This is a genomic window from Pseudoclavibacter sp. RFBG4, assembly GCF_002931515.1.
In the GTDB taxonomy this organism is placed as follows: Bacteria; Actinomycetota; Actinomycetes; order Actinomycetales; family Microbacteriaceae; genus Pseudoclavibacter.
On record NZ_PSYC01000005.1, the window covers coordinates 1 to 55,744 of the forward strand.

Sequence of the window (55,744 nt, forward strand, 5' to 3'; positions counted from 1 at the left end):
CCCCCTCCTCTTCTCTTCTCTTCCCGCACCGCACTCCTCGAACGGACCCACGCATGACCACCAGTGCACCGGCGCCAGCTGCGCCGCAGTTCCTGCTCACGAAGCGCAGGATCTGGACCATCTTCGGCGCCCTCATCGCCGGCATGCTCCTCTCGAGCCTCGACCAGACGATCGTCTCGACGGCTATGCCGACGATCGTGGGCGAGCTCGGCGGGGTCGACCACCAGGTGTGGATAACGACCGCCTACCTCCTCGCGACCACCATCGTCATGCCGATCTACGGCAAGTTCGGTGACGTGCTCGGGCGACGGAACCTCTTCCTCATCGCGATCGCGATCTTCACGCTCGCGTCGGTGGGCTGCGCCTTCGCAGACAGCTTCTGGGCGTTCGTGGTGTTCCGCGCCATCCAGGGCCTCGGCGGCGGCGGGCTCATCATCCTGTCGCAGGCGATCATCGCCGACATCGTGCCGGCCAGCGAACGCGGCAAGTACCTTGGCCCGCTCGGCGCGGTCTTCGGCCTCTCGGCGGTCGGCGGCCCGCTGCTGGGTGGCTACTTCGTCGACCACCTGACGTGGCAGTGGGCGTTCTACATCAACATCCCGGTCGGCATCGCAGCGTTTGTCATCGCCGTGGTGGCGTTGAAGCTACCGAGCAAGAAGGCGACGAAGCGCATCGACTACCTCGGTGTGATCTTCCTGTCGGCCGCGACGACCTGCCTCATCTTCTTCACCGACTTCGGTGCGGATGCTCAGCACGGTTGGGCGTCGATGGTCACGTGGGCGTGGGGCCTCGGCCTCCTCGTGGCGGCGGCGATGTTCGTCTTCGTCGAGTCGCGCGCTGAGGATCCGATCATCCCGCTGGGCCTCTTCAAGAACCCGATCTTCGTGAACGCGACGGCTATCGGCCTGACGCTCGGCATCGGCATGTTCGCGGCGATCGGCTTCGTCCCGACGTTCCTGCAGATGTCGTCTGGCACGTCGGCCGCCGCTTCGGGGCTGCTCATGCTGCCGATGATGGCGGGCCTCATGGGCACGTCCATCGCATCGGGAATCCTCATCTCGAAGACGGGGCGCTACCGCATCTACCCGATCGTGGGCACGGTGCTGACTGCTCTCGCGATGGTGGCGATGACCACGTTGACGGCGGATACGCCCATCTGGCTCATCTGCGTGTTCCTGTTCTTCTTCGGGGCGGGTCTCGGGCTCATCATGCAGGTTGTTGTCCTGGTCGTTCAGAACGCGGTGCCAGCCGCCGAGATCGGCACAGCGACGAGCACGAACAACTACTTCCGTGAGGTTGGGGCGGCGCTCGGCACGGCGGTGTTCGGCGCGATCTTCACGACGCGTCTGACGGAGAACCTCACCTCGGTGTTCACCGCGAGCGGCGCCAGCCCGGCTGATGCTGCGACGGCGACCTCGACGATCGATCCGCAGACGCTCTCGCAGCTGCCGGACGAGGTACGGGACGGGATCGTCACGGCCTACGCGGATGCTCTGGCTCCCGTGTTCTGGTACCTGGTGCCGTTCATCGCGCTCGCGTTCCTGCTGTCGCTCTTCCTGAAGCAGATCCCCCTCTCCGATGTTGCCGGGCTTGTGGCTCGTGGCGAGGCGGTCGGCGGGGAAGAGGCGGAACAGCTCGACGCGGCGGCTCGGGAGAGCCGGGAGAGCGAGGCGGGCGATGATGCCACCTCGAGCGTGGAGCCGAAGAAGCTCAACTCAAACGGGCCGAGGAGCCTCAACTAGCGAGGAGCCGCCGAGAACGCGCGGGCCGCGCGGAGGGCCGCTTCGACGCGCATCCCCTCGAAAGGGAGGACCGCAGTGAGCGCCTCCGCGGTGAGGTCCGGGCCCAGCTCGGCGCCGCGCCGAACGGCTTCCGCGTCAACCTGCTCGGGGGCTGATTCCGGGTCGTCGAGGTCCATGACCGCGCCCTCGAACCAGTCGGCGGCGGCGGCGAGCATCTGCTCCTCACTGAGCACGGGGAGCAGATGCCGGTCGAGTCCGTCGGCGACGCCGTGGTCGACGGTGCGCCAGGCCTCCCCCGCGCTCTCGCGCCAGTAGACGAATCCGAGCCAGGGCTGCTCCCCGCCGGCCACCCAGCGGCGTCCCGATTCCGAGCTGACGGCGGCTTCGACGTGCGCCACTCCCCAGTCGGGGATGCCGGCAATGAGGTCGAGGCCCCGCCTGTACGTCTCGGAGTGGTCGCGGTCGATGCCGGCGAGGACGGCCCGGCCGTCGGGGAGCGGGGTGAGCCGAGCCCAGCTGCCACCCCCGTCTGAGGAGAACCAGCCGTGCTCGTCGGCGCGGGAATTGTCGCCACCCTCGCCGAGGATCGCGGTCTCGATGGCCGCAGCGAGCGCCCAGCGCCCCCTGATTACCTCGATGGTGGGGAACTGCCGAGTTCGGAATGCTGTCATGCCCTCATCTTTCCAAGCGCCTCCTCGGCGCTGCTGGGTGTTGCTTGGAACTGGACCGCGCCCGGTGTCTCGCGGATGCGCGTGCGAGCCACCCTGGGGCCGGTTGCGGGTTCGACCTTCCAGGTCCTGCTCTGCGCGGGCGAGATGGTGAGCCGACCCAGGTGCACTTCGTGGTGGTGGAAGGTGCAGAGTGCGATGCCGTTGCTCGTGTCGGTGCGTCCGCCGCTCGACCACGGGGTGACGTGGTGGATCTCGACGGTGTCGAAAGGGAGCTCGCACGCAGGCGCTCGGCACCCGCCGTCTCGGGCGAAGACCGCCCTTCGCTGAGCCGGGCTGAAGAGTCTTCGCTTGCGGCCGAGCTTGAGGACCTCGCCGTCGTCGTCGACGAGCGCAACCCGGATGATGCCATCGCAGAGGATGCGCCGGGCCGCCTCGACCGGGATGGGCTCGCCGCTGTGCTCGAGGCGCGAGATGTCGGCCGGTGTCTCGGCGACTTCCGCGAGACCGGCCCGCGTGACGGTCATGACCAGGGTGGGCGCTTCTCCGCCAGTCCGGGGTGCGCCTGGGGATTCGGCGTGTTGGGCGAAGACCGAGACGAGCGCGTCGATGCGTCGCTGAGAGAAGCTGCGATCGTCCCGGTTCTGCGGTTCCTGCTGAGGAGCGAGGCCGTCGCGGGGCTCGTCGTCTGCTTCGCACGCCTGCTCCCGCCGCGGTGAGAGATACGCGTCGAGGACGCGCATGATGGTCTCGCCCTGTTCTGGGGTCGCGAGGAGCCTGCCCTGCACCATGCCGTCAGCGCGACGGGTGAAGGAGAGTCCTCGCTTCGCGGCTTGGCGCTCCGCGTTGGGCTCCGCGCCGTCTGGGTCGAGGAAGGCCACCCACACGGCGGCCTGCTTGGCCAGACGCTCCGGCGACGCTGGCTCGTCGTCCTCCTGGGTGCGCCCGCAGGCAGCCTGGACGAGTTCAAACTCTGCACGATCGAGGTCGGCGACATCGATGCTGCTGTCCGCTTCACGCAACCCTGAGACGATCGCCGACGCCTGCGAGAGCGTCACCCGCCCTTCCGCGACCGCGACCGCCACCTGGCTCCGTGCTGGCCGGAGCGTCTCGCCCGTCATGCTGATGTGCTCGCGCGTCGCCTCGGCGACCTCGCGAAGCTTGGCCGCCTCGGCCCGGCGAAGGCCGAAGGTCTGCCGCACGGCCTCGTGCACGGACCGGTACCCACCCCGACGCACCAGAGAACCGGAGAAGGCCACCGGCGTGATCTCGTCTCGCCCGAGCAGTTCGGCCGTCATCTCCAAGATCGTCGCGTCGAGCATCCGCTTGCGAGCGGCCAGTTCTTCGAACGCGGCGAAGAACTCGGCGTCGAGCACCGACGAGACGGACTGTCGCCCATCGATCAGCGCCGTGACGACGGCCGTGGCGGCGATGCCGGACTCTCGCTCGGCAGCAGCAACGCTCGCCGGTAGACCCGACAGGACCCCAGCTCCGGCCCTAGCACTGGCCCCAGTACCAGCACTGGTACTGGCCCCAGACCCAGATACTTCACCCAATGCGGACTCGTCGTCGCCCATCGAATCTCCCCCCTCGTTGCCCCGGCGCCCTCCACCCAAGGCATTCCTGCCTTCGGCTCGACGTGCCGAGCTGGCTTCCCCCGAAGCCAAACTCAGCATACAGAACATCGAACACATACTCGACTCCTGTGAGTAAATCCCACGTCACAGAACAGTAACCAGATCGCCGGAGCACCAACCGCCCAGACGAGCCCGCCAGCCTGCCAGCACACATCCGACGCTACTTCTGGCCACCGACATTCGACGAGCGAGAGCACCCCGCGGGTGCGCCGTCCAAGCTGTGTTCCTCCCAGGGCGCGCGCGGGATACTCTTTCGATCACCTGTGCTTCACTTACCGCCCCTGCATCTCAGCGACTGGACGCATCCTTCCGTGGCTCCCACACTCTTCCCCTGGCTCGACCCTGAAACGATCATTCACGGTGCGGGCCCCTGGGCGCTTCTTGTCGTGTGCCTCATCGTGTTCTCGGAGACCGGGCTCCTCGTCGGCTTCCTGCTGCCCGGCGACACGCTGCTGCTCATCACGGGCCTGCTCGCCTTCTACCCGGGCATCGGCTTCGACATCTGGTGGGTGTGCCTCGCCATCGGATTCGCCGCGTTCCTCGGCGGCGAGGTCGGCTACCTGATAGGGCGAAAAGCGGGGCCGAGGATCTTCGAGCGCAAGGAGAGCGGCCTCTTCAGCGTGAAGAACGTCGAACGGACCAACGCGTTCTTCGAGCGCTTCGGCGGCCTCGCGGTCATCATCGCCCGCTTCGTTCCCGTCGTGCGCACCTTCGCTCCGGTGGCCGCCGGCGTCGGCAAGATGGACTACCGCAAGTACACGATCTACAACCTCATCGGCGCGCTCATCTGGGGCGCGGGCCTCACCTTCGCCGGCTACCTCCTCGGCTATGTGCCGGTGCTCGGCGACTTCATCCGCGAGTACATCGACATCATCCTGATCGTCGCGGTGCTCGCGACCGTGGTGCCCACGAGCATCCACTACCTCCTGAACTCGCGGAAGTCCCGCCGCGAGGCCGAGCAACGCAGCCGCGATGAAGCGAAGAACCTCTCGCTTGCACCGAAGGACTTCGACCAGAAGCTCGGCGACTGAGCGTCGGGAATCCGGCGCCAGTTGCCCCGGCGCGCAGTGGGCTCCGCTGCCCCCGAACCGCCGGTAACAAGGCATGTCACCCTCTCGCGAGACTCGATCCCGGCCGCAGACGGGCGCCTCGAACGCGACGTAGGCTTGCCTGCGCGGCATGCTCTGCCGCGTCTTTCGACGGCGTTGCAGTGAGGAGTTCGGTTCACGGATGAGCGGCATCTGGCGGTACCAGTCGACCTCGATCCCCCTCAGACTGGCGAACGCCGGAGCAGTTGTCGCCCTTCCCCTGCTTGCCGTCGAGCAGCTCGGGGACGTCGCCGTCGGCGGCTTCCTCGTCGCCGTCGCCCTCTTCCCGAGCGTCATCGCGGCACCGCTCGTTGGCGCCCTCCTCGACCGGATGCGCCGCCCGAAGCTGCTCCTCATCATCGGGGGGACGATCACGGCGGCCGCCTACCTCTTCGCCTCACAGCTGGGCACACTGCCGATCGGTGTCATCGCTGCCATCCTGGCAGTCGCCGGGTTCGTGACCCCCGCCTACATGGGCGGCCTCTCGAGTTTCGCGACCGACAACATCGAGCCGGCCAGGAAGGCTTACGCGCAGGACGCGCTCTCCTACACGATCGCCTCGGTGGGCGGTCCGGCGCTGGCGGCGCTCGCGATCCCGCTGGCGGGCTCAGCACGGCTCGCGATGGTGCTCCTCGCGAGCCTCGCCTTCGTCGGGGCGGTGGCCGGGTTCGGTATCCGGATGCACGCGAAGAACGGCCCGGTGGAAGGCCTCGGGCGCACGATCGCTCGCGGCATGACGTACCTCGTCAAGCACAAGCCGATCGCGATCGTCACGATCGCCGGCACCGTCAGCCAGGTCGCCGGTGGCGCACTCGGCATCGCCGCCATCGCCATCTCCCTGGAGCGCACCGGTTCCGAGGCATCCGCCGCCTGGCTCGTCACGGCCTACGCGATCGGGGGGCTCGCCGGCGCCCTCTCCATGGCGGTGAGGACCTGGACCACGAGAGGCCCGGTCTGGGTGATGGGGATGGGCTTCGTCGCGACCGGCGTCTTCCTCCTCATCGCGGTGCCGGCGCTGCCGATCGGGTTCGCGTTCGCGGCTGTCCTCATCTCGGGCCTCTTCGCGGCACCGGCGAACGCCGCCATGATGCTGCTCCGCGACAAGGAGAGCAAGCCGAACGTGCGCTCGCAGGTCTTCACGATCGGCGCCGGCCTGCGGGTCACGGCGGCCGCCGTCGGTGCGGCCATCGCCGGGCTCATCGCGGGCTTCGACGCCGGCTGGCTGATCGCGGGGATGGCCATCATCTGGATCCTCTCGGGTGCCATCCTCTGGTTCTTCCCGAACCCGCCGGCGCGCACGGGCATCATCCCCGTGCAGAGGGGCCCGCAGGCGCCGTAGCGCGGGCCAGCAGGCCACCCGCGGCCACCCGAGGAGAGTCCGCTGCCGCGTCCGCGCAGGCAAACGCTGCCAGTCAATCGGCCCGCAACACGCCCGGCCGAAGGGGCACTCGGCTGGCAGCGTTGGTACCCAGGCCCTCGACGATTGCTTGGCCGCCACGGGCCAGCGAGGATCACCGAGCAGCGAGCAGCAAGCGCTTCCCCGGCCGACGTGGGAGACTCCCCGGAAGAGGCGCGTGCAGCGCCTGAGCGAGCGGAGCATCCCATGACCGAGAACCCCGCCCTGGTGGTTGCCGTCATCGTGCTGGGCTTCGCGGCGGTCACGTTCCTCCTGGTGTGGATGCTGCGCGCGGCCCCTCGCCCACCGCGCGACTCCGAGCTCTCCCCAGACGAACGGCGCCGACGAGCCGAGAAACCGGGCCCGGCGCCGACGAGCATCCGCTTCGATCACGGCAACAACTCGGGCTACTGACGCGAGAGACCTCAGCGCGGACGCCAAACGCTGCCAGCCGATGTGACCCTTCCCGAACTCCGTCAAGGGCACATCGGCTGGCAGCGATCGCAGTGGTGCTGCGGAAGCCGTCGCTAGGCGACGCCCACGAGCAGCCAGACGACGAAGCAGAGCAGGAAGCCGACGAGGCCGAGGACCGTCGTGAGGACGGTCCACGTGCGGAGGCCGTCCGCGACGCCGAGGCCGAGGTAGCGGGTGACGACCCAGAAGCCGGAGTCGTTGACGTGCGAGAGGCCGAGCGCGCCGAAGGCGATGGCGAGGGCGAGCAGCGCGACCTGGATCGTCGAGTATCCGCCGCCGAGGATCGACGCGCTGAGGAGGCCAGCCGTCGTGAGGATCGCGACCGTCGCCGACCCCTGGGCCGCGCGCAGCGCGAGCGAGATGAGGTACGCCATGATCATGAGCGGCATGCCGGTGGCGAGCAGCGTCTCGCTGAGTGCCGCGCCGATCCCGCTCTCGGTGAGGACGCGGGCGAACGCGCCGCCACCGCCCGTGACGAGGATGACGACCGCGACCGGTGGGAGCGCCGCTTCGACGACGTCGCCGAGCTGCGATGCGCTCCAGCCGCGGCGGATGCCGAGGAAGAAGCTCGCGAGGAGCACCGTCACGAGGAGCGCGAACAGTGGCGCTCCGATGAACGCGAGCACGTTGCGGATGGGGTCGCCGGCCGGCAGCAGCGTGGCGCCGACCGTGCCGAGGGCGATCATGATGAGCGGCGTGACGATGAGCGCCATGACCATGCCTGCGCTCGGCGGCGCGACCGTGCGGGCCTTGGTGGCGGTGCCGGATGCGCCGGACGCGCCGCCCTCCGAGCCGGATGCCCCTTCGGCGTCGGCGACGATCGCATCCGCCTTCTCCGTGCCGAACTCGGCGAACGACTTCGCCGTGGTCGGCAGCATCGTGAAGTTCTTGCGGTTGAGCCACTTCGAGAAGAAGTGCGAGACGACGGCGAGGACGAGGCAGACGGGGAGGCCGATCATGGTCACCCAGCCGAGGTCGGCGCCGAGGATCCCGGCGCCTCCGACGATTCCGGGGTGCGGGGGCATCGCGACGTGCACGGCGAGCATGATGCCGCCGACGGGCAGCCCGAACTTCACGGGGTCGACGCCTGCTGCCTTGCAGAAGCCGTAGATGATCGGCACGAGGATGATGAACCCGACGTCGAAGAACACGGGGATCGCGAGCACGAGCGCGGCGGCCGTGAGGGCACCGGCGACGCGCTTCGGCCCGAGCAGCTTCGTGAAGCGCCCGGCGAGGCTGGAGGCACCGCCGGAGATCTCGATGATCTTCCCGAGCATCGCGCCCAGCGCGACGAGGATCGCGACCGACCCGAGCACGCCGCCCATTCCGGCGATGATCGACTCGATGATGCCGATGCGTGCCGGTTCGAGCTCCGTCTCGGGCACCGTCACGAGCGGCAGCCCCGTCGCGAGGCCGACGAGGACGCTCACGATGAGCAGCGCCAGGAAGGCGTGCACCTTGAGTTTGATGATCAGCAGCAGGAGGAGGCCGATGCCTCCGGCTGCGATCGCGAGCAGTAGGAATGTGGACAAGTCCGTCTCCTTTGACGAGGGCGCCGACGAGAGCGCTGACGAGGACGCTGACGAGAGCGTTGTTTGGGTGAGAGCGGGGGCTCTTGCTTACGAGTCGGTGGTCTTCGGGGCGAGGGCGAGGATGACGGCTGAGTCGTCGGACGCACCGAGTCCCTGTGCCTGGCCAAGGAGGTACAGCTGCTCGGCGGCGGCGGCGACCGGCGTCGGGAGCCCGACGGCGCGGCTCGCCTTGCCGACGATGCCCATGTCCTTCACGAAGATATCGAGGCGGCTGAGCACTTCGGCGCCGTCCTCGTCGTAGGCCTCGAGGATGCGGGGGCCGCGGTTCGCGAGCATGAACGAGCCCGCTGCTCCGGCGCCGAGCGTGTCGAGGGTCTTGGCCGGGTCGAGCCCGAGGCGCTCGGCGAGTGCAAGCGCTTCCGCTGCGGCCGCGATGTGCACGCCGCAGAGCAGCTGGTTGACGGTCTTGAGCGCCTGACCGTCGCCGGGGCGGTCGCCGACCACGGTGAGGGTGGATGCGAGGAGGCCGAGCACGGGCTGCGCCTTCTCTCGCGCTGCCGGCGTCGCACCGACGACGATGAGCAGGTCGCCCTCGCCCGCGCGGACGGGGCCGCCGGAGAGGGGCGCATCCACGAGCTCGACCGAGTGCTGCTGGAGGCGAGCGACGACGTCGGCGATGCCGTCGGTTCCGACGGTGCTCGTGAGGATCACGACTGCGCCCTCGTCGAGCTTGTCGGCGATGCCGTTCTCTCCGAACAGCACTTCGTGCAGCTGCTCGCCGTTGCGGACGGCGAGGAGGACCGCGTCGACGCCGTCGACCGCGCTGGCCGCGGAGGCGTGCGGCACGATGCCAGCGGCGGCTGCGAGGTCGAGGCGCGGCTGCGCGATGTCGAAGCCGTTGACCGTGAGCTGGCTGCTGAGGCGGGTCGCCATCGGCAGGCCCATCGCGCCGAGCCCGAGGACGGCGACGGAGTAGGTGGAGGAGGTCATGGTTGCTCGTTTCTCGGTGCGTGTTGGGATCTCAGCGCTGTTGCTGATCAGTTGGATGCGGGTGCGGATGCGGGTGCGTCGACGCCGGCAGCGGCGCTCGCGTGGAACTTCTCGACGACCCGCGCGAGCGAGTCCTCGTCGCCGACGTTGCCGGCGAACACGACGTAGGGGATGCCGTCGGCCGGTCCCCCGACCGCCTGCCACAGGGAGACGATGCCGGGCAGCATGGGGCCGCGGACGACGGCGTGACGGATCTCGAGGCCGTTCGTGGCGACGTCGCTCGAGGTGATGCCGCCCTTCGCGATGACGAAGCGCGGCGGCGTCACGCGGAGCGCGTGCGCGACGACCTCGCAGACGGCGGCAGAGACGTCTCTGGAGATCGCGAGGGAAGCGTCCGCGTCGTCGGTCTTCACGAGCTCGCGGCTCGTGTGGAGAATCACGTCGCCGCTCGCGAGCGCTTCGACGACGCGAGCCTTCGCCTCGCCGATGTGCGCGTCTCGGGCGTCCGCGTCGATGATCGCCGAGACGGACAGCTCGACGGTCGGCAGGTGGGGATGCTCGGTCCGGAGGGCTGCGAGCTGCCGTGTCGTGAGGTCGACGTGCGAGCCGACGACGATCAGGCCGCCGGCAGCGGACCGGGTCGCCCCGTCGCGCGCCAGCTGCGCCGGGGCGAGTGGGGAGGCGATCTCCTGCCCGATGCGGGCTCGCACGAACGGCGGCCCGACGCGGTAGAGGAAGTGCTTGCCATCGGCCTCCGCGAGCTCGAGCCCGAGTGCGACGATGCGGATGTCGTCCTCGATGACCACGTCGACGACGATCGGCTGGCCGTCACGCGCATCCTGCAGCACGGTCGCGACCGCTTCTGGGCCGCGACGGATGATGTCGAGCGAGAGCACCGTCACGTCTGCGGCGGCCCAGCGGCCCTTCGTCTTCTCCTCGACCCATTCGGGGAGCGCGGAGCTGCGGAAGCCGAACGTCGCATCCTTCGCGAACTCCGTCTCGGCGACCGGCACGAGCTCGCCGCCCTGCCGGTAGTAGTGGATGCCCCCGATCGTGACCCTGCCAGCGTCGGGGAAGGCCGGAACGATGAGGACGCCGTCCGGCACCGGGCCGCCGAGCTCGGCGAGCGTTGCCGCGATGACGTCGGTCTCGAGGGGGAAGTGGCCGCGCAGCGTGCTGTCGCCGCGGCTCACGAAGGCGATTCGGCGCTCGAGGCGCTCCGCCGCGGCGAGCGCTGCCGTCACGATCTCGCGGTTGCGTGCGGCGGCGGATTCGGCGTCGAGGCTGCGCGTGTTCGTGAGGACGTACACGGCGTCGCGGCCCTGTTCGAGCGCCCAGACGAGGTCGTCCTGCTCCCAGCGGGTGAGGACGGGAAGATCGGCGACGGACTGCGTCCCGGTGGGGTCGTCGTCGAGCACGATGAGGGTCACTCCGGATTCGCGGACCCGGTCGGCGACCTCCGCAGCGTCGACGCGCACCGGGGCGGGGTACTGCTCGAGCAGTCGGGTTTCATCCATCAGAGAACTCCCTTGTAATCGGATATCAGATATCTTGCGGCCACCAAAGGGTGTTGTCAAGGAGATATCTGATATCTCGAGGGAAGGAACCTGGTGACGCCTGCGACGCTCCGCCGCCGGAAGGAAGTCCGGCGATCAGGCTCGAGGCGTGAGCACGTACTCCTGCAGGTCATCCGCCGTCTGCTGCATGTGCGACTCCATCGCCGCCCGCGCGGCTGGGCCATCGCCGGAGCGCAGCGCCTCGAGGATCCCCGCGTGCTCGCGGATGGCATTCACCTGCACCTGCGGCACCGCGGAGGTCTCGTAGCGGCGCTCGTACATGAACTTCCCGAGCGGCTCGAGCAGCACGCGCAGGAACGGGTTGCCACTCGCCCGCAGCACGACATCGTGGAACGCGATGTCGGCGGTGACGAAGGTGTGCACGTCGTTCGCGGCGCTCGCCGCGCGCATCTCCTCGAGGTACCCCTCGAGCTTCTCGAGGTCGTCGGCGGTGCGCAACGGGGCAGCGAGCTCGCAGGCACCCGTCTCGATCATCCGTCGAAGCTGGACGAGCTGCACCGAAGCCTGCGCCTTGCCACCGGTCGACGTCGCGGCGCGCAGGAGCGGCTCGATGCCGGTCCAGTCCTCCATGGGAAGCACTCGACCGCGAGTGCCGGGAACCGGCTGCACGACCCCCTGCGCCTGCAGCGTCTTGAGGGCCTCGCGCAGCGTGAGGCGGTTCACGCCGAGTCGCTCGGCGAGGTCGATCTCGCGCGGCAACGGCGCCCCCTGGGGCAGTGCCCCTGAGATGATGTCATCGAGGAGCCGGTCGCTGACCGACTGAACAAGCGACGCTCTCGCCATGGTGACCTCCGAACTCGCAATGCTAGTGGGCACGTCCGGACACCAGCTCACCCGAGCGTCACTGCAACGTGACGGCGACCTCCACGACGACGTCATCCGCATCCTCTCCGATGACACGCTGGCGCACCTCCGGCGATGTGAGCACCACGCCACGCTCCGCGAGCGCGTCGAAGAGGGCCACAACGGCCGGATGCACGGAGCCCTCCGGCAGATCGGCACCCTGCGAGCGCCACACGGCCACGAGGTCGGTTCGCGGCGGCAGCTCGTCCGCGAGGATGCGCCCGTCGTGCCACGACTTGTCGTCGGCTTCCGGGAGCCGCGCGACCGGCCAGCAGAAGAGCATCTGCAGCTCGGATGCTCTTGCCGTGCTGCCAGGGGCCGCACGGAAGGACGTCCAGAACCCCGGCCCCGGCTCGAGCCCAGCCTCGACGCTGCGCCGATGCAGTTCGGCGAATTCCCGGTTCGCGTCCTCATCGCTCGGCGCCGCACCGTCGCCGCCCCCGCTGGCGACGCCCCCGCCGGCGACGCCCCGGCCGGCCGCGTCGAGGTCAGCGGGCAGCAAGATGACGCGCGCGACGAACGGTGTGGCCCCGAGCTGCCGTTCTTCGACGACAACCGGGCGCGCGAAGGCGGTGAGCACGGCGTCCGCAGCCGTCATGGCCGCATCCTCGGCATCACGCCCCCGCAGCACTTCGGCACGATGGTGAAGCAGCACGTCGGCCGCGTCGCCGTCTCGAAGCGCCCGCGCGGCGGCGGGCAGCGGCACGCCAGCCGCCCGCAGCGCCTGCAGGAGGGCACCGTCGCGTACCTGGGATTCGGCGTACCTGCGGTACCCGGTCACCGCATCCACCTCGTACGGGACGAGCGCCTTCGTCTCGTCGTAGTGACGCAGCGCCTTCACGCTGATGCCGGTCGTGTTGGCGAATTCCCCGATGGTGAGCATGCCTCAAGCCTGACGCCTCCCGTAGGAGGAGAGTCAAGCGGGGGGCACTCCGCGGTTCTGTCCCGTTGGACCAGATGCCTCGAGCTCGCCGGCATGCGACTCGAGGCCAGTGGCCCGCTCAGGTCGCCGCCATCTCGAGCGCTTCCTCCGCACGCTCCGCGCTGCCCTCCGCGAGGCCGCGCTTGAGGGCCGGGGCCAACGCGACGCACAGGACCATCCCGACAGCGAGCACCGCGACCTCGGTGACGGTGAGCGCCCAGATGATGCCGGGCAGGCCGAACCAGACGCTCCCTGCGATCACCACTGGGATGAACAGCACCCCTTGGGCGGCCGACATGATGGTCGCGGGAAGGGCACGCCCGGTTGCCTGGAACAGCGACGTGATGAGGCCGGTGAAGCCGTTCGCGATCATCGCGATGAGCTGCGCCGCGAGCACCACGACGCCGATCGCGAGCACGGACGCGTCGGCGACGAAGAGCGCGAACACCTGCTCGCGGAAGCACAGCAGGAGTGCGGCCGCGAGTGCGGCGACCGCGCCGACCGTGATGGCGGATGCTCGCAGCGCCGACCCGAAGCGTGCGCCGTCGCCCTTGCCGTACGAGTAGGCCAGCAACGGCAGCACGCCGAGGGTGACACCCATGATGAGGAACTCGGGCACCTGGGCGATACGCACGGCGACGCCCATCGCCGCGAGCGGCCCCTCACCGTAGGCCGCGGCGAGGTTGTTGAGCACCAGCGCCGTGACGATGAGGAACGCCGACTGCAGCAGCGTGCCGACGCCGACGCCGAGGACCGGCTTCTGCACTGAGCCTGCGAGGGTGAACCAGCGAGGAGAGAGGCTCACGTGCTCGCTGTTGCGCGTCAGCCAGAGAACGAAGTAGGCGACGACGACGACGTTCGCGAGACCCGTTGCCACGGCCGCCCCCGCCACTCCCCAGTTGAGCACCAGGATGAACAGGGCATCGAGGGCCAGGTTCACGACGGCGGACAGCACGAGCGCGACCATGACCTGCTTCGCCGCGCCTTCCGCCCGGACGAGCTGCTCGAGGCAGACCGCCGCGGCGAGGACGGGCACGAACCCGAGCAGCACCCCGACGAAGGCAGCCGTGGGAGCGGCCACCGATGCGTCGGCGCCGAGCAGCGCGACGAGCGGCGACAGGAAGACGAGCCCGATGGCGGCGACCACGGCCCCCACGACCACCGAGCCCCAGAGCGAGTAGGACGCGACCCGCTTGATGATCGCCACCCTCGAGGGGTCGCGTTCGGCCCCGCCGAGGAGGCGCGACACGAGCGCCCCTCCCCCGACCCCGAAGACGTTCCCGACCCCCATGACGAGGATGAGGACCGGCGAGCCCAGGGTGATTGCGGCAAGCAGGGCCGTGTCCTCGAGCGAGCCGATGAACCCCGCATTGGTGAGGTTGTAGATCGCTCCGACGATCATCGCGGCCGCCATGGGCACGCAGAGGTGCAGGAGTGCGCTGACGATCGGTGCCGACGAGAGGTACCAGCGGTTCGTGTGCGCCGCATCCGGGGCGGCCTCACGGGCTGCCGACAGATCGGTCTTGGCTTCGGGTTCTGTTGGTGTGCTCATGGTTGCTTCTTTCTGGGCAGGACGGAGCGCGCGCCGACACTCGTCGGCACGTGGGGGGATGCGCGACTCGGTCGCGCGTCTCGGAGGGCTAGTCGCGCACTGGCTGCGGGAGCTGAGCCGTGATCTTGGCGAGCAGCGCCTGGAACGCGACTCGCTCGTCGGCGTCGAGCGGCGCGAGGATCGTCTCGTCTGCGGCGATCATGGCCTCCTCGAAGCCCGCGATGAGCTCGGCTCCCGAAGGAGTGGCATAGACGCGCTTGGTGCGCTCGTCGCCGCCCTCGGTTCGGCGTTGGATGAGCCCTCGCCCTTCGAGGCCGCGGAGCAGACTCGAGACGCTTGCGGGGGTCGTGCGGCTCATTCGAGCGAGCTCCGACTGGCTCGCCCCTGGACTCTGCACGAGGTAGCCGAGCACGAAGCTCTGCGGCCGGGTGAGCTCGCGTTCACGTGTCCAGTCCTCCCCGGCCTTCATCTGCGCCCAGCTGATCCATCGAACGAACTCGAGGGGCGTGCGTGGGGCTGGCGCTGTATTCGACATAGTTAGAACTATTACAGTTCGAGTTCTAACTGTCAAGATGGCGCAGCCTGGAGCGCGCGCCTCACGCGTAGACTGGGCGGATTACCCGGGAGGAGCAACGATGCCCGAACCGAAGCATCCAGAGAAGCGAGCGAAGCCCGAAGCCGGCGTGACGCGCATCGTCGAGAACATCGACGAGACCGCCGCCATGTTCTCCGAGCCAAAGATCACCGCCGTCGGCATCCCCGCCGTCCTCAACTCGCTCAAGGTGACAACCGCGCAGATGGGCCCAGCCCGCACGGCCCGCACTCTGCTGCGCATCAACCAGAAGGACGGCTTCGACTGCCCCGGATGCGCATGGCCGGAGGGCAAGCACCGCAGCCCGGCCGAGTTCTGCGAGAACGGCGCCAAGGCCGTCGCCGAAGAGGCCACGAAGCGGCGCGTTCCCCCGAGCTTCTTCGCCAAGCACTCCATCGAGGAGCTGCGCACCTGGGACGACTACTCGCTCGGCCAGCAGGGCCGGCTCACGCATCCGATGCTCCTCGAAGAGGGCGGCACGCACTACCGGGCCGTGAGCTGGGACGACGCGTTCGACATCATCGCCGACGAGTTCGCGCAGATGTCGAGCCCAGACGAGGCGATCTTCTACACCTCAGGCCGCACCTCGAACGAGGCGGCGTTCGTGTACCAGCTGTTCGTGCGCGGGCTCGGCACCAACAACCTCCCCGACTGCTCCAACATGTGCCACGAGTCGAGCGGATCCGCGCTCGGCGAGACGCTCGGCATCGGCAAGGGCTCGGTGAGCCTCGAAGACCTCCACGAGGCCGACCTCATCATCATCGCCGGCCAGAACCCCGGCACCAACCACCCCCGCATGCTCACCGCGCTCGAGAAGGCGAAGCTCAACGGGGGCAAGATCATCGCCGTGAACCCGCTGCCCGAGGCGGCGCTCATGCGGTATGAGAACCCGCAGACCGTGCGCGGCATGGTGCTCGGCGGCACCGCCCTCAACGACCTGTTCCTGCAGATCAAGCTGGGCGGCGACCAGGCCCTCTTCCAGGCGCTGGGCCGCATCCTGCTCGACGCAGAGGAGGCGAACCCCGGCACCGTCTTCGACCACGACTTCATCGCCGCGAAGACGTCGGGCGTGGATGCGTACCTCGAGTCCCTCCGCACGCTCGACTGGGCCGAGATCGAGACCGCGACCGGCCTGGGCGAAGCGGAGATCCGCGAGGCCGGCGAGCTGCTGCTCGCCTCGAAATCGACGATCGTCTGCTGGGCGATGGGCCTCACCCAGCACAAGCACTCGGTGCCGACGCTGCGCGACTGCGTCAACCTGCTGCTCCTGCAGGGCAACATCGGCAAGCCCGGCGCGGGCGTCTGCCCCGTGCGCGGACACTCGAACGTGCAGGGCGACCGCACGATGGGCATCTTCGAGCGGATGCCGGAGTCGTTCCACGACAAGCTCGACGCCGAGTTCTCGTTCGCGTCTCCCCGCGAGCACGGCTACGACACGGTCGAGGCGATCCGCGCCATGCGCGATGGCAAGGCCCGCGTCTTCATGGCCATGGGCGGCAACTTCTCCAGGGCGACACCCGACACGGCAGTGACGGAGGCGGCCATGGAGTCGCTTGCCCTCACGGTGCAGGTATCGACGAAGCTGAACCGCTCGCACGTCGCAACAGGGCGCCGAGCGCTCATCCTCCCCACCCTCGGCCGCACGGAACGCGACCGGCAGGCGGGCGGCACGCAGCGCGTGACCGTCGAGGACTCCATGAGCGCCGTGCATGCCTCCCACGGGCGGCTCGAGCCGGCAGGCGACGAACTGCTCAGCGAGGTCGCCATCGTGACGATGCTCGCCGAGCGGGTCCTCACCCGTTCGCGCCCGAACGTGCCGCAGGTGAACTGGGCCGAGCTGCGCGCCGACTACGCGAACGTGCGTGCATCCATCTCCCGGGTCATTCCCGGGTTCGAGGACTTCGAGGCGAAGATCGACGAGCCCGGCGGGTTCGTCCTGCCGAACGGGCCACGCGACGGCCGCGACTTCTCGAGCATCGGCGGCACGGCGAAGTTCACGGCCAACGAGCTCGAGTATCCGAAGGTCCCCGAGGGGCGCCTGCTGCTGCAGACTCTGCGCTCGCACGACCAGTTCAACACCACCATCTACGGCAAGGACGACCGGTACCGGGGCGTGAAGAGCGCCAGGAGGGTCGTCTTCGTCAACGAGGCGGATGCACGGGACCGCGGCCTCGCCGACGGCGACCACGTCGACATCGTGTCGGAGTGGCCCGGCCGCGATGGGTCGCTCGAAGAGCGCCGCAGCGAACGCCACCGCATCGTCGTCTACTCCACCCCGCGCGGCTGCGTCGCCGCGTACTACCCGGAGACGAACGTGCTCGTGCCGCTCGACTCGACCGCCGATGTCAGCAACACGCCGACCTCGAAGTCGATCGTCGTTCGATTGGAGAAGCTCGAGCGCTGAAGCGAGCATCTCCCCTCGCCCTCAGAGGCGCCCGCCACCCTAGGCGGTGAGGGCCTCAGGCTCGGCGGCGGATGCGGATCGGTCCCCTCGCCGAGGCGCCATCGACGACCTCGCCGCCCTGGGTGATGTCGACGTCGCCGGCCGCCACGAGGCGCAGCGCGGCTGCCCTCGCCGCATCCATCTCGACGCGCCACTCGTCTCCGCCGACGGCTCGGGCCACCTCGGACGGACAGATGGTGGCCCCTTCGGCCCGCTTGGCGAGCAGCTCGAGGATCACACGCTCGAGCTGCTGATCGCGCCGCGAGACCGCGGTCACAGCAGCCGCTCCGCGAGGACCTTCGCCGTCGCCTCGGGATGCACGCGGTGCCCGACCGACTCGGCCACCTCGACGAGCTCCGAGCCCGGAAGCGTCTCGGCCAGGCGCCTCGCGGCGCTCGCGAGGAACGGGAACGTGTCGCCGCCCACGACGATCGTCACGGGCACCTGCACGTCGACCATCGCCGCCGTCGGCGTCGACACCTGCCGCACGAGCTGCGCGTCGTAGACCGTCGACTGTGCGAGCGGCACGAGGCCGGGGAAGATCGGGCTCTGCCGAATCTGCTCGACGAGGGCAGGGTCGAGCCCAACCCCCTCGAGCTGGAACGTCGAGACCGCAGTGGCCGAGTCGCCGTCGTCGACGAGCCGCTGCAGGCGCTCGGCGAGGTCGGGCGCCGGCTCGTGCTGCCCGAACCGGAACGGAGGCTCCGACAGGAACAGGTGCTGCACGGGAACGCCGAGGGAGGCGGCGAAGAGCGCAAGCACGGCCCCGGAGGAATGCCCCACGACGCTCACCCGGCCGCCGACCGCACCGATGACGGCCGCCAGGTCCTCCGCTTCACGCTCTGGCGCCGACGGCTTCGTGTCACCGCTGTCGCCGCGAGCGCGCCGGTCGAAGGCGACGACCGCGAATCCGACCCGGACGAGCGCCAACGCGAACTCCGTCACGTCACGCGCCGTCGAGAACGCGCCGTTCACGATGACCACCACGGGCCCCGAGCCGCGGATCTCGTACGCGATGCGCGTTCCATCCGCCGAGAGGACCGTCTCGCGATCGACGCGAACCCCGCCCGCCCCCGGCTCTTCTGCTGCCACCATGTTCCTGATCCCCTTCCTCGACGAGCAGCGAGCAGCACTGCCCGCACCCGAATACGAGCACAGTCTGCACCCGACGACCGACAATCAGCGGAGTGCACACGACGGGCCCCACGCTGCAGTCCTCCCTGCAGCGTGGGGCCCGCCGCCCTCCACGCTCTGTCGCGGTCTGATGTACCCCCGTGCCGAGCTACTTCACGTAGCCGTTGGGGTTGAGCACGTACTTCTTCGGCGCGCCCGCATCGAAGTCGGCGTAGCCCTTCGGAGCCTCGTCGAGCGTGATCGGCGTCGCCTGCACGGCGTCGGCGATCTTCACCTTGTCGAAGAGGATCGCCTGCATGAGCTGCCGGTTGTACTTCATGACCGGGCATTGTCCGGTCGTGAACGACAGCGACTTCGCCCAGCCGAGCCCGAGCCGGATCGAGAGCGAGCCGACCTTCGCCGCCTCGTCCACTCCGCCCGGGTCGCCGGTCACGTACAGGCCGGGAATACCGAGCGCACCACCAGCCTCCGTCACCGTCATGAGCGAGTTCAGCACCGTCGCGGGCGCCTCGTGCCCCGCATCTGAACCGTGCCCGCGGGCCTCGAAGCCCACAGCATCCACACCGCACTCGACCTCCGGCACACCGAGGATCTGCTCGATCTGCTCACCGGGGTCACCCTTCGAGACATCGACCGTCTCGCAGCCGAACGACCGCGCCTGCGCGAGGCGCTCCTCGTTGAGGTCGCCCACGATGACGCAGGCAGCACCGAGCAGTTGCGCGCTGACTGCTGCCGCGAGCCCCACCGGGCCCGCGCCTGCGATGTACACCGTCGACCCTGGGCCGACCCCCGCGGTGTAGGCACCGTGGAAGCCCGTCGGGAAGATGTCGGAGAGCATCGTCAGGTCGAGGATCTTCTCGAGCGCCTGGTCGCGGTCCGGGAACTTCAAGAGGTTCCAGTCGGCGTACGGCACCAGCACGTACTCCGCCTGCCCGCCGACCCAGCCGCCCATGTCGACGTAGCCGTACGCGCTGCCTGGCCGGTCCGGGTTCACGTTGAGGCAGATGCCCGTCTTGCCCGACTTGCAGTTGCGACAGCGCCCGCACGCGATGTTGAACGGCACCGACACGATGTCGCCGACCTTGATGAACTCGACGTCCGGCCCGACCTCGATGACCTCACCCGTGATCTCGTGACCCAGCACGAGGTCGACCGGGGCAGTCGTGCGACCGCGCACCATGTGCTGGTCGGACCCGCAGATGTTCGTCGTCACGGTGCGCAGGATGGCTCCGTGCCGCACCTGGCGACCCACGTTCGCCGGGTTCACGCCCGGCCCATCCTTCAGCTCGAACTCGGGATACGGGATGTCGATGACCTCGACCTCGTTCGGCCCCTTGTACGCGACGGCTCTGTTGCTCGCCATGATCTCTCCTTTGAGTTGAGCGGGTTCTGCATGCGGTGCACACGACGGTGCAACCCTGCGAACGTCTCTGTTACGCAGTGTTTCGAGGCTATTGGCCGCCCTCAGGACACACCAGGATTCGAGGCAGATGACCAGCGGATGCACAGACTCAGGCCCGGGTGATCTGTTCAGTCGACTTCCCAGCGCGTTCGGAATACGGCCGATACCCCATCGGTTGTTGTAGCTGCAAGCATCCACTTCTCGGAAGGAACAGCAAGCATGGCAATCGTCATCACCGGCGCGACCGGACAGCTCGGAACCCTCGTCATCGACAGCCTCCTCGAGCGCGGCGCAACCCCCACCGAGATCGTCGCCGGCGGCCGCAACGCCGAGCGACTCGCGCAGCTCGCAGCGAAGGGCGTTCGCACCGCCACCATCGACTACTCGCAGCCCGACACCGCGACCGCCGCCATCAACGAAGGCGACACCGTCGTGCTCATCTCCAGCAGCGAAGTGGGCACCCGCGTCGCGCAGCACGAAGCGGTCATCGACGCGGCGAAGGCCAAGGGCGCGGCCCGCATCGTCTACACGAGCGTCCTCGGCGGCGACCCGGATGCCCTCATCCTCGCGCCTGAGCACGTCGCGACCGAGTCGCTCATCCGCGAATCCGGCCTTCCCGCCACCATCGTGCGCAACGGCTGGTACACGGAGAACTACGTCGCCGACATCGCCCAGGGCGAGACGACCGGGGTCATCGTCAACAGCGCGGGCAAGGGCCGAGTCGCCAGCGCCTCCCGCGCCGACTACGCCGCAGGCATCGCCGCGATCGCCCTCGAAGACGGCCACGAAGGCAAGGTCTACGAGTTCTCCGGCGACAAGGCCTGGGACTTCGAGGAGTTCGCGAAGACCCTCGCCGACGCGATCGGCCGCGACGTCGAGTACCGCGCCCTCACCACGGAGGAGCACAAGGCCGCCCTCACCTCGAACGGGCTCGACGAAGGCACCATCGGCTTCATCACGGGCCTCGACGCGAACATCCGCGACGGAGGGCTCGCCCTCACCACCGGCGACCTCTCCCGAGTGTCCGGACGCCCCACGACGACGCTCGCCGAGACGCTCCGCACCCTCACCGCCTAGGCAGCTCCGCGCGCGGTTCCACCTGGGTTCCGCGCGCGGTTCCGGCTACGATTCCGGCCCGGCGGCTGATCACCGGCTGCCCCCAAGCCCAGCCGCTGGTTCCCGGCTCCCAGCTCAGGCCGCCCCCTGTCCTATCCGCCCCAGCCTCGCTCCCCCTGCCATCCGCCTCGGTTGCTTCCATTCGGGATGGAAAAGTCACTTCGTTGCGGGAACTTCTCCAGCACGAAGTGACTTCCCCATCCCGAGACGAAGCAGGCAGGCGGGCCAGAGCAAGCAGGCAGGCGGACAGGTAGGCCAGAGCCGGCAGGCAGGCGCAAGCCAGAGCAGGCAGGCGCAGGCGCAGGCCGCGCGCTACCGGAGCGGCTGCGGGGCGAGCGAGCGCGGTCGGCTGAGCGAGAACAGCTCGGGAGCTGAGCCCGCGCCGTTCTCGGCAAGGTCGGCCCCGAGGCGGCCGATCGAGGGAACGAACTTGAACCCCTCCCCCGCGAACCCAGCGAGGACCACGATGCGGCCGACCCGGTCGATCACGAACCTGGCGTCGTCGGTCGTCGTGTAGGTGCAGCTGATCGGGTCGGCGCTCTCCGCATCGACGCCAGGCAGCCAGTCCCGCGCGTACTGCCTGATGGCGTCGAGCTGCGCGGACACCGGCTGGAAGTCTCGCGAGTCCGGGTCGACGACGGGCCCGACCCCGTGCCATCCCGCCTTGATCCCCTCACCGGGGGTGAGCATCCCGTACACCGGCGAGAGCCACCCCTCGTACCCGGGCCTCCCGAGCGCGGGCAGGTGGTTGAAGCTCGGCCAGTCGACATACCCGTTGAACTCGCGGAAGTGCACGGGCGCCTCCTGGGTCACGCGCAGGCGCGGCAGCTCGACGGCCCCGCCGAGCAGCGTGCGGGTCCACGCGTTGACCGCAGAGACGACGACCTTCGCGGTGATCGTCTCGCGCGCGTGACCCCGATGCTCTGGCTCCTCGCCCCAGGAGTGCGCCTCGACGACCACGCGCTCGGCCTGTTCGACGACGCTGACCGCTCGCGTGCCCCAGCTCAGCTCCGCGCCGCTCGCAGCGGCCAGCTCGGCCATGCTCGTCAGCGCATCCGCTGCCCTGACCCGGCCGGCCCTCGGGAGGTGCAGCACCTCGGTGTCGAAGCGGATGCCAGGCCACCGTTCGCCCGCGTCCTGCGTCGAGAGCAGCTCGGCGGGTTCCCCGCTCGCGGAGATCGCACCATGTACCTCGGGGCTCGCCGCCCCCGGCCCGTGGTTCACGAGACCGACGAGGTCGAGGATCTGGCGGCCAGAGTCGAGCTCGAGCTCGCCCCACAGCGCGCGCGACTCGTGCAGCATCGCGACGAGATCCGGCTGCGTGTACGACGTGTTGAAGTTGCGCGTCGCCCCGTGGGACGCGCCCATGTGGTGACCGGGCTGGAACTGCTCGAGCAGGCGCACGCGCCTGCCGCGCCTCGCCAGCTGCCACGCGGTCGACAGGCCCATCGCGCCGCCGCCGATGATGAGCACGTCAACGTCAGTCATGGCCCCACGCTACCCGCACTCAACTCGGGGCACTTCCTCGGTACCATTGCGGAATGCTCACCGTCTCCGGTCAGCGGGAGAAGATCCTCACCGCGTACATGAACCTGCTCGTCGACTCCGGCGTGCGCGGGACGACCCTCGAGGCAGTTGGCACCACCTGCAAGCTCTCCAAGGCCGGGGTGCTGCACCATTTCTCGTCGAAGCAGGCGCTCGGGGATGCGCTCCTCGAGGAGCTGCGGGGGCAGGCGCGGGTCGACGCCGACAACATGCTCGCCGACCTCGACAACGCCGTCTCGTACTACATCGTCTCCTCGCAGGATCGGGACAGCCTCCTCGAACGGCTCGTGGAAGCGGTGTACCGCCTCGCGCAGACCGGCGACAAGGATGCGCTCGACGTGCTCCGCCAGTGCCGGGAGGGCTGGTTCGACGCACTGGTTCGGGCTATCGGCGACACCTCGGTCGCACGGCTCGTGCTGTTCGTCGGTGACGGCATGAACCACAACGCGCTGCTCAGCGTGGGCTCGGAGAACGAGAAGTTCATCAACGCGGAGTCGACAGCCGAGATCCTCGGCGCGATCCGGGACCTCCGCGGCTAGGGAGTGTCCGACACCGGACGAGCGGAGCAGGTCGCAGGTGTCGGACACGCCCGAGCGAGCTACTTCACCGGGTAGGCGGCGAGCGAAGCCCTCGTGGCATCGTTCGGTGCGAGACCCCATGCGGTGAAGTACGCGGTGAGATCCGCCTGGGCCACCTCCCCTGCGACGGTCATGAAGAGCTGTCGCCGACTCTCGTCGTCAGCCAGGACGAGCCCTGCCTGCTGACGCTCGCGGTATTCACGATTCAATGTCGGGTAGAAGCTGTCCCCGAACTTGCCGCGCAGACCATCGAACATCGCCAGCTTGACGAAGAGATCGCTCTCCGCGTCGAAGGAACGCTCAGAGCTGGGCTTTGCCAGGTAGGTGGCGACTGCCCGCTTGCTGCTCTCCGACTCGAGGCGGTTCGGCTGTCCGAGTGAGAGCTGCACCGCGACCGAGGAGATGTTCACCGTCACCTCACCGAGGCCATCCCATCGATACTGCGGGGCCTGGTAGGTGTGTCCGATCTCATGCCAGAGTCCCCACTGGTCGGTGATCGGCTGCCTGAGGAGGTCCGCCGCTGCCCCCGTGTCGGTCTGGAACGTGATGCGATCATGCGTGGCGGAGGCGTATCCGCCGCCGGAATCCGGGTTGGTGATCATGACTCGCGCCGGCGACTTGTGGTGGAGGCCATTCTCCGCGATCGACAGCCCGTAGTTCGTGTCCGTCGTCGCCACGACGTGGTCCCAGGCGAGCACGCGCTCATCGCTGATGGCGTCGAAGTCGGCAGAGGCGATGGAACGTTGCAGGACGGCGAACACGCGCTCCCCCTGGACAACGACGAAGGGCGCATCGGCGAAGAGCATGTCCTGCAGTGCGAAGTCGTCGACCGTCGTCTGCCCACGGGTGAAGGTCGGGACCGGCACTCCCCCGGTGACGGTCACTGCTTCAGGAGCGCCCGAAGATTTCGCGAGCGACACCAGACCATCCCTATCGGCGACGATCGTGTTCGTGCCAGGTTTGAGCGGCGTGCGCTTCACGTCGACCGACGACCCGCCGTTCAATGCCGCGTACGAGCCGTACTGCCCGATGACCGCCTCCACCCCGACACTGCCAGCCGGCAAGGTGATCCGCAGCGTCTGCCCTGACGTGACATATCGGCCGGTCGGCTCATGCACGCTGTGTCGCATCTGTCGATTCTCGCGAACACGGTCTGCCTCGGCGTCGCCCCGGGCGGCGAGCAGCAGCTTGGATGATTCCTGATCGATCAGCAGCTTCGGCGCCGTCGTCGCGTACACCGTTGCGACCATGCTGGAAGCTTCTGGGCTACTCGCGGTGCCCGGTTCTCCGGCGACGACACCGACTTCGATCTTCTGCCCCGGCGCGACCGTGCGCGCAATGGTGATCGTCACCGACCCATTCGAGATGGTCTTCGCCGAGTAGTAGGCGGAGCCGGCATAGGTTTCCGCCACGTACACTCCGTCGACCCAGATCATCGTGCGGGTCGTGGATGCGAAGACCCGCTCGCTCATGGTGACCGCGAGCTTTCCGTCGGCATCGAGCGCCACGTTCGAGACCTCGCCGGCCACGGTCGACGCCAGGGTGCGCTCGTCTGCATGCGCGTGCGCCTCTCCGGGTGCGCCTTCCGCGAGCATCACATCCACGCGCTGACCCGCTGTCGCCTTGCGAGTGGGCTTCACCGTCGTCTCTCTGCTCGCGCTCTCGGCCATCGAGTAGTACGCCGTCCCCGCGTAGGTTTCACCCGCGTAGCCCCCGTCGATGTACACGATGATGCGCGTGGACGATCTGAAGAGACCGGCTCCGAGCGTGTAGGAGATCCTCCCCTCGCCGTCCACGCTCAGTGAGCGCACCAGCGTGGAGCCGGTGGTCGTGGACAACTGCGTCGGCAGCGCCGCCTGCGTCTCTGCAGCGAGGGCGGGCGGCGCGACGAGCGCGCCTCCGAGCACCAGAGTTGCTGCCAACGCCGCGGTCGCCAGTCTGGCGATCTTGAGTTTTTTCATGTCTTCCTCGTTGTTCGTGCAGAACGCCGCCTCTGAGGTGCGTGCTTCCCTCTGGGCGCATTCTGCTGCGGCGCACGATCCACTGGGCACGGACCATGCGGAGCCAGGGGCATCCGCAAGTGAATCAGAATTCTAGGTCGTAGCAAGCCTGTAAGTCAGCACTGTCCGTCAGGAAACAGAACCGTTACGCACCGATGCGGGAAAATTCTCGGCGCATCACCGACCAAATGGTAAGTTCGTGCTCACTCCGCGAACGCGGCAGGCCCTTTGATGCGGGAGACAACGATGACCAACGCACAGCCTGGCCCCATTACCGAGGCCCTCGCCACCCAGACGCCCATCGGCAAGGGGCTCGCCCCCGCACGACTCGGCATCTGGGGGTCGACCGTCATCGGCCTCGCCTCGACGGCGCCCCTCTTCTCCCTCGCAGCGACCCTCGGCTTCGTCGTGATCGCCGTCGGCGAGCAGGCGCCCATCGCGTTCATCCTCGCGTTCATCCCGATGATGTTCACGGCCTTCGCGTACCGCGAGCTCAACAACGAGCTGAACGACTGCGGCACCGTCTTCACCTGGGCGGCCAAGGCCTTCGGCCCTCGCACCGGCTGGATGTCGGGCTGGGCCCTCGCGGTCGCCGGGATCCTGGTCATGGCGAACCTCGCCGAGATCGCCTCCGTCTATATCCTGCTGCTCATCGGAGACGGATCGCTCGCCGAGAACCGGGTCGTCGTGACGCTCTTCGGCGCCGTCATCATCGCCGTCATGACGTGGATCTCCATGCGCGGCATCGAGCTGGGCGAGAAGATGCAGGTCGTCCTGCTCGTCATCCAGTACGCGGCAATGGCGGCGTTTGTCGTCGGCTGCCTCGTCGGCTACTTCAACGGCACGGCGCCCGACCCGACGCCCGTCAGCATCGACTGGTTCAACCCGTTCCTCGCGGACGTCACGGGCATGGTGCAGGCGATCATCCTCGCTCTCTTCATCTATTGGGGCTGGGACACCTGCCTCGCTCTGACCGAGGAGACGAAGGACCCGAAGAAGACCCCGGGCCGTGCCGCCGTGCTCTCGACCGTGCTGCTGCTCATCACGTACGTCGGCATCACGATCGTCGTCATGATGTACGCCGGCCTCGGCGAGACCGGCACCGGTCTCGCGAACGAGGAGAACGCCGACGACGTCTTCTCGGTGCTCACCGACCTCGCGATGGGCCCGTGGGGCTGGTTCCTCGTGCTCGCCGTCGCCGTCTCGTCGTTGTCGTCGTCGCAGACCACGATCCTGCCCACCGCCCGCGGCACCTTCGCTATGGGCGTGTACAAGGCGCTCCCGAAGCGCTTCGCCGTGGTGAGCGAGAAGTCGAAGACCCCGACGTTCTCGACGCTCCTCATGGGCATCGTCGCGATCGTCTACTACGTCGGCATGAGCTTCGTGTCGAACAGCGTGCTGCAGGACTCGATCCTCTCGATCGGCCTCGCCATCGCCTTCTTCTACGGCATCGCGAGCTTCGCCTGCATCTGGTTCTTCCGCACCAGCCTCTTCACGTCGACCCGCAACTTCCTCTACCGGTTCCTGTTCCCGCTGCTCGGCGGCGTGTTCATGGTGTGGGCGTTCTTCCAGTCGGCGATCGACATGGCCAACCCCGAGTACGGATACACGACCTTCTTCGGCCTCGGCAGCGCGTTCGTCATCGGCATCGGCTCGTTTGTCATCGGCTTCATCCTCATGTTCGTCTGGGCCGCGATGCCCGGCTCGAAGGACTACTTCGAGAAGCGCACCATCAACCGTCACTCCGCGATCCTCGCCCCGGAAGACTGACCCGCAGCCAGGCGTCCCGCCTCCCGGCCGGGCACTCGAGCCGCACCGCACGACCTACCAACCGCAAGGTTCACCCCGTGGACCGGGCGGAACATCCACCGCACGTGATCAGAGAAAGGCCTTTCGTGCATATCCTCATCATCGGTGCCGGAGGCGTCGGCGCAGCCGCTGCCCGCATCGCGAAGCGACGCAGCTTCTTCGACTCCTGCCTCATCGCCGACTACGATCCCGCCCGCCCGCAGGACCTCGTCGCCGAACTCGGCGACGACCGATTCCGCGCGGCCCAGGTGGATGCGTCCGACCCCGGCGCCGTCGAGGCGCTCGTGCGCGACAACGGCATCACCCACGTCCTCAACGCGGTCGACCCCCGCTTCGTGATGCCCATCTTCACAGGCGTCACCGCCGCCGGCGCGACCTACCTCGACATGGCGATGAGCCTCTCGAAGCCGCACCCCGAGCATCCGCACGAGCAGACCGGCGTTAAGCTCGGCGACGAGCAGTTCGAGCACGATGCGGCGCTGAAGGAGCGCGGCGTCCTCGCGCTGTGCGGCATCGGCGTCGAGCCAGGCCTCTCGGACGTGTTCGCCCGTTACGCAGAGGACGAGCTGTTCTCGGAGATCGACGAGCTCGGCGTGCGCGACGGCGCGAACCTCACCGTCGAGGGCTACGACTTCGCCCCGTCCTTCTCGATCTGGACGACCATCGAGGAGTGCCTCAACCCGCCCGTCATCTTCGAGCGCGAGCGCGGCTGGTACACGACGCCGCCCTTCAGCGAGGCTGAGGTGTTCGACTTCCCCGAGGGCATCGGCCCCGTCGAGTGCGTCAACGTCGAGCACGAGGAAGTGCTGCTCATGCCGCGGTGGACCGACGCGAAGCGCGTCACGTTCAAGTACGGACTCGGCCAGGAGTTCATCGATGTGCTCAAGACGCTGCACATGCTCGGCCTCGACAGCACCGACCCGGTCAGCGTCAAGGGCCAGCAGGTGTCGCCTCGCGATGTCGTCGCCGCGGTGCTGCCAGACCCCGCGAAGCTGGGCGACCGCATGCGCGGCAAGACCTGCGCGGGCCTCCTCGTGACCGGCAAGGGCAAGGACGGCGAGCCGAAGCAGGTGTACCTGTACCACGTGGCCGACAACGAGGAGACGATGGCGAAGGACAATTCGCAGGCCGTCGTCTGGCAGACCGCCATCAACCCGGTCATCGCCCTCGAGCTGCTCGCGACGGGCGTCTGGTCTGGTGCCGGTGTGCTCGCACCCGAGGCGTTCGACGCGAAGCCGTTCCTGGAGCTGCTCGGCTCGTCGGAGCCCGCCGGCTACGGTTCGCCGTGGCACGTGCAGGACCGCAGCGCGGCGCTGTCCGCGTAAGCGCCCGGGTCCGCTGACCAACTTCAGTGCAATCTCTGGCCGAAAGCGCTGTTTTGGCGCCGCTCGGTCCGATATTGCACTGAAGTTGGTCAGCCTCTCCGCAGCAACTCCTCGATCTCGGCGGCCGTCGGGATGCTCGGCGAGGCCCCGCGCTTCGAGACGGCGAGAGCACCAGCGGCCGCCCCGAACCGAATCGCCGCTTCGAGGGATCGCCCGCCAGCGAGCGCAGCCCCGAGCGCACCGGCGAAGGCGTCGCCGGCCGCCGTCGTATCGACGGCCTCGACCTCGATCACGGGGAACGTCTCCGCGCGTTCGGGCGTCACGAGCGTCGTCCCGTCCCCGCCGCGTGTGACGAGCACCGCCCCGACGCCGCGGTCGAGGAACCACCGTCCGGCCTCGACGGCGCTCGCCTCCGAGTCGACGACGATGCCCGTGAGCATCCGCGCCTCCGTTTCGTTGGGGGTGACGAGGTCGACGAGGCCCCACACCTCCTCGTCGAGAGGTGCGGCGGGCGCCGGGTCGAGGATCGTCGTGATCCCGGCATCCCGCGCCGTGCGCAGGATGCTCGCGGTCAGCCGCGCGGGCGTCTCGAGCTGGGTGAGCAGCACCGAGCTCGTGGCCGCGGAGTCGCGGATGCCCTGCACGACGGTCGCCTCGTCGAGCGCGTCGTTCGCTCCCGGCACGATGACGATGGAGTTCTCGCCGCTCGCATCCACGCGGATGTGCGCGATACCCGTCTCCCCTGACACCGTCCGCAGCCTGTCGACACCCACGCCGGCGTCGACGAGCTCGCGCGTGACCATCGTGCCGAACGCGTCGTCGCCGACACACGCGATGAACGAGGTGGATGCGCCAGCGCGGGCGGCCGCGACGGCCTGGTTCGCCCCTTTTCCGCCGAGGGCCAGGCTGAAGCTGTCGCCCCTCAGCGTCTCACCGGGTTCCGGCGGCCGGGCGGAGAAGGCGGTGAGGTCGGCGGAGACGCTCCCGACGACAAGCACGCCGCTTCGGTTCGTGCCGCTCATGCGCGCTTCGAGCGCATCGCCTTGAGCTGCGTGAGCGATTCGTCGCCCGCTTTCTCCTCGTACTCGTCCGAGCCGAGCGGCACGAGCGCGACACGCCCCTCCTCGTCGGAGTGGATGCCCCACCCCCAGCGCTTCCCGAGGGGAGACGCGCGAAGGCACGCCTGGTCCTTCGCGAAGAAGGCGGCCCTGGCCGCGTCCCGCTCCTCAGCCGGTACCGCGTTGCGCACGGCGTAGGTCTCGAAGAGCACATCGTCGGACGTGTACTCATACGGGTGCGCGACGATGAGGGCGTGCTGGAGGCTCGCGATGGTCGGCCCCTTCGCCGACTCGGGCGGCGCCTCAGCCTCGTCGACGGGGCAGTCGTCGGCGATCTGGATGAACGTGCTCGCGTAGTTCGTCGTTCCCATGGGCAGAGCCTACGGGGCGTTCAGCTGGGGAGCCGATCGCGAAGAGCATCGCTAGCGTCACGAAAGCGTGACCGAGTGGTCGGCGCGTGCGCTGAACCGTTATCCGGAAATCCGCCTGGGGGCAGAGCCCCTCGCATAGGGTACGAATTCGGCGTTCGGAAGGAACCTGCATTGCGCGATATCTCAAGCCTGAAGCTCGCCCTCAGCTTCACGACGGCCACCGTCGTGCTCCTCATCTCGGGGTGCTCGCCATCGGCCCCGGCAGAGACGGCACAGGCCGAGACGGCACAGTCGGAGTCCGCCGCAGCGCCGTCGGCGACCCAGGCAGTCACGCCTTCGACCACCCCGATGGCAACCGCGACCCCCGAGGCGAGTTACGAAACCGACGCGTACGGCGTGCGGTTCTGGAATTCCGAGTCCGACCGCAGCGCCGTTACCTACGAGGAGGGCGCATTGGGGATGACCGTTGCCGACCAGCAGCTCTACGTCGAGGAGAAGTTCCTCATCTCGCAGTGCATGCGCGAGAAGGGCATCCACTACCGCTTCCGACTCCCTTGGCAACTGCATCCCGAGGACAAGAGCGAAGCGAACGAGCACTTCGGGGAGGCCGAACTGCTCGCCCTCTACGGTGAGCCCGCGCCGACCGCGCCGAACGACTGGACGCAGCACGGATGCATGGGCTTCGCGGAGCACGAGATGGGCCAAGACGGCACGACGTAGGGCGCGGGTCAGGTGCGATGCGGGCGGAGGCCGCGAAGCCAGTCGTCGGCCGCGTCCTGTGAACGGAGACGGACCACGCGGAGGCTCGGCCAGGCCCGCTCGGCCGCGTCCACCCTCCGGCGAATCTTGGCGCGCCCCTTCCACCCCCACCGGACGATGTGCTCCGGGTCGACGAGGATCGTGTGCAGGGGAGGCTCGATGTTGCCGTTCCACAGTTCGACGCGCCGCAGCCTTCTGCGGAGCGTGCGCCGCACGAGCCGCGACATGTGCGTCCAGACCGAGTAGTCGAGGAACACCAGCGTGTCGGCCCGGCTCGTGAGCAGGTCACCGAGCTGAGTCGCGTACTGCCACTCCGTGACCCAGCGCTCCTCGCTCGTGAAGGCGTCGACGGACTCGACGAACCCCGGCAGCACCGTCCAACCCGGGCCATGGAACAGGGCGTCGATCTCCGTGTGCGGAAGGTTCGCGTTGCGCTCCACCTGGCGTGCGACCGCTGTCTTCCCGACGCCGGCGGGACCCGCGATGAGTACACGCCGAGGGGAGGATTCCGGGGATCCTGCAGGAGCTGACACCCTGCAACCCTACGTTCGCCCTCCGGCACTCGCCGGCCTGGAGCAGCCCGAGCTCGTCGCGGGGCGGTCGGCGGCGGAGACACGAAGATGGCCGGACACAGGGTGTCCGGCCATCTTGTGCGCGTTCAGGGGAGACGCGCAGCACGATCGGGGGATCGCGCCTCGGCCGCCGAAGCGACCTGGTTCGTCCTTAGACGGCGAGCGTCGCCTGCACGTCGAGGTTGATCGTGACGGTGTCACCGAGCGTGAGGCCGCCGGCCTCGGTCGGTGCGTTCCAGTTGACGCCGAAGTCCTTGCGGTTGATCTTCGTGACAGCCTCGAAGCCGAGCTTCTTCTGGCCGTAGCCGTCGGTCGTGATGCCACCGAACTCGACATCGAACGTGACGGGCTTGGTGACGCCGCGGAGCGTGAGCTCGCCGTCGACCTTGACCGAGTCGCCCTCGACGCGCGTGGCGGAGGAGGCGAACGTGAAGGTCGGGAACTCTTCGGCGAGGAAGAAGTCGGAGGTCGCGAGGTGCTGGTCACGAGCAGGCTGCTTCGTGTTGACCGATGCGACCTCGACCTCGGCGTTGACCGTGGACTCCTCGATCGTCTCACCCGTGGTGATGGTGCCCGAGAAGGTCTCGAAGCCGCCACGGACCTTGCTGATCGCGAGGTGGCGAACGACGAAGCCGACCTCGGTGTGCGTGGGGTCGATGTTCCAGGTGCCGGCGGTCCAGCCGTTGATGTCTGCTGCGCTGATGCTCATGTCTTCTCCTGAAGGGTCGTTGGGTGCTGTCTCGGTCAAGTCCTGGACAACGTAACACATTGTTGCGGATACAAGTTATTCAAACGCATAGAAGTGTGACGGTATTCCGACACCCAGGGAAATCTTTGGGAAACGGGTCGACAGCCTCGGCGGCCAGCCGTCCGAGCTACCCCTGCTGCTGCTTCGCCGCGTCGCTGACCGACTTCATGAACCGCAGCACATTGTCATCCACGAAGATGTCGTTCGGCTGCAGTGGCCGCGACAGATGCAGCCCATCGAGCGCCCGGATGCGCGACAGGGCCACGTAGGTCTGCCCGGGCGAGAAGGCCCTCGCCCCGAGGTCGACGACGGCGCGATCGTAGGTCTTCCCCTGCGACTTGTGGATGGTCACCGCCCACGCGAGCCGCAGCGGGAACTGCGTGAACTCCCCCACGACGTCGCGCGACAGCTCCCGCGTATCCGGCGAGTACGAGTACTTCAGCTTCTCCCACACGAGGGGCTCCACCTCGTGCTCGTCGCCATCGATCTCGACGTAGACGGTCTTGTCGATGCGCGTGACCTCGCCGATCGAGCCGTTCACCCAGCGCCCGTCAGAGTCGTTGCGCAGGAACATGACCTGCGCGCCGACCTTCAGATCGAGGCGCTCATCCGCGGGGAAGTTGCGGCCGCCGAACTCCCCCGAGATGTCGGCGTTCGCGGTCATGGAGGCTCCGGGCAGGCGCTCGAGGTTCTGCGCGTTGATGCGAGAGACCTGCGCGTTGCGCGACGCGAGCGTGATCGTGCCGTCGGCCGGGGCGGGCCTCGCGCCGACCGTGTTGAGGCGGTTCGCCATGTCGGCCGTGACCTGCCCGTACCTGACGGCCGTGAGGATGTTCTTGAACTCGTCCTCGTGCTGCCGGTGGATCTCGCGCAGGGCGTGGATGCGCAGCTCCGCCTCCTGCCACACCCTCGCGTCGAAGAACCACAGCGAACGGTAGTGGTCGCGGAAGTACGCGCGCTCATCGGGGTCGGACGGCGGCACCGGCGCCAGCTGGAACGGGTCGCCGAACATCACGAGCTGCACGCCGCCGAACGCTTCGTTCTTCCGCTGGCGCGCCTGCCGCAGCGAGCGGTCGATGGCGTCCATGAGGTCGGCGCTCACCATCGACACCTCGTCGATGACCAGCGTGTCGATCTTGTTGAGCAGCTTCCGCACATCCCCGTTCTGCTCGATGGGCGCATCCCCGATGACGCCGATCGGCAGCTTGAAGAGCGAGTGGATGGTCTGCCCGCCCACGTTGAGGGCCGCGACTCCCGTAGGTGCCGCGATGACGAGCTGCTTCGACGTGTGCCACGCGAGGTGGTTGAGGAGCGTCGACTTGCCCGTGCCGGCGCGCCCCGTCACGAACAGGTGCTCGCGCGTGTGCTCGATGGCGTCGAAGACACCCTGCTGCTCAGGGGTGAGGACGATCGTCACTTGGTGGACTCCTGCTGCTGCTCGCGCTGGAGCCGCTCCTGCTTGCGCTTCTCCAGTGCCTCCGTGCGGTCGGCCATCACCTTGAGCTGCGCGTTGTACGCCTCGAGCTCCGCGTCGCCGTCACGGTCGGCCTTCCGGTCGCGCCGCTTCGCCTCCCGGTCGTCGGACCGGGACCACGAGTAGGCGACGAGCATCGCGAGGATCACCGTGGGCACCTCGCCGACACCCCACGCTATGGCGCCGCCGATCTGCTGGTCGGTGATGGCATCCGCTCCCCACGGCCTGCCCATCGCGCCATACCAGTCGGCGAGCAGCAGGCCCGTGCCGCTCATGATGCTGAGGCCGAAGAAGGCGTGGAATGTCATGACCAGCACGAGGGCGATGAGGCGCATCGGGTAGGGGGCGCGCGTGCCGATCGGGTCGATGCCGATGAGCGCGTTGGCGAAGAGGTAGCCGACGATGAGGAAGTCGGCGATCATCCACATGTGCCCGACGTGGTCGGTCACGGCCCAGCGGAACAGCGGCGTGTAGTAGAAGACGAGCAGCGAGCCCGCGAAGACGACGGCGGACACGATGGGGTGCGAGAAGAACTTCGCCCACCTCGAGTGCACGAACTTGAGCGCCCACTCGCGCGTGCCGAGGCTGCCGTCGTGGCGCGCGTGCACGCTGCGCAGGAGGAGCGTCATGGGGGCCGACAGCACGAACATGATCGGCACCAGCATGGTGAGGAACATGTGCTGCGTCATGTGGAAGCTGAAGACGAACTTGCCGTAGACGATGAGCGAGCCGTTGACGAGGTAGAGCAGGATCACGATGCCGAGGACAAACGAGATCGTGCGGCCAAGCGGCCACTCGTCGCCGCGGCGACGCAGGCGCAGGACCCCTGCGATGTAGAAGAACAGGCCGAAGAGGCACAGCGTTGTCCACATCGGGTCGAGACGCCACTCGGTGAGCAGACGGAACGGCTCGAACTCAGGAGGCAGCAGCTCGCCCGTGAGCAGCTGCGCCGGCGTCGGGGCCGCGAGCTGGTCGGCCGTGACCTCAGTGACGGGCGACGGGGTACGCCCGAGCGCCGCGGCGGCACCCGACGCGATGCCCATGAAGGCGAGTTCGAGCGAGATGAGCCACACCATGGGCTTGCGGGTGGATGCTCCCTGCTCGACGGCAGCGCGCATCCGGTTGATGAGTCCCCGCCGCTGCGCCCAGCCGATGAAGCCGAGCACCACGAGCACAACCGCCTTCACGATGACGATGACCCCGTATGGCGAGGCGAGCTCGGCGAACGAGCCGATGTTGGCGACGCTCGCGACGACACCGGATGCGGCGACCACGATGAACGCGACGAGGGCGAGCGACGAGTAGCGCTCGATCACTGCGAGGCGGCGCACATCGGGCATGCGCGGCGCAAGGATGGCGACGACGAGGAGGCCACCGAGCCAGAGCGCGGCGCCCATGTAGTGCAGGGTGATGCCACCCACGACGGTCTCGTGGTTCGCCGCACCCGCGGCGTGACCCTGCGCCCCAAGCGGCCACAGGCAGAAGAGCGAGAACGCGGCCGAGAGCCCGACCATCCACGGGCTGCGACTCGCGAAGACCACAACCGACAGCAGCAGCACCATGCCGAGCGCCAGCACCCACGCCTGGCCCAGCTCGAGCGAGGTGAAGAAGAAGAGCAGCCCCTGACCGAAGGCGGCGTCGAGCGAGAACGCGGCATTGGAGATCTGCAGGTAGGTGAGGAAGGCCGCGGCCGCCGTGGACACCACCCAGGCCGCGGCACCGGACGAGGCGATCGTCATGGCCCGCTCGAACTCGGGCTGCTTGCGACTCGCCGCCCACGCCGCCAGCACCAGGGCGCCGATCGTGACCGAGGCCGACAGGTTCAGCGCGAGACGCGCAACCGGCACACCCCACATGACGATGGGTCCAGGGTCGGAGACGATGAGCGGGGTCGCTCCGCCACCGTAGGCGAGCCCCCAGATGACCGCCACGAGGGCCGCGAGGAGGAAGATCGCCGGCCCGAGCACGATCATGCGCTTCGTGTGCAGCGACCAGGAGTCGGCGCTCGCGCGATTGCGCTCGGCCTTGCTGCCGCCCCTATCCGCAGTTGCCGCCGCCTCGATCGTGGAACCGGAATCGAGGGGCGTAGGCATGATCATCAAGTGTAGATCGTCGCCGGCGCTCGGGCTTGTCATCCACAGGGGAAGCGACCGGCTGCGACAAGAACGCGGGGCCGCTTCCGAATGGAAGCGACCCCGCGTGCATTCAGGCGCGAAGACTACTTGGCTGCGGCCTTGAGCTTCGAACCAGCCGAGATCTTGACGCCCTTCGAGGCGGCGATCTGGATGGCTTCACCCGTCTGAGGGTTGCGGCCGGTGCGCGCGGCACGAGCGGTCTGCTCAACGGAGAGCCAGCCCGGGATCGTGACCTTCGTGCCCTTGGCAACGTTCGAGGCGAGTTCGCTGAAGAGTGCGTCGAGGACGCTTCCAACAACAGCCTGGCTCTGGCCGGTCTCGGTCGCGATCGCGGCAACGAGTTCGGTCTTGTTCACAGTCTTGTCTGCCATATGTCCTCCTTAGGACGCAGCCCCGCCCTTGCGAGTGCAGCATGTTGGGTTCAGAAGTCCTGCAGTTCCGCGGGATTCCGCGGCAGGACCTTCGTCAACCTACCAAAACCAGGGCCTCTCGCTTGCAGATTCGCCTGACACGCCGCGTCTTGCCACGGAATTCACCGGTTCGTTGCGGTTCTGGACCGGATCGATGCCCGTATCGGCGCTTGATGCGCCCAAGCCGTGGCGTCGCCCCAGCAGCGACGGGAACCGCTCAGCGCCGCTTGATCTCCGGGAAGTCGTCGTCGCGCCACTCCTCGGCGAGGCGGGTGCCGTCGGCCTCGATCTCGCGATTGCGGAGTTCGACGCGACGGATCTTGCCGGACGCCGTCTTCGGCAGCTCGAAGAACTCGAGACGCCGAACCCGCATGTACGGCGCCATGACCGCGCGGGCGTGCCGGAGCACCTCGAGCGCGGTCTGCCGGTTCGACTCCCAACCCGCCGCGAGCGTCACGTAGGCCTTCGTGATGTTGAGCTTCGTCGCGTCCGGAGCCCCGACGACGCCCGCCTCCGCGACGGCATCGTGCTCGAGGAGGAGACTCTCCACCTCGAACGGCGACACCTTGAAGTCGGACGACTTGAACACGTCGTCGGTGCGGCCGACGAAGGTGATGCATCCGTTCTCATCGCGCACCGCGACATCACCGGTGTGGAAGAAGCCGTCACGCACCGCGTTGTCGGTCGCCGCGGGTGAGCCGAGGTACTCGGTCATGAGGTTCACGGGGCGCTCACCACGCATGTCGAGGCAGATCTCGCCCTCGTCGCCTTCGACGCCCGTCACCGGGTCGAGGAGCACCACGTTCATGCCGGGCAGCGGATGCCCCATGGCACCCGGCTTGATGACATCGCCCGGCGCATTCGCGATGAGGGCGGTCGTCTCGGTCTGGCCGTAGCCGTCGCGGATCTCGAGCCCCCACCAGGCGTGGATGCGTGCGATGACCTCGGGGTTCAGCGGCTCTCCGGCCGAGAGCAGCTCGCGCATCGCCCGGGGCTTCGCTGACTTGCCGTGCTGCACGAGGATGCGCCACACCGTCGGCGGGGCGCAGAACGAGGTCGCGCCCGCCTTGTCGAGCTGCTCGAGCAGGAGGGCCGCGTCGAAGCGCTGGTAGTTGACGACGAAGACCGTCGCCTCGGCGTTCCAGGGCGCGAAGAAGCTGCTCCATGCATGCTTGCCCCAGCCCGCCGCACTGATCGCGAGGTGCACGCCGCCCGGCTCGACGCCGATCCAATACATCGTCGAGAGGTGCCCGACGGGGTAGGAGCGGTGCGAGTGGACCACGATCTTCGGGTGGCTCGTCGTGCCGGAGGTGAAGTAGATGAGGGCGGCGTCGTCGCTTGCCGTGCGCTTCTCGATCGGCGCATCCGACGCGTCGTAGATGTCGTTGAAGTCGAGCCACGCCTCCCGCGCTACCCCCTCGAGGCCAGCACCCACCTGCGCGATGCGGTAGCTGCCGAGGACGTTGTCGAACTTCACCGCATCGGCCTCCTCGGCGATGACGAGCCGCACCCTGGCCCGTTCGACGCGGTCGTCGAGGTCGTGCGGGCCGAGCACCACGGACGTGGGGAGGATGACGGCGCCGAGCTTGAGCGCGCCGAGCATCGCCTCCCAGAGCTCGCGGCGGTTGCCGAGCATGAGCATGACGACGTCACCGCGGCGGATGCCCTGCGCCTCGAGCCAGTTCGCGACCCGGTTGGACCGACGGCGCAGGTCGTCGAAGCTGTACTTCGCCTCGCTGCCGTCGTCCTCCACGATCCAGAGCGCGGTGCGTTCGTTGCCCTCGGCGATCTGGTCGAACCAGTCGAGCGCCCAGTTGAAGTTGTCTCCGACATCGGGCCATTCGAACTCCCGGCTCGCCCGCCCAGCGTCTGTGCGGAGGGAGAGCAGCTGGTCACGTGCGCTGCGGAAGGCGTCTGCGCCTCGAACATCTGACATGCGTGCCATTCTCACGCACCCCGCCGACAAAGACCTTCGCCGCAATAGGGCAGTTTTCTCCCATCCACGGGCCCGTGACGGGAGGAAACCGCCCCATTCGCGTGGCGGACGCAGCTGGAGGCGCCGGGCGCGGCGGGGCGGGGCGCGGATAGGGCAGCTTCCTCCCACCCACGCCCCCAGGACGGGAGAAAACTGCCCCACTCACGAACCGGGCGGGGCAGGACGGGCCGGGATAGGGCAGCTTCGCCCCATCCCCGCGCCCGAAACGGGAGGAAACCGCCCCATTCGCGTGGCGGACGCAGCTGGAGGCGCCGGGCGTGGCGGGGCGGGGCGCGGATAGGGCAGCTTCGCCCCATCCCCGTGCCCGTGACGGGAGGAAACTGCCCTACTCACGGACCGGATGGGGCGGGAGGGGGCGGTGGAAGGCGCGCGGCGACGGCGCGCGGCGAAGGCGCGCGGCGAAGGCGCGCGGCGAAGGCGCGCGGCGAAGGCGCGCGGCGGAGGCTCAGCGTGGCGGGAGGTAGTCGAGCAGCTCGCCCGGCTTGCACTCGAGGACCGCGCAGAGCCGCGCGAGCGTCTCGAAGCGCACCGCCTTGGCGCGGTTGTTCTTGAGCACCGACAGATTGACGACGCTGATCCCCACGCGTTCCGAGAGCTCCACGAGCGTGATCCCCCGCCTCGCCATGATCTCGCCGAGGTGGCACACGATGTGGCTCGGCTCCTCGAAGGGCTCCGGAACCATCAGACGAGCCCTTCCTGGTCCTGCTGCAGGCGAGCGCCGCGGCGCATGATGAGGTTCACGACGAGCACGATCACGAGGATGAGCAGGAACGTCCACGTCTGGTCGAGGACCGTCGGCTCCGGGGCGTCCCGCCCGTCCCAGCCGAGCTTCGCGATCGTCCAGTTCGTGCCGAGGAGCTCGAAGAACCCCGGTGCGGCGAGGGCCGCGATGACAAGCCCCGACGACCAGTCGAGGAGGCGGATGCTCTTGCCGCCGAAGAAGTCGCCCTTCGCGAGGTTCCTGGCGAAGAGGAGGAGCATCCACACAGCGGCGAGACTGAGGAGCGCACCGATGACCTGGCCGATGAGGAGCAGCACAAGGGCACCAGTGGGGATGAGGTCGCTCGCAACGAGGATCGTCGAGGCCCCGTCAAGCGGGACGTCGGCGCCGACGGGAGTTGGGAGCGAGACGGCCGCCCCCTCGAACGATGCGTTGACACGCACCTGGCCGTCGACGAGGAATCCGATGACGTTCTCGAGCGGCTTGAGGACGACGAGTCCGGCGGCGGCGATGCCGAGCGGCCACAGGTAGCCGAGTTCCTTCGCTTCGCGGTCCGAGCCTGTCGCGTTCTGTCGTGCGTTCATGATCTTCCTCCATATCGTTTCTCGATATGCATAACGATAAACGATATGGCTGGAACTGCAACCCCCGCACGCACGAAACCCCCGAGCGAAGACGCTCGGGGGTTTCGGAAAGCACTACGCCATCGCTGGCGGGCCGGTGGTTACCAGCTCGACTTCGTGATTCCTGGCAGCTCGCCACGGTGTGCCATGTCGCGGAAGCGGACACGCGAGATGCCGAACTTCGAGACGTGGCCACGGGGGCGTCCGTCGATGCTGTCGCGGTTGCGAACGCGGACCGGCGAAGCGTTGCGGGGAAGCTTCTGGAGGCCGACGCGAGCTGCCTCGCGCGACTCGTCGGTGCCGTTCGGGTCGACAAGCGCCTTCTTCAGCTCTGCGCGGCGTTCCGCGTAGCGCTCGACGATGACCTTGCGCTGCTCGTTCTTGGCGATCTTGCTCTTCTTGGCCATGTTTAGCGCTCCTCTCGGAATTCGACGTGCTTGCGGATGACCGGGTCGTACTTCTTCAGCACGAGGCGGTCAGGCGTGTTGCGACGGTTCTTCTTCGTCACGTAGGTGTAGCCCGTTCCAGCGGTGGAGCGGAGCTTGATGATCGGACGTACGTCCTGGCTCTTCTTCGCCATTAGAACTTGACTCCCTTCGCACGAAGCTCAGCGACGACGGACTCGATGCCGCGTGCGTCGATGACCTTGATGCCCTTAGCCGAAAGCGTCAGCGTGATCGTGCGCTTCATGGAAGGCACGAAGTACTTCTTCTTCTGGATGTTCGGGTCGAACCGACGGTTGGTCCGTCGGTGCGAGTGCGAGATGTTGTGACCGAATCCGGGAACCGCCCCGGTCACCTGGCACACTGCTGCCATTGTTTCCTCCGTAGATACCGCGGGAACCAGAAGGCCCCGCCCAAGATCTCTTGTCTGCGTCGATGGCGGTTGCACACCAACACGGTCGCGCCAGAGGGGAACCCCGGCGCACCAAGGGTCGAGCTTAGGCGACACGCCCGGGGAAGCGCAAGCCTGCATTGGAAGAAGCGCCGAGACGGGATGCAAGACTCGAGCATGGTCTCCTCCCCCGGCTTCTCCCCTCCCTGCGGCCCGATCACCGGCTGGATGGAGGACTGGCCAGGTGGCCGGCAGGTCGTTCGGGCCACGGGCATCCGCTACGCCAGGGCCGACAGATTCGAGGCCCCTCGAGCAGAACCCGACCACGGCGAGACGTTCGCGGCGACGAGCTGGGCGCCCGCGTGCCCGCAGGCGCCCATGCCCGTGCTCGAGGAGGTGCTGGGGAGCGGCATCGACGAGCTCGGCGTCGACGAGGACTGCCAGCGGCTGTCGATCACGCTGCCCGATGATGTGGGGCCCGGGGAGCAGCTGCCCGTCATGGTGTGGATCCACGGCGGCTCGTACGTCTCTGCCGCCGGTGACGCCGCGGCGATGGACCCGGCACCGATCGTCGCCGAGCAGCGTGTGGTCGCCGTCAACGTCACGTTCCGACTCGGCCTGTTCGGGTTCCTCGGGGGCACGGATGCACGCCCCGCGAACCTGGGGCTGCTCGACATCCTCGAGGCGTTCCGCTGGGTGCAGCGCAACATCGCGGCGTTCGGCGGCGATCCGCGTCAGGTGACCGCCTACGGGCAGTCGGCTGGCGCGCACGCGATCGTGCAGCTGATGGCGCTGCCGGAGGCGCCGAGCCTGTTCCGGCGGGCCATCATCCAGAGCGCGCCCCTCAATGTGGCGGGCGGGAGGGAGGAGATGCAGGGCCGGATGCTCGACGCGACGGGCGACCTCACGGCGGCGAGTCCCGTGCGCGAGATGGTGCGCGCGCAGGCAGCCGCGCTGCGTGCCTCGTCCGCGTACGGATTGCAGGGCGCGATGTCGTTCAGCCCGCAGCACGGCCAGGATCCCCTGCCCGACGATGCCGGCGTGCTCGCCGGGCGGGACGCGAACGCCGCGGCGATCGACCTGCTCATCGGCTTCACCTCGGAGGAGGCGCTCCTCTTCGTGCCGCGCATCCCGGCCACCAAGCGCCTGAGCGAGCTGCCGATCGTCGGGAAGCCGCTCACGAAGGCCGTTGTCGGCGCGCTCACGTGGCTCGTCTACCGGCGCGACGCGGCGACGTTCGCGAAGCGGCACGTGCGCGCCGGCGGCCGGGCATCGACGTACGTCGTGAGCTGGAAGGCGCCGCACAACGTGTGGGGTGCCTGCCACATGATCGAGCTTCCGCTGCTCTTCGGCAGCGAGAAGACGTGGCATCGGGCGCCACTGGTTCGGGGCGCGAGCTGGGCCGAGATAGATCGCGAGGGCAAGCGACTGCGCGCCGTCTGGGGCGACTTCGCCCGCGGGGCTTTGCCGACCGACGCCGACAGCATTCCCAGGGTTGCGACGTTCCGGCGCCTCACGACCCGCGAGCGCTGACCGCATCCCGCGGCCCGCTAGGAGAGGAAGGCCAGGGCCACAGGGGCGATGACCAGCGCTGGCAGCAGGTCGCCGACGGGGATGGGCTTCAGTGGGACCAGGCGCACGCCGAGCGCGATCAGGATGAGGCCGCCCACCGCCGACAACCCGTCGATCTGAGCGTCACTGAAGACGTCGCCCGCGAGGAACCCCACGAGGGTGAACGTGCCCTGCAGGATCGCGACCGGGATGGCGGCGAAGAGCACGCCCTTCCCGAAGGTCGAGGCGAAGGCCATCGCAGCGAAGCCGTCGAGCACGGCCTTGACGTAGAGCTGGTCGGCGCCGAGTCCCAGACCGTCGGAGATGGATCCGAGGATGGAGAGCGGGCCGACGCAGAAGAGCAGCGTCGCGGTCACCATCCCGTCGACGAACCGTCCGTCGCCGTTCGCGTCCGAGGTGAGGCGCCGTCGCACCCAGCCGGCGACACCTTCGAGCCGGTCCTCGATGCGCAGCCAGGAGCCGAAGAGCGCGCCGAACACGAGCGACAGCAGGATGACGATCATCGCGAACGGACCAGCCGCATCCGCGAGCGCCTGAGAGCCCATGTCGGCGACGCTCATCCCTCCGAGGACGATCACGAACAGCCCGAGGACGGCGGTGACGGTCGCCTTCGTCCGATCCTTGAGGCGGTCGCCGAGGAGGATGCCGAGCAGGCCGCCGACGAGGATGAGTGCGACGTTCAAGAGCGTCCCGGACCCGATGATCACGGTCCGATTATCACGATGCCGCGCGCCGTTTCCGAATCGCGAGCCCCTCGATCCTGCTGGAGCGGCTGCCGCGGTGCCGAAATTGATCCAGCGAAAGAGATAGATTCCTCAACAGGTTGAAGAATATTCGTTAACTCACGCTGGGCTCACCCGCTGCTGAGAATCTTGACAGACTCAGCGTCGGGGCCTCGACGCCGACGCATCGAAGGGGGGAGGTCTCGCGGATTCGGGGGGATTCTCATGACCGATGCAACTTTAGATCGTCGCGGCCTGCTGCACGCCGGAGTGTGGGGCGTCCCGGTGCTTGCCGTCGCGTCGGCGGCGCCGCGAGCGGCAGCAAGTGCCGGCACCGGTGGCGGCTGCAACGACTTCAGCAGGGGAGTGTGCAATGTCGATTTCACGTTCGTCGACTACTCGCCTGACATCTACGTGGTCGGCATTCGGAATCTCACCGACGTTGGAAAACGCGTCGAGCTGCGGCACTACTCGTCAAGCGAGCCGGTCACCTTCACCGTCAAGGACACGTTCGGAGAGCTCACGGAGTTCACTCCGTTCCTGCCGGAGACGGCATCCTGGAGCCACGCCTTCGCCAGTGGTGCGTGCGTCAGTTTCGAGACGATCGCCATCGAAACCGGTATCGGCCTGTACACGCTGGACCTGCCGCCGGGAGCAGAGCTCATCCTCGGCGGCAGCATCGACATGCCCTACAACGCACCGTTGTGCCTGTACACCGGGAAGGTCTGGTTGCGGGGCGACGACCCGTTCACCTGTGAGTCCGGTTACCGTCTGGAGTGCACTGGCGAAGGCGAGGTCTGATCCAGGGAGAGGGGACTTCTACCCTTCAGCTTGCCGGTCGGCGCTCCTAGCCTGGTGGGATGAAGATGCTCACGAAGACCATCGCTGGCCTCGCCGCGGGCGTAGCACTCGTCCTGGCACCGACCGTCGCAGCCACGGCTGCCGAAGCCTCCCCCGTGCAGACCCGGGGATACGAATTCATCTACCTCGACGACTGCGACGCGAAGGAAGCGTCGCTCGCGCAGCGCGGACACTGGATCACGTCCACGTGTACAGCGCTCTACAACCAGAACGGCGCATGGACCGGGCTCTGGGGCTTCACCGCGACGGTGCGGCCCGTCGGGACGGTCTGAGTCAGCTGACACCTGGGCGGATCGCTGCGGCCGAGGTCATGTCCCGGGCTCGATCACCGAGAACACGTAGTAGGTGTGGCCGGGCGCCGAGACCTCGACGACCCTCCCGCCTGGGATGTCGCGGGGCTCGCCAGTGACGACCGTCGGGTGCTCGGCGCGCCACGCATCCACGTCGTCGACGAAGTACATGGGGCCGGCTGCACCCCAACCGGGCTCGTCGTCGAGCATCAGCTCGATCTCGAGCTCCGGCATCTGCAGTGACACCGTGTGCTCGCCCTCGCGCCACGCCTCCTCCCATCCGAGGTCGAGGTAGTGCTGCACGGCGGATTCGAGGTCGTCGACGGGTTGGAACTGGAAGGTCAGGATCACGGTGCTCTCCCCGGTGGGCATGCTGGCTCGGTGCTCCGAATGTAGCCGTCGATGCGCGAGGGGCGCCATGCGCCGATTCCGAATCGTGATGCTCGCGATGAGCGTCGATATGGTTCCGTGACCGGATGCGGGCCGCCGGGTTCGTAGGGTCGGTGCATGCCTTCTCGCCGTCTCACTCCAGCGACGATCGTCTGCGCCGCGCTCGCGGTGCTGCTCGGCGGATGCGCGCCCGCGGACGCCCCGAGCGTCGTGGGTTCCGCATCCACCCCGGCGCAGACCGCGAGCGCTGGCGTCGAGTCGGCGCCCTCGGAGACGGCCCCCTCCCAGGCGTCGCTCGAGGGCATCTCGATGCAGGAGATGACCCACCAGCCGGTGCCTGTGCAGATGACGCAGTGCCTCACGCAGCATGCGAAGTGGATCGACCTTCCCGCGGGCACGACGTCGTCTGACCTGTACACGCGCATCTCGGCGTATGAGCAGGAGCTGCTCTTCCTCCTCCCCGATGCGGTCGGCGGCTTCGACAACGTGGACGTCGCGGCCGACCCCAGCCCGCGCGGCACGGTCACCGTCTTCGTCGTCGGATCCGCGGAGGCCGGCGACGAGGCGGCAGCCGCATGGACGGCACTGCGCGACGCATCACCGGAAGTGGAGGCCGCCGCGGCCGGCATCGAAGCGGAGGGCGCATCCTTCGCACCGGAGCTCGTCGAGTACTCCTACGCGGAGCTCTGCACGTCGAACCTGGCGATCCTGTCCGTCTGGATGGAGAACGACAAGGGGCTCGTCACCGCTCGGATGGACGTCGAGCTGAATCGCAACATTCTCGGCATCGAGCCTGAGCTCTTCTCGGACGAGTACCGACAGCAGCTGCTTGCCCTTGGGCCTGCTGGCATCTACGAGTTCGAAGAGGTCCGGTAGTCGCGCCCCGGCGGTTGTCTCGCCACGTAGGCGCGGCAGTCCTCCGCGGTCGCCGGGCCGAAGACGCGGACCCACCCGGTGGGGGTCTGGGCGAAGTCCGGCCACAGCGAATGCTGCCGGTGCTCGTTCCTGACCACGAACACCTGCTCGCCCGAGTCCTCCCAGGCGCTCACCACGCGCGGAGGGGGGTGCGGTTGGCGTGGACGTCGCGTCTGTCGTGCATTCCGGACCTCGGTTCAGCGTTCTGTGGGACTCCGAGAAGGAGCGTGGCGCTGTGCCGCTGCGGGGGCTGGGCATGGGAGCGCGACCGTACGCCCGGCGCCGATGAGTGGCGTGTGAAGTAGGCAGGCGACCTACCCTCGAGGCGGCCTGCCGATCGCAGCTCTCAGCGCCACCCAGCCGCGCGCTCCCACGCAGCACCCCGCCGCTGCGCCTACTGTGTCCCGCATGACTGCGACAACGCACGAGGGCCTCCTCTTCGGGAATCGCTTCGCGCGCGAGCTCCCCGAGCTCGCCGTGCCGTGGGAGGCCGAACCAGCCCCTGCGCCGCGATTGCTGCTCCTCAACGAGGACCTCGCCGGGGAGCTCGGCTTCGAGCCGGCGTTCCTCCGCTCGGAGGACGGCGTCGCGATCCTGCTCGGCACCTCCGTTCCCGAAGGGGCCACCCCGGTCGCGCAGGCCTACGCGGGCCACCAGTTCGGGCAGTACTCGCCGCGCCTCGGCGACGGCCGTGCGCTGCTCCTGGGAGAGGTGACGGATGTGCGCGGACGGCTGCACGACATCCACCTCAAGGGCTCCGGCCGCACCCCGTTCTCTCGCGGCGGCGATGGGCGCGCCGTGCTCGGTCCCATGCTGCGCGAGTACATCGTGAGCGAGGCGATGCACGCCCTTGGCATCCCGACGACTCGCGCGCTCGCGGTGACCGCGACGGGGCACCACGTCCAGCGCGACGACGTCGAGCCTGGTGCGGTGCTCACGAGGGTGGCGAGCAGCCACCTGCGCGTCGGCTCGTTCCAGTACGCGCGGGCCACCGACGACCTGCAGCTGCTGCGTCGCCTCGCCGACCACGCCATCGCTCGGCATTACCCGTCCGTGGCGGGCGCCGAGGCCCCGTACCTCGAATTCTTCGAGCAGGTGGTGGCAGCGCAGGCGAAGCTCGTCGCGCAGTGGATGCTCGTCGGCTTCGTGCACGGGGTCATGAACACGGACAACATGACGATCTCGGGCGAGACGATCGACTACGGGCCGTGCGCGTTCATCGACGCGTTCGACCCCGATGCGGTCTTCAGCTCCATCGATCACCGCGGGCGGTACGCCTTCCGGAACCAGCCGCCGGCCGCTGCCTGGAACCTCGCGAGGTTCGCGGAAGCCCTCCTGCCGCTCTTCGCCGAGGACGAGGACGAGGCCATTGCTCTTGCTGAGCGCAGCGTCTCGGCGTTCGGCCCTGCCTACGAGGGCGCCTGGAACGCGGGGATGCGGCGCAAGCTCGGCCTCAGCGACGAGGTCGACTCGGAGGTGAGCGGTCGCCTCGTCGCCGAGCTGCTCGCGCTGCTCCAGAAGAGCGGGGCCGACTCCACCTCCACCTTCCGGGCGCTCAGCGTGTACGCGCGCGGCGACCGCGCACCCGCCCTCGCCGCGTTCGGTGAGGCTGCCCCCTCGTTCCGAACCTGGGCGCAGGCCTGGCTGGCGCTCGCGCCGAACGCGGGCGCGATGGACCAGGTCAACCCCGTGTACATCCCTCGCAACCATCTTGTCGAGGAGGCCCTCGCCGCCGCAGACGCCGACGACCTCCAGCCGCTCGCCAATCTCCTCGAGGTGGTGACCAGTCCCTACGACGTCCGAGCAGGCCGCGAGCGCTACGAGGCCGGGGCGCCGACGGACTTCGGCGCCTACCGCACCTTCTGCGGCACCTGAGTCGGGCTGCCGGAGTTCAATCGAACGGCCGATCCGCATGTCGGTGGTGGTTCCTAGACTCGCTGCATGACCGTTCCGCTGCCGAAAGCTCCGCCCCTCGTGGACGAGCTGGCCCTCGACGGCGTGGAGACGGCGGGTGGGCTGACGCAGAGCGACCTGCGGTCGGCTGAAGCTCTGGTGGAGAACCGACGCTGGAAGCCGTGGATGCGCGCGGTGACCATCTCGCTCGGCTCGTTCCTCGGCGGGGCGCTCCTGTTCGTACTCACGCTCGCGCTCCAGGTGGAGGATCCCGCAACGGACTCGGAATCTGGCGCGTTCCTCGGGTTCCTGATCGTGAACGTGGTCGTCGGCCTCGCGGCCTGCATCGCCATCGGCCCGGTTCGCGGGTCGCGCGCCGGAAACCTGTGGATCGTCGCGGTCGGCATGGCGAGCTCGCTGGCCTTCGCGGCCTGGCTCGTCGCCGTCATGCGGCTCGGAGCCAGGCGTTCGCTGCCCATGGATGTCGCGGCCGTCGCGATCGTCGTAGTCGGCGGCATCCTCTGGGACTGGTTCGAATCGAGCATCACCGGCCGCGCGCCCATGGACGCGCCGATCTTCTACATCATCGTCGTCGCGCTCTCGACGATCATCGCCCTGCTCTTCGGCCGGTCCCGGGGCACGCGAGCCGCGCTCATCACGTCCCTGCGGGCCCAGGCCGCCTCGGCTGAGCGCGAACGCGCGGCCCTGGCCCAGAGTCGGGCCTCCGACATCGAGCGCGCACGCGCCGAGGAGCGCGCCGCCATCGCCCGCGACATGCACGACTCCATCTCCCACGACCTCGCGGTCGTCGCCACGCAGGCCGGCGCGCTCGCCTACCGCAGCGACCTGTCACCCGAGCTGGTCAGGGAGACGGCCGCCACGGTTCGCGAGTCCGCTGCGCGAGCGAACACACAGCTCCGGGAGGTGCTGCAGGGCATGCGCGAGCCGAGCGAGACCGGCCGAGGCGACACGCCGCTCCCCGACCTGGACGCGCTCGCGTCCCTCCTCGTCGACGGCATCCCCGCACACGCACCCCCTCAGGTGACCTGGCTCACCATCGGGCCCGGAGACCTCTCGAAGCTCTCCGAGGAGCGCGTGCGCGCGCTCCACCGCACCCTCTCCGAGCTGTTCGTCAACGCCGGGAAGCACGCACCGGGAGCGGAGGTGCAGGTCGAGCTCGCCGGCGGCGACACCGAGATGGCCATCTCGGTGTCGAACGCCGTGCAGCAGGGGCAGGCTCCCGCGCCGGGGACCGGCTACGGACTCATCGGCGCCCGGGAGCGCATCCACCTCGTCGGCGGCACGCTCGAGGCAGGAGCCCCGGCAGGCGGCGATTTCGTGGTGGAGGTGAGGCTGCCGTGGTGAACCCCGACAGCATCCGCGTGCTCATCGTCGACGACGAGGCGGGCATCCGCCTCGGCCTGCGCCTGCTCATCGATGGCGCAGAGGGCATCCGCGTCGTCGGCGAGGGCACCAACGGGGAAGAGGCGCTCGCGCTCGCCGCCGAACAGCACCCGGACGTGATCCTCATGGACGTTCGGATGCCCGGGCTCACGGGCATCGACGCCGTCGAGCGACTCACCGCCTCCGGTTCGACCGCGAAGGTCGTCATGCTCACAGCGTTCGACACGGAGGAGTTCCTGCTGGATGCGCTTCGGGCAGGCGCGGTCTCTTTCCTGCTGAAGGACGCCCCACCGGAGGACATCGTCGGGGCGGTTCTCGACGCCGCCCAAGGCAAGGCCGTCTTCTCGCCGAGCGCTCTCGACCGGCTGGTGCGCGCGGCGGCGAGCGGCTCGAAGGACGGCCCTCACCACGGCGACAGCGTCGGCACAGGTCAACGCCCCGCTCGCGACGCGCACAGCGACGAGCTCCTCGCGAGCGTCACGAGCCGAGAGCGGGAGATCGCGCGCTACGTCGCGCAGGGCATGACCAACGCAGAGATCGCTGCCGCGCTCTACGTCAGCCAGGCGACGGTCAAGACGCACCTCGCGAGCCTGTTCTCGAAGCTCCACGTCACCAACCGCGTCCAGCTCGCGCTGCTCACCCTGCAGTGGGACGCCGCCGGCCGAGTCTGAGCGACGGGCTGGAGGCGCCTGACCGGGGGCTGGACGGCGCCTGTCCGTGACGGGTGGCCGCATGCTCCCTGCGTGTACTCTGGGCGGCACCACGGAGATCAAGGGGAGCGCTGCCATGCCGAACATCTCTGCCGCCGCGCGCGACGGCCAGGACGACGGCCAGAGCCCCAGCCCGACGAACGGGCAGAGTCCGGCGCTGCTGCTGAGCATGGCGCTCACCGAGTACGCCGCAGCACGATCCGCGTCGCAGAACGAGGCGCGCCGCTCACTCGGCATCGGCGAGATGGATGCTCGTGCGCTCGCGTACCTCACAGCGAACCCGGGTGCCAGGCCCAGCGCTCTTCGCGCGCACCTCGGGCTCACATCGGCCGGCGTCTCCACCCTCTGCGACCGCCTCATCGAGCGAGGCACGATCCATCGTGACACCGACCCGAGCGACCGCCGCGCGAGCCTGCTGACCGTCCTGGTCGACCTCGATGCGGAGCCGTGGAATCGGCTCGGCGAATTCGACCGTGGTCTCGCCGCGGCCATCGCGGCCGAGGCCGAGCCAGAGACGCTCCTGGGCCTGGCGGAGCTGCTGACGCACGCCCTCAGCGTCGGCAACGCGTCGAGCACAGACGCCGGCGCCGGCGCACCTGACCCGAGCTAGGAGGTCGCCTCAGCCGACACGGGAGTGCGCCCAGGCTGCGAGTGGAGTTCGGCGACCAGCACGATCGACTTCGCCTGCAGGAAGGTGCAGAGCGCTGAGACGACCGCGAGCTCCTGCGAGAGCGCATGCACGTCGGCGGCAGACAGGTGCAGCGTGTGCTCGCGCGGTTCCATGGTGACCGACCAGCGTGGGCTCTCCCGCGTGCCCGGCTGCAGGTACACGTCGGTGGGCACGTGCGTCAGCTGCACCCGGACGAGGCCGGTGTCGTGCCCTTCGTCGCCGTCCTGCACGATGACGTTGACGACCCCGGGCTCGACATAGCCGAGCCCCTCGAACTCGCGGGCCCATGACTCGAGCACTTCCTTGCTGCGATACGGCATCCTGAACCTCCGAACCGGGGTGATCGCTTCCACTCCCCAGCATCCACCATCAGCGGAGCCTTCACCGCCTTACTGGCCGCCCACGGCGGAGGCTGGCACACTTTGCCGCGTCGGAAGCCTCGAAGGGGCGGACTCTCAAGCCGCCGCTCGCATCGCCTAGGTTGGTCGGGTGTCAGACGAAGCAACCACCCAGCCGGCGCAGCACCCCTCGCATCGACCGATCTTCTCGTTCTCGCGACGCAGCGGCCGCCTCACCGACGGCCAGCAGACATCGTGGGAGTCGCTCGGCCCGAAGTACCTCGTCGAGGTCGAGCGCGCGGAGCTGGACTTCTCCGTGAGCCCCACGTTCCGGGTCGACCCGGCCGAGTTGTTCGGCCGGGATGCGCCGCTTGTCGTCGAGGTCGGCTCCGGCACCGGTGAGGCGGTCGTGGCGGCCGCCGCCGCGCATCCCGAATGGAACTTCCTGGCGGTCGAGGTGTTCGTCGCGGGTCTCGCGCGCACCCTTCGGCGGGTCGAGGACGCGGGGCTCTCGAACGTGCGACTCGTCGAGGCGAACGCCGTCGAGGTGCTCGAGCACATGCTTCCCGCGGGCAGTGTCGAGGAGCTGTGGATCTTCTTCCCCGACCCGTGGCACAAGGCGAAGCACACGAAGCGTCGGCTGGTGCGCGATGGCTTCGGCGCCGTCGCAGCAAGGTCCCTGCGCGCCGGCGGCCGCATGCGGCTCGCGACGGATTGGGAGGACTACGCCTTCCAGATGCGCGAGGTGCTGGATGCGGCTCCCGAGTTCACGAGCGAGCACCCGGGCGCCTGGGCCCCGCGCTTCGAAGGCAGGACCCTCACGGTGTTCGAGCGGAAGGCGGAGAAGGCCGGGAGGCGAATCCACGACCTCAGCTACGTGACGGCGGGCTAGCTTCGGCCTGCGACGACTCCTCGTCCTCTCGCTTCCCCGATCCGAGCCGGAGCGTCGCGGCGAGTCCGAGGGCCAGGAACGCCGCGGCGGTGAACGCTGACGCTCGGGTGCCATCGGAGAGCGCGGCCTTGGCGTCGTCGGCGAAGTCGGCCGTGGCTGGGTTCTCGCCGAGGCCCGCGATCGCGCCGCCGGCAGAATCGACGACCGCCGAGACGACCTGATCTCGCTGCTCGGCCGGCACCTGGGCGTCGTCGAGCGAAGCGCCGAGGGAGGCTCCGGTCGTGGTGAACAGGATGGTGCCCAGGATGGCGACGCCGAGCGCCGAGCCCACCTGCCGGGACGTGGACTGGGTGCCGGACCCCTGCCCGGAGAGCTCGACGGGCACATCCTGCAGCACGACCCCCGTCAGCTGTGCCGTGGCGAGCCCGACGCCGAAGCCATACACGAACAAGGCGGGGATGAGCCAGCCCCACTGCGCATCCGGGGCGATGATGAACCCCGCCCAGGCGATGCCGATGATCTCCGCGAGAATGCCGACGCGCACGATGACCACCGCGCTGACCTTGCCGCTGCTCGCCCCCGCGAAGCCGCTCGCGACGAACGAACCGGCCGCGAGCGCCAGGAGCACGAACCCTGTCTGCAGTGCATCGAAGCCGAGCACGAACTGCAGCCACAGCGGGAGCGACAGGATGATGCCGAACTCCCCGAGGGCGACGACAAGCGCCGCCACGTTGCCGTTGCGGAACGACGAGATGCGGAACAGGGAGAACTCGAGGAGCGTCGACTCGCCCCGATGGGAACGGGACACGCCCCGCACGATGAAGAGGGCGAGCGCCACGGCCGAGATGGTGAAGGCCACCGGCACCGGCGAGATGGGGAGGGGCCACTCGAACGACCCGATGGTGAACGTCTCGTTGACCGCCCACCAGCCATAGGTGCGCCCCTCGATGAGCCCGAAGACGAGCGCCCCGAACGTGACCACGGAGAGGGCCGCGCCGACGAGGTCGAGGCGCTTCTGCGTCGGCTCCCGCGACTCGTTCACGAAGAGCAGGACGCCGACGACGATGATGATGCCGAGTGGCACGTTGATGCCGAACGCCCACCGCCACGAGAACGCTGTCGTGAGCCAGCCGCCGAGGAGCGGCCCGACGGCCGCCATGCCGCCGATCGTCGACCCCCAGACGGCGAACGCGATGCCCCGCTCACGGCCGCGGAAGGTCGCGTTGATGATCGAGAGCGTGGTCGGCAGGATCATGGCGCCGCCCACACCCTGCACGAGGCGGGCGAGGATCAGCAGCCCGCCGGTCGGCGCGAGCGCGGCGGCGACGGAGGCGAGCGCGAAGATCACGACCCCGATCAGCATCAGCCGCCGTCGCCCGACTCGGTCGGCGAGGCTGCCGAACAGGAGCAGCAGCGACGCGAACACCAGCGTGTAGGCCTCCTGCACCCACTGGACCTCGGTCGATGTGATGCCGAGCTCCGTCACGATCGACGGCACGGCGACGTTCACGATCGTCGAGTCGACGATGATGAGCGCGACCGCGACGCTGATGAAGACCAGACCAACCCACCGACGACGCGCTGTCTCCGCCATGATGCTCACTTCTTCCGCAGGGAAACGAGGAGGACGAGGTGAGACTACGCCCGCGATTCTGGAATTTTGCTCAATTGTTTAACTACTTTCGGGGCGGAGATGAATCAGGGATGCAACCGTTTCATTCCCTCCCTGACCGTTCATGACATCCCCCGGAGCACCATTTGTTGCGTGTCACGAAGCGTCACACCCTGGCCAGACCGATGGTCCAGGCGTAGCCTCGCTCAGTTCGTGAGAAATCTCGCGAGCTGAGAAATCGCATCGGGAGATCTTCCATGTCGGCCAACACCCCAGGCACCCCCACCTCCGAGGTGGCATCCAACGCCACCGGAGCAGAGGACACGCCGCGCCCCAAGAGCCGCGCGCGCAAGCTCCTCACCTCGTTCGGATTCCAGATCCTCGCCGCCCTCGTTCTGGGTGTTGTCCTCGGACTCGTCGCCCGCAACCTCGGCGACGACGCTGAAGGCAACCCGAACGGGCTCGCGGCGACACTCGACACCATCGGCAGCTCGTACGTCACGATCCTGACGGCAGCCGTCGTCCCGCTCATCCTGACCGCCGTCATCTCGAGCATCGCGCAGCTGCGCCTCGTGACGAACGCGGCGAGGCTTGCGGGCCAGACGCTGCTCTGGTTCGGCATCACGGCACTCATCGCCGTGACGATCGGCATCACGCTCGGCGTCACCATCCAGCCGGGCAACCGCGTCGACCAGTCGCAGCTCGAGACGGGCGAGCCCTCCTCAGTCGGCACCTGGTGGAACTTCCTCACCGGCCTCGTGCCGCAGAACTTCCTCGGCATGGGCGTGCGCTCGCGCGTCGACGCCGAGACGGGCGACGTGACCTCGACGATCGCGTTCAACGTGCTGCAGGTCATCGTCATCGCTGTCGTCATCGGCATCGCGGCCCTTCGCCTCGGCAAGCGCGCCGAGCCGTTCCTCGAGTTCACGGCCTCTGCCCTCGCGGTCATCCAGAAGGTCCTGTGGTGGATCATCCGCATCGCCCCACTCGGCACGCTCGGGCTCATCGCGAGCGCCGTCGTCGACTACGGCTGGGAGAAGCTCACGAGCCTCGCCTGGTTCGCGATCGCCATCTACGTGGGCCTCGCCCTCGTGCTGTTCGTCGTCTACCCGATCCTCGTGAAGGCGCACGGCCTCTCGGTCGGCCGCTTCTTCTCCGGCGTGTGGCCGGCGGTGCAGCTCGCGTTCGTGAGCCGCTCTTCCATCGGCACGCTCCCCCTCACGCAGCGCGTCACCGAGCGCAACCTCGGCGTGCCCCGCGAGTACGCATCCTTCGCCGTGCCGTTCGGTGCGACCACGAAGATGGACGGATGCGCAGCGATCTACCCGGCCATCTCGGCGATCTTCGTCGCCCAGTTCTTCGGCATCGAGCTGTCGATCATGCAGTACATCCTCATCGTGGTGGTCTCCGTCGTCGGTTCGGCCGCGACGGCCGGCACGACGGGTGCGACCGTCATGCTCACGCTCACCCTGTCGACGCTCGGCCTGCCCCTCGAGGGCGTCGGCCTGCTCCTCGCCATCGACCCGATCCTCGACATGGGCCGCACCGCGACCAACGTCGCCGGCCAGGCACTCGTGCCGATGATCGTCGCGAAGCGCGAGGGCATCCTCAACGAGAAGCTCTACAACGCGCCCCGCGGTGACGTCGCCTTCTCCGACGAGACCGACGAGGAGGTGGAGGAGACCATCAAGCGCTCCACCGCCTCGACCTCTGACCCCGAGCAGGACGAGTTCGAAGGCGCGACGCTGCAGGACGCGGAACGCCGCAGCTAGCAGCACCGCACGATCAACGGGCGCTTGCTCTCGGAACCCCCAGCGGGCATCCGGGAGCAGGCGCCCGTTCTGCGTCTGCGCCGCCAGCCCGCGCCGCGCCGCCCCGCCCGAGCCATCCCCCGCCGCCGAGAGCGGACTTGTGGTCGTTCCCAGCGAGTTTTGACGACCACAACTCAGCCCTCGGGCGCGGGACTCGCATCGCGGGCCGGGAAGGGGCTCGGGATGCGCGGGGCCGGGCATGCGATTCTTGCCACATGCGCGCATCCACCTGGACTCCCCTCGCGATCATCTACCTCCTGCTCGCCATCGTCGGCGGAGCCGTGACGTGGACGTTCAACGTCATCGCCGGCATGGAGGGCAGCGCCTTCGTCGGCGACTACTTCGGCAGCGGTCCCGCCGTCACGTCGATCATGATCGACGTGCTCGTCGCCGCCACGGTTGGCGTCGTGTTCATCATCGTCGAGGGCCGCCGCCAGGGCATGCGGCGCCTGTGGGTGTACGTCCTCTGCTTCGGCGTGGCATTCGCGTTCGCCCTGCCGCTGTTCCTCGCGATGCGGGAGCGGCACCTGTCGTCGAGACGGGCGGCCAGCGAATCGGGCAGGGCAGACGAAGACCCCAGCCACCCATAGCCGATAGCTCCGACCGGTCACGCAAAGGCCACGGAGGTTCTCCTGCTTGGCTCGTCGGATTCGCGGACGAGCGAGACGGAGGACCCGGATGAAGAACGCGCTCTGGTCGATCGGAGGGGCAGCCGCAAGCGTCACGTACGTCCTGCTCGTCGGGTACCTGACGATTCAGGTGAGTGGACTTGCCGGCGGGGCGGTGTTCGGCCTCGACAACCGGCTCAGCGGCGTGACAGCACCCGGCCCGGGGCTCCTCCAACTGGCGCTCATCGCCGGAGTGAGCGGCGGCGCGCTCCTCATCCTCACCCGAGCCGTGCGCAGTCTGGACCCTGCCGCCCGCTTCGCGCTGCGGCTTGGCTTCGCAGCTGCAACGGCTGTCCTGGTCGGTGCGGCTTTCGTCATGCTCTCGCAGCGCTTCGAGGTGCTGGACCTCAACACCGGACCGGCCCCGTGGGTCGAAGGCTGGCTGACCAGGGGCGGCACCGCCTCCGTCGTGCACCTGATGCTGATCGTGGTGGTGGCGCTGCTGGTCGCCGGGCGCGGCCGGGCCGCAGTCAGACTGCCGCGCACTGCCCCGCAAGCCAGTCGTGGGCCAGCGCCGGGGCCTCACCCGTGAGCGCGGACACGTCCGGCTGGATGGGCTCCGGCACGACCGCGCCGGTTCGGTCCGTGTATCGGGAGGTGGTGAGGAGGATCTCGGAGCCGTCGGCGAGCATGAAGCCGTCGACGCCGGTCGCGAGGCCGTTGCTCTTCTCCCCGAAGGTCGTCACGTTGCTCTGCCCGGTGAACGCGGCCAGCACCATCTCAGCGGCGGAAGCGGTGGAGAAATCCTGCAGGACGGCGACCGGCTTGCCGTCGAAGACGCTCGTGTCGATGTCCACTTCTGCATCGAAGCGCAGCTCGTAGCCGTCATCTGAAGTCGCGCTCTCCGTGGTCACGGTGATCGCGCCGTGTGTGCCGTCCCGATCCACGAATCCCGCGACGTCGCTCGTGTCGAAGAGCGGCGAGACCGCG

The 55,744-nt window shown here is 68.6% G+C and carries 55 protein-coding genes (1 of these 55 cut by a window edge); 22 read left to right on the forward strand and 33 right to left on the reverse strand.

What is annotated here, in order from left to right; genetic code table 11:
- Positions 1 to 53 precede the first annotated feature (53 nt).
- A complete protein-coding gene (locus tag C5E10_RS01225) occupies positions 54 to 1,742 on the forward strand; it encodes an MDR family MFS transporter (RefSeq protein ID WP_104330092.1) in 1,689 nt (562 codons plus the stop codon).
- Here C5E10_RS01225 and C5E10_RS01230 read toward each other — a convergent pair.
- Positions 1,739 to 2,413, reverse strand: coding sequence for a hypothetical protein (locus C5E10_RS01230; RefSeq protein WP_104330093.1), 675 nt, complete (start codon positions 2,411 to 2,413; stop codon positions 1,739 to 1,741). The two genes, C5E10_RS01225 and C5E10_RS01230, sit on opposite strands and share 4 nt — an antisense overlap.
- The gene (locus C5E10_RS01235) at positions 2,410 to 3,786 is read right to left on the reverse strand and encodes an HNH endonuclease signature motif containing protein (protein WP_181062580.1); all 1,377 of its coding nucleotides are present in this window, start codon (positions 3,784 to 3,786) and stop codon (positions 2,410 to 2,412) included. Before C5E10_RS01235 ends, C5E10_RS01230 begins: the two co-directional genes overlap by 4 nt.
- 572 nt (positions 3,787 to 4,358) lie before the next feature.
- On the opposite strand from C5E10_RS01235, the gene C5E10_RS01240 reads away from it, so the two are divergent.
- The 3 genes from C5E10_RS01240 (at position 4,359) to C5E10_RS01250 (ending at position 6,945) form a co-directional block, all read left to right on the forward strand.
- A complete protein-coding gene (locus C5E10_RS01240; protein ID WP_104330095.1) occupies positions 4,359 to 5,078 on the forward strand; it encodes a DedA family protein in 720 nt (239 codons plus the stop codon).
- 199 nt (positions 5,079 to 5,277) lie between these two features.
- Complete coding sequence (locus C5E10_RS01245) at positions 5,278 to 6,474, forward strand: MFS transporter (protein WP_104330096.1); 1,197 nt, start codon at positions 5,278 to 5,280, stop codon at positions 6,472 to 6,474.
- Between the two features lie 264 nt (positions 6,475 to 6,738).
- The gene (locus tag C5E10_RS01250) at positions 6,739 to 6,945 is read left to right on the forward strand and encodes a hypothetical protein (protein ID WP_104330097.1); all 207 of its coding nucleotides are present in this window, start codon (positions 6,739 to 6,741) and stop codon (positions 6,943 to 6,945) included.
- Positions 6,946 to 7,058: 113 nt separating this feature from the next.
- Here the strand turns inward: C5E10_RS01250 and C5E10_RS01255 are convergent, their stop codons facing one another.
- The 7 genes from C5E10_RS01255 to C5E10_RS01285 all read right to left on the reverse strand — a co-directional run bounded on the left by C5E10_RS01255 (position 7,059) and on the right by C5E10_RS01285 (position 14,956).
- The gene (locus tag C5E10_RS01255) at positions 7,059 to 8,537 is read right to left on the reverse strand and encodes a GntP family transporter (protein ID WP_104330098.1); all 1,479 of its coding nucleotides are present in this window, start codon (positions 8,535 to 8,537) and stop codon (positions 7,059 to 7,061) included.
- An 87-nt stretch (positions 8,538 to 8,624) separates the two neighbouring features.
- Positions 8,625 to 9,527, reverse strand: a complete 903-nt coding sequence (locus C5E10_RS01260; RefSeq protein ID WP_104330099.1) for an NAD(P)-dependent oxidoreductase — start codon at positions 9,525 to 9,527, stop codon at positions 8,625 to 8,627.
- A gap of 47 nt (positions 9,528 to 9,574) precedes the next feature.
- The gene (locus C5E10_RS01265) at positions 9,575 to 11,047 is read right to left on the reverse strand and encodes a four-carbon acid sugar kinase family protein (RefSeq protein WP_374953475.1); all 1,473 of its coding nucleotides are present in this window, start codon (positions 11,045 to 11,047) and stop codon (positions 9,575 to 9,577) included.
- 132 nt (positions 11,048 to 11,179) lie between these two features.
- A complete protein-coding gene (locus tag C5E10_RS01270; RefSeq protein ID WP_104300127.1) occupies positions 11,180 to 11,887 on the reverse strand; it encodes a FadR/GntR family transcriptional regulator in 708 nt (235 codons plus the stop codon).
- A 58-nt stretch (positions 11,888 to 11,945) separates the two neighbouring features.
- The gene (locus C5E10_RS01275; protein ID WP_104330101.1) at positions 11,946 to 12,830 is read right to left on the reverse strand and encodes a MerR family transcriptional regulator; all 885 of its coding nucleotides are present in this window, start codon (positions 12,828 to 12,830) and stop codon (positions 11,946 to 11,948) included.
- Positions 12,831 to 12,948: 118 nt separating this feature from the next.
- Positions 12,949 to 14,421, reverse strand: coding sequence for an MATE family efflux transporter (locus C5E10_RS01280; protein ID WP_104330102.1), 1,473 nt, complete (start codon positions 14,419 to 14,421; stop codon positions 12,949 to 12,951).
- 88 nt (positions 14,422 to 14,509) lie between these two features.
- A complete protein-coding gene (locus C5E10_RS01285) occupies positions 14,510 to 14,956 on the reverse strand; it encodes a MarR family winged helix-turn-helix transcriptional regulator (protein WP_104330103.1) in 447 nt (148 codons plus the stop codon).
- A 187-nt stretch (positions 14,957 to 15,143) separates the two neighbouring features.
- On the opposite strand from C5E10_RS01285, the gene C5E10_RS01290 reads away from it, so the two are divergent.
- Positions 15,144 to 17,417, forward strand: coding sequence for an FdhF/YdeP family oxidoreductase (locus C5E10_RS01290; RefSeq protein ID WP_258070953.1), 2,274 nt, complete (start codon positions 15,144 to 15,146; stop codon positions 17,415 to 17,417).
- A gap of 55 nt (positions 17,418 to 17,472) precedes the next feature.
- Here the strand turns inward: C5E10_RS01290 and C5E10_RS01295 are convergent, their stop codons facing one another.
- The 3 genes from C5E10_RS01295 to fdhA form a co-directional block, all read right to left on the reverse strand.
- On the reverse strand, positions 17,473 to 17,733 hold the full coding sequence (locus C5E10_RS01295; RefSeq protein ID WP_104330105.1) for a DUF3253 domain-containing protein: 261 nt from the start codon (positions 17,731 to 17,733) through the stop codon (positions 17,473 to 17,475).
- On the reverse strand, positions 17,730 to 18,551 hold the full coding sequence (locus C5E10_RS01300; RefSeq protein ID WP_104330106.1) for an alpha/beta fold hydrolase: 822 nt from the start codon (positions 18,549 to 18,551) through the stop codon (positions 17,730 to 17,732). Before C5E10_RS01300 ends, C5E10_RS01295 begins: the two co-directional genes overlap by 4 nt.
- Positions 18,552 to 18,738: 187 nt before the next feature.
- Positions 18,739 to 19,953 (reverse strand): formaldehyde dehydrogenase, glutathione-independent, encoded by a 1,215-nt coding sequence (gene fdhA / locus C5E10_RS01305; protein WP_104243781.1) that lies wholly within the window; start codon positions 19,951 to 19,953, stop codon positions 18,739 to 18,741.
- Between the two features lie 258 nt (positions 19,954 to 20,211).
- Between fdhA and C5E10_RS01310 the strand changes: the two genes are divergently transcribed.
- The gene (locus C5E10_RS01310) at positions 20,212 to 21,069 is read left to right on the forward strand and encodes an SDR family oxidoreductase (protein WP_104330107.1); all 858 of its coding nucleotides are present in this window, start codon (positions 20,212 to 20,214) and stop codon (positions 21,067 to 21,069) included.
- A 351-nt stretch (positions 21,070 to 21,420) separates the two neighbouring features.
- Here C5E10_RS01310 and C5E10_RS01315 read toward each other — a convergent pair whose 3' ends face one another.
- The gene (locus tag C5E10_RS01315) at positions 21,421 to 22,596 is read right to left on the reverse strand and encodes an FAD-dependent oxidoreductase (RefSeq protein ID WP_104330108.1); all 1,176 of its coding nucleotides are present in this window, start codon (positions 22,594 to 22,596) and stop codon (positions 21,421 to 21,423) included.
- 53 nt (positions 22,597 to 22,649) lie between these two features.
- On the opposite strand from C5E10_RS01315, the gene C5E10_RS01320 reads away from it, so the two are divergent.
- Entirely contained in the window at positions 22,650 to 23,192 is a 543-nt protein-coding gene (locus C5E10_RS01320) for a TetR/AcrR family transcriptional regulator (protein ID WP_104330109.1), read from the forward strand.
- A gap of 59 nt (positions 23,193 to 23,251) precedes the next feature.
- Here C5E10_RS01320 and C5E10_RS01325 read toward each other — a convergent pair whose 3' ends face one another.
- Positions 23,252 to 25,192 (reverse strand): M60 family metallopeptidase, encoded by a 1,941-nt coding sequence (locus C5E10_RS01325; RefSeq protein WP_104330110.1) that lies wholly within the window; start codon positions 25,190 to 25,192, stop codon positions 23,252 to 23,254.
- Between the two features lie 285 nt (positions 25,193 to 25,477).
- Here C5E10_RS01325 and C5E10_RS01330 point away from each other — a divergent pair, with 285 nt between their 5' ends.
- Complete coding sequence (locus C5E10_RS01330) at positions 25,478 to 27,001, forward strand: APC family permease (protein ID WP_104330111.1); 1,524 nt, start codon at positions 25,478 to 25,480, stop codon at positions 26,999 to 27,001.
- 125 nt (positions 27,002 to 27,126) lie between these two features.
- Entirely contained in the window at positions 27,127 to 28,365 is a 1,239-nt protein-coding gene (locus C5E10_RS01335; RefSeq protein WP_104330112.1) for a saccharopine dehydrogenase family protein, read from the forward strand.
- An 89-nt stretch (positions 28,366 to 28,454) separates the two neighbouring features.
- Here C5E10_RS01335 and rbsK read toward each other — a convergent pair whose 3' ends face one another.
- Positions 28,455 to 29,387 (reverse strand): ribokinase, encoded by a 933-nt coding sequence (gene rbsK / locus C5E10_RS01340; RefSeq protein ID WP_104330113.1) that lies wholly within the window; start codon positions 29,385 to 29,387, stop codon positions 28,455 to 28,457.
- Positions 29,384 to 29,794: a DUF6157 family protein gene (locus tag C5E10_RS01345; protein WP_104330114.1), complete on the reverse strand. Its 411-nt coding sequence runs from the start codon at positions 29,792 to 29,794 to the stop codon at positions 29,384 to 29,386. Before C5E10_RS01345 ends, rbsK begins: the two co-directional genes overlap by 4 nt.
- Before the next feature lie 171 nt (positions 29,795 to 29,965).
- Here C5E10_RS01345 and C5E10_RS01350 point away from each other — a divergent pair, with 171 nt between their 5' ends.
- Positions 29,966 to 30,514 carry a hypothetical protein gene (locus C5E10_RS01350; protein WP_104330115.1) on the forward strand — a complete coding sequence of 183 codons (549 nt, stop codon included), beginning with the start codon at positions 29,966 to 29,968 and terminating at the stop codon, positions 30,512 to 30,514.
- Positions 30,515 to 30,522: 8 nt separating this feature from the next.
- Here the strand turns inward: C5E10_RS01350 and C5E10_RS01355 are convergent, their stop codons facing one another.
- From C5E10_RS01355 to rpmB, 11 genes are all read right to left on the reverse strand, one after another.
- Positions 30,523 to 31,086, reverse strand: coding sequence for an AAA family ATPase (locus tag C5E10_RS01355; RefSeq protein WP_104330116.1), 564 nt, complete (start codon positions 31,084 to 31,086; stop codon positions 30,523 to 30,525).
- A 190-nt stretch (positions 31,087 to 31,276) separates the two neighbouring features.
- Positions 31,277 to 31,834, reverse strand: coding sequence for a YceI family protein (locus tag C5E10_RS01360; RefSeq protein WP_104243798.1), 558 nt, complete (start codon positions 31,832 to 31,834; stop codon positions 31,277 to 31,279).
- A gap of 166 nt (positions 31,835 to 32,000) precedes the next feature.
- Entirely contained in the window at positions 32,001 to 33,290 is a 1,290-nt protein-coding gene (locus tag C5E10_RS01365) for an ATP-dependent RecD-like DNA helicase (RefSeq protein ID WP_104243800.1), read from the reverse strand.
- A complete protein-coding gene (locus C5E10_RS01370) occupies positions 33,287 to 35,440 on the reverse strand; it encodes a bifunctional copper resistance protein CopD/cytochrome c oxidase assembly protein (RefSeq protein WP_258070951.1) in 2,154 nt (717 codons plus the stop codon). The genes C5E10_RS01365 and C5E10_RS01370 overlap by 4 nt, the downstream gene beginning before the upstream one ends.
- 125 nt (positions 35,441 to 35,565) lie before the next feature.
- The gene (locus C5E10_RS01375) at positions 35,566 to 35,853 is read right to left on the reverse strand and encodes an HU family DNA-binding protein (protein ID WP_068483913.1); all 288 of its coding nucleotides are present in this window, start codon (positions 35,851 to 35,853) and stop codon (positions 35,566 to 35,568) included.
- Positions 35,854 to 36,109: 256 nt separating this feature from the next.
- Positions 36,110 to 37,828 (reverse strand): AMP-binding protein, encoded by a 1,719-nt coding sequence (locus C5E10_RS01380; RefSeq protein ID WP_104330153.1) that lies wholly within the window; start codon positions 37,826 to 37,828, stop codon positions 36,110 to 36,112.
- Positions 37,829 to 38,333: 505 nt separating this feature from the next.
- Complete coding sequence (locus C5E10_RS01385; RefSeq protein WP_104330117.1) at positions 38,334 to 38,570, reverse strand: helix-turn-helix transcriptional regulator; 237 nt, start codon at positions 38,568 to 38,570, stop codon at positions 38,334 to 38,336.
- Entirely contained in the window at positions 38,570 to 39,193 is a 624-nt protein-coding gene (locus C5E10_RS01390; RefSeq protein WP_104243804.1) for a DUF2975 domain-containing protein, read from the reverse strand. The genes C5E10_RS01385 and C5E10_RS01390 overlap by 1 nt, the downstream gene beginning before the upstream one ends.
- Positions 39,194 to 39,333: 140 nt before the next feature.
- Positions 39,334 to 39,639: a 30S ribosomal protein S14 gene (gene rpsN / locus C5E10_RS01395; RefSeq protein WP_068483923.1), complete on the reverse strand. Its 306-nt coding sequence runs from the start codon at positions 39,637 to 39,639 to the stop codon at positions 39,334 to 39,336.
- A gap of 2 nt (positions 39,640 to 39,641) precedes the next feature.
- Positions 39,642 to 39,812 carry a 50S ribosomal protein L33 gene (gene rpmG, locus C5E10_RS01400; protein WP_068483925.1) on the reverse strand — a complete coding sequence of 57 codons (171 nt, stop codon included), beginning with the start codon at positions 39,810 to 39,812 and terminating at the stop codon, positions 39,642 to 39,644.
- Positions 39,812 to 40,048 (reverse strand): 50S ribosomal protein L28, encoded by a 237-nt coding sequence (gene rpmB, locus C5E10_RS01405; RefSeq protein ID WP_068483927.1) that lies wholly within the window; start codon positions 40,046 to 40,048, stop codon positions 39,812 to 39,814. The genes rpmG and rpmB overlap by 1 nt, the downstream gene beginning before the upstream one ends.
- Before the next feature lie 195 nt (positions 40,049 to 40,243).
- Here rpmB and C5E10_RS01410 point away from each other — a divergent pair, with 195 nt between their 5' ends.
- Positions 40,244 to 41,599, forward strand: coding sequence for a carboxylesterase family protein (locus tag C5E10_RS01410; protein ID WP_104330154.1), 1,356 nt, complete (start codon positions 40,244 to 40,246; stop codon positions 41,597 to 41,599).
- Between the two features lie 17 nt (positions 41,600 to 41,616).
- Here C5E10_RS01410 and C5E10_RS01415 read toward each other — a convergent pair whose 3' ends face one another.
- Positions 41,617 to 42,345: a DUF554 domain-containing protein gene (locus C5E10_RS01415; RefSeq protein WP_104330118.1), complete on the reverse strand. Its 729-nt coding sequence runs from the start codon at positions 42,343 to 42,345 to the stop codon at positions 41,617 to 41,619.
- 240 nt (positions 42,346 to 42,585) lie between these two features.
- Here C5E10_RS01415 and C5E10_RS01420 point away from each other — a divergent pair, with 240 nt between their 5' ends.
- Positions 42,586 to 43,161, forward strand: a complete 576-nt coding sequence (locus C5E10_RS01420) for a hypothetical protein (protein ID WP_146080116.1) — start codon at positions 42,586 to 42,588, stop codon at positions 43,159 to 43,161.
- A 59-nt stretch (positions 43,162 to 43,220) separates the two neighbouring features.
- Positions 43,221 to 43,493: a hypothetical protein gene (locus tag C5E10_RS01425; RefSeq protein ID WP_104330120.1), complete on the forward strand. Its 273-nt coding sequence runs from the start codon at positions 43,221 to 43,223 to the stop codon at positions 43,491 to 43,493.
- A gap of 36 nt (positions 43,494 to 43,529) precedes the next feature.
- Here C5E10_RS01425 and C5E10_RS01430 read toward each other — a convergent pair whose 3' ends face one another.
- Positions 43,530 to 43,883 (reverse strand): VOC family protein, encoded by a 354-nt coding sequence (locus C5E10_RS01430; protein WP_104330121.1) that lies wholly within the window; start codon positions 43,881 to 43,883, stop codon positions 43,530 to 43,532.
- A gap of 135 nt (positions 43,884 to 44,018) precedes the next feature.
- Between C5E10_RS01430 and C5E10_RS01435 the strand changes: the two genes are divergently transcribed.
- Positions 44,019 to 44,777 (forward strand): hypothetical protein, encoded by a 759-nt coding sequence (locus tag C5E10_RS01435; RefSeq protein WP_104330122.1) that lies wholly within the window; start codon positions 44,019 to 44,021, stop codon positions 44,775 to 44,777.
- Here the strand turns inward: C5E10_RS01435 and C5E10_RS01440 are convergent.
- Positions 44,753 to 44,953, reverse strand: coding sequence for an MbtH family NRPS accessory protein (locus tag C5E10_RS01440; protein WP_104330123.1), 201 nt, complete (start codon positions 44,951 to 44,953; stop codon positions 44,753 to 44,755). The genes C5E10_RS01435 and C5E10_RS01440 overlap by 25 nt on opposite strands.
- A gap of 271 nt (positions 44,954 to 45,224) precedes the next feature.
- On the opposite strand from C5E10_RS01440, the gene C5E10_RS01445 reads away from it, so the two are divergent.
- From C5E10_RS01445 to C5E10_RS01460, 4 genes are all read left to right on the forward strand, one after another.
- Positions 45,225 to 46,691, forward strand: a complete 1,467-nt coding sequence (locus C5E10_RS01445; RefSeq protein ID WP_104330124.1) for a YdiU family protein — start codon at positions 45,225 to 45,227, stop codon at positions 46,689 to 46,691.
- Between the two features lie 66 nt (positions 46,692 to 46,757).
- Positions 46,758 to 48,074 carry a sensor histidine kinase gene (locus tag C5E10_RS01450; protein ID WP_104330125.1) on the forward strand — a complete coding sequence of 439 codons (1,317 nt, stop codon included), beginning with the start codon at positions 46,758 to 46,760 and terminating at the stop codon, positions 48,072 to 48,074.
- Positions 48,068 to 48,784, forward strand: coding sequence for a response regulator transcription factor (locus C5E10_RS01455; protein WP_104330126.1), 717 nt, complete (start codon positions 48,068 to 48,070; stop codon positions 48,782 to 48,784). The genes C5E10_RS01450 and C5E10_RS01455 overlap by 7 nt, the downstream gene beginning before the upstream one ends.
- Before the next feature lie 115 nt (positions 48,785 to 48,899).
- Positions 48,900 to 49,433, forward strand: a complete 534-nt coding sequence (locus C5E10_RS01460) for a MarR family winged helix-turn-helix transcriptional regulator (protein WP_181062581.1) — start codon at positions 48,900 to 48,902, stop codon at positions 49,431 to 49,433.
- On the opposite strand, the gene C5E10_RS01465 is transcribed toward C5E10_RS01460, so the two are convergent.
- A complete protein-coding gene (locus tag C5E10_RS01465; RefSeq protein ID WP_104330128.1) occupies positions 49,430 to 49,813 on the reverse strand; it encodes a hypothetical protein in 384 nt (127 codons plus the stop codon). The two genes, C5E10_RS01460 and C5E10_RS01465, sit on opposite strands and share 4 nt — an antisense overlap.
- Before the next feature lie 169 nt (positions 49,814 to 49,982).
- On the opposite strand from C5E10_RS01465, the gene trmB reads away from it, so the two are divergent.
- Positions 49,983 to 50,723, forward strand: coding sequence for a tRNA (guanosine(46)-N7)-methyltransferase TrmB (gene trmB / locus C5E10_RS01470; RefSeq protein WP_104330129.1), 741 nt, complete (start codon positions 49,983 to 49,985; stop codon positions 50,721 to 50,723).
- Here trmB and C5E10_RS01475 read toward each other — a convergent pair.
- Complete coding sequence (locus C5E10_RS01475) at positions 50,701 to 52,317, reverse strand: DHA2 family efflux MFS transporter permease subunit (protein WP_104330155.1); 1,617 nt, start codon at positions 52,315 to 52,317, stop codon at positions 50,701 to 50,703. The genes trmB and C5E10_RS01475 overlap by 23 nt on opposite strands.
- A gap of 275 nt (positions 52,318 to 52,592) precedes the next feature.
- Here C5E10_RS01475 and C5E10_RS01480 point away from each other — a divergent pair, with 275 nt between their 5' ends.
- From C5E10_RS01480 to C5E10_RS01490, 3 genes are all read left to right on the forward strand, one after another.
- Positions 52,593 to 54,107: a dicarboxylate/amino acid:cation symporter gene (locus C5E10_RS01480; protein ID WP_104330130.1), complete on the forward strand. Its 1,515-nt coding sequence runs from the start codon at positions 52,593 to 52,595 to the stop codon at positions 54,105 to 54,107.
- Between the two features lie 254 nt (positions 54,108 to 54,361).
- Entirely contained in the window at positions 54,362 to 54,736 is a 375-nt protein-coding gene (locus C5E10_RS01485) for a DUF2834 domain-containing protein (RefSeq protein WP_104330131.1), read from the forward strand.
- 88 nt (positions 54,737 to 54,824) lie between these two features.
- Positions 54,825 to 55,346 carry a hypothetical protein gene (locus C5E10_RS01490; RefSeq protein WP_104330132.1) on the forward strand — a complete coding sequence of 174 codons (522 nt, stop codon included), beginning with the start codon at positions 54,825 to 54,827 and terminating at the stop codon, positions 55,344 to 55,346.
- Here the strand turns inward: C5E10_RS01490 and C5E10_RS01495 are convergent.
- A protein-coding gene (locus C5E10_RS01495; protein ID WP_181062582.1) for a S41 family peptidase crosses the window boundary here: on the reverse strand, positions 55,285 to 55,744 show its 3' portion. The gene runs 437 nt beyond the window's last position; only the last 460 of its 897 coding nucleotides appear in the window; the start codon falls outside the window, past its right edge; the stop codon is at positions 55,285 to 55,287. The two genes, C5E10_RS01490 and C5E10_RS01495, sit on opposite strands and share 62 nt — an antisense overlap.

Coding starts and splice junctions, on each gene's coding strand:
- C5E10_RS01380 (WP_104330153.1), bottom strand. CDS start 37,828: ATGTCAGATGTTCGAGGCGCAGACGCCTTCCGCAGCGCACGTGACCAG.
- C5E10_RS01480 (WP_104330130.1), top strand. CDS start 52,593: ATGTCGGCCAACACCCCAGGCACCCCCACCTCCGAGGTGGCATCCAAC.
- C5E10_RS01270 (WP_104300127.1), bottom strand. CDS start 11,887: ATGGCGAGAGCGTCGCTTGTTCAGTCGGTCAGCGACCGGCTCCTCGAT.
- C5E10_RS01425 (WP_104330120.1), top strand. CDS start 43,221: ATGAAGATGCTCACGAAGACCATCGCTGGCCTCGCCGCGGGCGTAGCA.
- C5E10_RS01485 (WP_104330131.1), top strand. CDS start 54,362: ATGCGCGCATCCACCTGGACTCCCCTCGCGATCATCTACCTCCTGCTC.
- C5E10_RS01385 (WP_104330117.1), bottom strand. CDS start 38,570: ATGGTTCCGGAGCCCTTCGAGGAGCCGAGCCACATCGTGTGCCACCTC.
- rpsN (WP_068483923.1), bottom strand. CDS start 39,639: ATGGCCAAGAAGAGCAAGATCGCCAAGAACGAGCAGCGCAAGGTCATC.
- rpmG (WP_068483925.1), bottom strand. CDS start 39,812: ATGGCGAAGAAGAGCCAGGACGTACGTCCGATCATCAAGCTCCGCTCC.
- C5E10_RS01330 (WP_104330111.1), top strand. CDS start 25,478: ATGACCAACGCACAGCCTGGCCCCATTACCGAGGCCCTCGCCACCCAG.
- C5E10_RS01410 (WP_104330154.1), top strand. CDS start 40,244: ATGGTCTCCTCCCCCGGCTTCTCCCCTCCCTGCGGCCCGATCACCGGC.
- C5E10_RS01450 (WP_104330125.1), top strand. CDS start 46,758: ATGACCGTTCCGCTGCCGAAAGCTCCGCCCCTCGTGGACGAGCTGGCC.
- C5E10_RS01260 (WP_104330099.1), bottom strand. CDS start 9,527: ATGACCTCCTCCACCTACTCCGTCGCCGTCCTCGGGCTCGGCGCGATG.
- C5E10_RS01430 (WP_104330121.1), bottom strand. CDS start 43,883: ATGCCCACCGGGGAGAGCACCGTGATCCTGACCTTCCAGTTCCAACCC.
- C5E10_RS01375 (WP_068483913.1), bottom strand. CDS start 35,853: ATGGCAGACAAGACTGTGAACAAGACCGAACTCGTTGCCGCGATCGCG.
- C5E10_RS01315 (WP_104330108.1), bottom strand. CDS start 22,596: ATGACTGACGTTGACGTGCTCATCATCGGCGGCGGCGCGATGGGCCTG.
- C5E10_RS01275 (WP_104330101.1), bottom strand. CDS start 12,830: ATGCTCACCATCGGGGAATTCGCCAACACGACCGGCATCAGCGTGAAG.
- rbsK (WP_104330113.1), bottom strand. CDS start 29,387: ATGAGCGGCACGAACCGAAGCGGCGTGCTTGTCGTCGGGAGCGTCTCC.
- C5E10_RS01300 (WP_104330106.1), bottom strand. CDS start 18,551: ATGGTGGCAGCAGAAGAGCCGGGGGCGGGCGGGGTTCGCGTCGATCGC.
- C5E10_RS01490 (WP_104330132.1), top strand. CDS start 54,825: ATGAAGAACGCGCTCTGGTCGATCGGAGGGGCAGCCGCAAGCGTCACG.
- C5E10_RS01290 (WP_258070953.1), top strand. CDS start 15,144: ATGTTCTCCGAGCCAAAGATCACCGCCGTCGGCATCCCCGCCGTCCTC.
- C5E10_RS01465 (WP_104330128.1), bottom strand. CDS start 49,813: ATGCCGTATCGCAGCAAGGAAGTGCTCGAGTCATGGGCCCGCGAGTTC.
- C5E10_RS01320 (WP_104330109.1), top strand. CDS start 22,650: ATGCTCACCGTCTCCGGTCAGCGGGAGAAGATCCTCACCGCGTACATG.
- C5E10_RS01360 (WP_104243798.1), bottom strand. CDS start 31,834: ATGAGCATCAGCGCAGCAGACATCAACGGCTGGACCGCCGGCACCTGG.
- fdhA (WP_104243781.1), bottom strand. CDS start 19,953: ATGGCGAGCAACAGAGCCGTCGCGTACAAGGGGCCGAACGAGGTCGAG.
- C5E10_RS01435 (WP_104330122.1), top strand. CDS start 44,019: ATGCCTTCTCGCCGTCTCACTCCAGCGACGATCGTCTGCGCCGCGCTC.
- C5E10_RS01390 (WP_104243804.1), bottom strand. CDS start 39,193: ATGAACGCACGACAGAACGCGACAGGCTCGGACCGCGAAGCGAAGGAA.
- C5E10_RS01225 (WP_104330092.1), top strand. CDS start 54: ATGACCACCAGTGCACCGGCGCCAGCTGCGCCGCAGTTCCTGCTCACG.
- C5E10_RS01280 (WP_104330102.1), bottom strand. CDS start 14,421: ATGAGCACACCAACAGAACCCGAAGCCAAGACCGATCTGTCGGCAGCC.
- C5E10_RS01230 (WP_104330093.1), bottom strand. CDS start 2,413: ATGACAGCATTCCGAACTCGGCAGTTCCCCACCATCGAGGTAATCAGG.
- C5E10_RS01250 (WP_104330097.1), top strand. CDS start 6,739: ATGACCGAGAACCCCGCCCTGGTGGTTGCCGTCATCGTGCTGGGCTTC.
- C5E10_RS01325 (WP_104330110.1), bottom strand. CDS start 25,192: ATGAAAAAACTCAAGATCGCCAGACTGGCGACCGCGGCGTTGGCAGCA.
- C5E10_RS01370 (WP_258070951.1), bottom strand. CDS start 35,440: ATGCCTACGCCCCTCGATTCCGGTTCCACGATCGAGGCGGCGGCAACT.
- rpmB (WP_068483927.1), bottom strand. CDS start 40,048: ATGGCAGCAGTGTGCCAGGTGACCGGGGCGGTTCCCGGATTCGGTCAC.
- C5E10_RS01245 (WP_104330096.1), top strand. CDS start 5,278: ATGAGCGGCATCTGGCGGTACCAGTCGACCTCGATCCCCCTCAGACTG.
- C5E10_RS01285 (WP_104330103.1), bottom strand. CDS start 14,956: ATGTCGAATACAGCGCCAGCCCCACGCACGCCCCTCGAGTTCGTTCGA.
- C5E10_RS01460 (WP_181062581.1), top strand. CDS start 48,900: ATGCCGAACATCTCTGCCGCCGCGCGCGACGGCCAGGACGACGGCCAG.
- C5E10_RS01475 (WP_104330155.1), bottom strand. CDS start 52,317: ATGGCGGAGACAGCGCGTCGTCGGTGGGTTGGTCTGGTCTTCATCAGC.
- C5E10_RS01445 (WP_104330124.1), top strand. CDS start 45,225: ATGACTGCGACAACGCACGAGGGCCTCCTCTTCGGGAATCGCTTCGCG.
- C5E10_RS01420 (WP_146080116.1), top strand. CDS start 42,586: ATGACCGATGCAACTTTAGATCGTCGCGGCCTGCTGCACGCCGGAGTG.
- C5E10_RS01310 (WP_104330107.1), top strand. CDS start 20,212: ATGGCAATCGTCATCACCGGCGCGACCGGACAGCTCGGAACCCTCGTC.
- C5E10_RS01345 (WP_104330114.1), bottom strand. CDS start 29,794: ATGGGAACGACGAACTACGCGAGCACGTTCATCCAGATCGCCGACGAC.